Genomic DNA, 55,286 nt, shown 5'->3' on the forward strand with positions numbered 1-55,286 from the left:
GCGATCAGCGTCGGGCCGATGCCCGAGACCTGGTAGCGCGCCTCGAGAAGGCCGGGCTGCGTCAGATCCCCGGCAATGACCTCGCGCTCGCGATCGATGTCGGGCGCGATGTGATGGGTGACGGCGCCGGTGTAATGGCTGAAGCCGACGCCACGGTCGAAGGTGGCGGCGGCCACCCACACGGGCCGGCCCTGGTCGCCGCTGTCGAGCGCCCGCCACAGCCGGACATGGTGGCGGCGATCGGCGCTGCCGCCTTCAGCCTTCTCGAAGGCGAGATCCTCGCGCCGCCCGGCATAGAATAGCGGGCTGACCGGCGCCGCCGGATACGGACGATGCAGCAGCACGCTGCCGAGAATATCGATGCTGCTGCGCAACGTGACCGGATCGGCCGGATACCAGCCGGCATCGTGCATGGCGCACAGGATATCGCGGGCTGCACCGACGAAGGCGAGATTGATGGCGTCGCCTGGAATGCCCTGCGCGGTGGTCGTCACCATCGGCAGGCCCGCGAGCTTGTGCTCGTGCTCGTAGTGCCGCCACAGCGCCGGCAGCGCGAGATAGGCGGCAGCGGCATAGACCAGCACACCGAACGCGAACACGGCAACGATGCGGGCGCTGCGCGAGCGCGACGGCGCGGACGACGAGAATGCGGAGGAAAAACGGATGGCGAGCGATCCCCGCGTCGGGTGAAACGAATGCCGACGCCTCGCGGCGCCGGCATCAGGAATTCGTCAGCGGCTCAGGCGACACGCGGCCACTGGCCGCCGCAACGCGGACTCAGCCCTTCAGGCGCTTGGTACACTCGCTGTAATAGCCGCCGCCCTTCTGGATCCACTTCAGGCCGCCGTTGCCATTGGTCTCCTTGTTGGCGCGATACTGATCGACGCAAGTGTGCATGCGCGCCTTGCCGGGCGTCTCGCTGGCGTATTTCGGACTGACCGCGCTCGGGAAAACCGCATTGCCGACCGGAGCGGCCGGCGCCGCCGCGGGAGCCGCCGCCGTCTTGGGCGCCGCAGCCGGTGCGGCGGGAGCGGGAGCGGGCGCGGGGGCCGGAGCAGCCGGGGCTGCCGCCGCCGTCGGCGATGCCTCGGTGCCGCACTGGCTCTTGCGGAAGTCGTTCCACTTCTGACCGTTCAGCGTGCCGCCGTCCTTGGCCGCCTTATATTTTGCGCTGCACTCCTGCATCGTCAGCGCCTGGGCGGGCATCGCTGCCGCGCACAGCAGACCGGACAACAGTATGGCTCCGGCAATCTTACGTTCGAAGGTCATCACGAAATCTCCCTTGCACAAGCAGATCCGGCGGATCACGGGCATCCTAACCAACGAGGCCGACGTTACAACGTCGCCATCGTCCGGCGGCCAAAAAAACGTGATCGAAATGTTCGGCGGCGCTTGCCGCCATTCACCTGCGGTTCAGGCGCATCTGGCGAACGTGGCAGCCGTTGACGATCCAAACAGAGGTCATACCATGACTGTTGCGTCCCGTGCCGTCACTGCCGCGTTCGCCTCCCTGCTGCTGATGGGAACGGCGTTCGCCCAGACCCCGGCCCCCGCTCCCGCAGCGCCGGCCCCGGCGGCGAAGACCGCGCCCGCCCCCAAGAGCGCCACCGCCAAGCCCGAGCAGAGCGCGGCCTCCAAGGAGTGCTCGACCGAAGCCGACGCCAAGGGCCTGCATGGCAAGGAGCGCAAGAAGTTCCGCTCCGAGTGCAAGCGCAAGGCCGGCAAGCCGGGCTGACCACGACCTGCTGCGGGAGGCGGGTCCCGTCCGCCTCCCGTTCGCGCCGGCCTCGCCCGGTGCGCGGACCACAGGCGCGCCGCCGAGCCATGAGGGCGACGCCTTCGCCCATGCGCCGGCCCGCGATTGCGCCGCCTGCGCGGCATTGCCATAAGATGGTGAATGCCGGATCGAGGGGATCCGCCACACCAGATCCTGCCGATGACGCCCGCTGCGCCTGACCGCCTGTCGCCGACCCACCCGCTTCCGACACGCTCCGCTACGCTGACCACGGTCGAGACGCTGGCGATCGGCACGATCGGCGGCCTGCTGTTCTGGTGGACCGAACTGCCGGGCGGCCTGATCTCGGGCGCGATGATCGCCGTCGCGATCGCGGCGATCGCCGGGCGACCGCTGGCGATGCCGATGCTGCTGTCGCATGTCGTGCTGATGACCCTCGGCCTGTCGTTGGGATCGATGGTCTCGCCGCAGATGCTGCGCAACATCGCCGACTATCCCGTCACCATCGCCGCGCTGGCGCTTTCGACCTTCGGCGCCACGTTCGGCAGCAGCTACTATCTGCGGCGTGTCCATGGCTGGGATCGTGCATCGGCACTGCTCGCGGGCAGCCCCGGCGCGCTGTCGCAGATCATCCTGCTGGCGACCGAGAAGAACGCCGACGTGCCCGGCATCGCCGTGGTGCAGACGCTCCGCGTCATCATTCTCACCGCGGCGCTGCCGCTGCTGCTCAATCTGCTGGGCCTTGCGCCCCACGCCCACCTGACGCTGCGCGCGCCGCCGGCGACGCCGCTGTCCTTCGCCATCCTCGCGGTCGCGGCGGTCGCCGTGTCGTTGCTGCTGCGCTGGCTGAAATTTCCGGCGAGCTGGATGTTCGGCGCCATGCTGGCGTCCGGCGTGCTGCACGGTGCCGGCTGGGTCGAGGGCGGCCTGCCGCTGTGGGGCTATGCCCTCGCGCTCATCGGCATCGGCACGCTGATCGGCACCCGCTTCGCCCGCATCAGCGGCCGCACCCTGGCCGACCATGTGCTGGCGGCGATTGGCTCGTTCGGCGTCGCCATCGCGATTTCCGCGGTGTTCGTCGCCGTGCTGGTGCTGACGACATCCGCGAAGCTCAGTGATCTCATCGTGGCATTCTCGCCGGGCGCCATGGACGCGATGCTGGCGCTGGCGCTGACACTGCACATCGATCCGATCTTCGTCGGCGCCCACCACCTCGCGCGTTTCGTTTTCGTCTCGATCGCCACGCCGGGCATCGTCCACCTGTTCGGCAACGACGACGACGGGCTCGACGACTAGTTGTGAACGACGCCCGGCCCCGCCGGATCGGTCATCACTTCGGTCATCACTTCGGCCATCGCGTCACGGATCGCCGGTTCGAATGCGCAGGCCTTGCGCGAGCTGCGATCCATATGCACGGCCGTGATCTCGCAGCGCGCCGCGAGCTCGCCGCTCTCCCCATTGGACATCTCGTGCACGAACCGCACCGCCTTGTCGCGGACCTCGAGCAGCCGGCTGCGGATCTCGATGATGTCCCCGGCGAGAAGCTCGCGCCGGTAGCTGATGGCCTGTTCGACCGCGGCCATGCCACGGGCGCCCGCGCGCAGATAGCCCGGCGTCAGGCCGACACGGGCCAGCAGATTCCAGCTCGCCTCGTCGAACCGCCCGACATACCACATGACGTTCATGTGCCCGACGTGATCGCACTGCCAGGGATAGACCGTGCCCTTGCAGGCGAGAAATCCGCCGCTCATGCTGCTGCCTCCATGCTCGCAACGACGCCGATACGGTAGCGTATCAGGGGTGCAACGGGCTAGCAATACGCCAGCGTATCAGGAGCGGCGGATGAACGAGAACGGACGCGACGTCTGGATCAGGGCCGGCCTCGCCGCCCTCGCGGCCGGCGGCATCGACCGGGTGCGGGTCGAGGTGCTGGCGGAGGGCCTCGGCGTCACCAAGGGCGGCTTCTACCGTCGTTTCCGCGATCGCCGGCACCTGCTGGACGAATTGCTGGAGACCTGGGCCAGCGGCCGCATCGCCGCGATCGAACAGCACACCCGCCCGGACGGCGAGGCGGCCCGCGAGCGCCTCGCCGCGGTGATCCGCCTCTACGCCGAACGCAACAACGCCGAGGCGATGGCGATCGAGCTGGCGATCCGGCAGTGGGCGCGCGGCGATGCACAGGCTGCCGAAGCCGTCGCCAGCGTCGACGCCGCGCGGCTGAAGAATGTCGAGCGGCTCTATGCTACGGCCGGGCTCGACGCGGACGAGGCGCGGGCCCGCGCCTTCCTATTCTATTCGTTCGTGTTCGGACAGGGACTGATCCAGCTCGACGCCAGGGGGCCGCGCCGGCGCGACCGCCTGCTGGAGATCTGCGCCACCCTTCTGACCGGCACGGACGTGCTGAGCACGCCGGCCTGACGCCCGCGCCGGCCGGTCAGCGCCGCGACAGCGTGGCGCGCAGCCCCCACACCGCGCAGGCGGCTATCAGCAGCGAGATCAGCACATTGTAGCCGGCGAGCGAGAGGCCGAGGAAGCGCCACTGCACCTCGTCGCAGCGCACGACCTTCACGGTATCGAGGCGCTCCAGCAGGCTGCCGGCGCTGCCGAGATCGGCGATCGGGCCGCTGCAGTCCGTCGGGCCCGGCCAGAAGCCCCATTCGACGCCGGCGTGGTAGCCACCGAGTACGGTGTTGGCGAGCAGCGCCAGGAGCAGGATCAGGAAGCCGACCGCCACCAGCGGACGGGCAGCTCCGCCCTTCGCCGCCAGCGCCACGATCAGCGCCAGGGGGATCGCCAGATAGTAGGCATAGCGCTGCTCGAGGCAGAGCGGACAGGGCTGGATGCCGAGCACCAGCTGGAAGAACCAGGCACCACCAATGGTCGCGGCGGCGATCAAGGCAATCGCGCCCGCGGCCGTGGCGGCGCCGGCCCAGAGGCCCGATGACGTCGGCTTCACGCCGGCTGCAACGCTCACGATGCTCTCCCCCTGCTGTGGACCCGCCTCCTATCGCGCCAGCCCCGCGCCTGTCGAGGCCACGGCGTTCACGAATGAGGGACCGGGAGAGGATGGATGCGGGGAAACGATCGGGCGGTGGACGACGCGGCGCATGCCCACCGCAGGGCCACTGTCCGGTTGACCCGGCAGGCGAGCCGGATATAGTCCGCCCGCTTCGCAGGTCCTGCCGTTTCCGCGGCTGGGGTCTCGTGGGCCCCTGTGGCGGAACTGGTAGACGCGCTCGACTCAAAATCGAGTTCCGCAAGGAGTGCTGGTTCGATCCCGGCCAGGGGCACCAATCACCTGTCGGCACCACCCCGTCACGTCAGCATCCCGCACGTCAACGCGTCACGGCCTGATCAATCAGCTACTGATCAGACGCCACGACCGCGTACCCGGCGCCGAACCTGCGGCGCCCCTACCGCTACATCTCGATCACCACCGCGAGCTGGCTGATGAGGCGAGCGACTTCCTCGAGTTCGTCGTCGTTATGCTGATCGACGGCACGCGCCAGTCGCTCGACACATTCGCCGTAGCTCACCGGAGCAAGCGGCGGCGTCTCGACGGCAAGAGCTTGCAGATCCTGTTGCATAGATCTCACTCCCGTTTGGCTGGCCCATGGTTGTGATAGCAGCGATCGGGCGCGCTGGCAGCTTACAGGTTGGTTAGGTTCGCGGCTCAATTGCGACCACCCGCCCTCGGGGAAACGTCGGGAAACGCAGCCGTTCGTTCGGCGCAACGTTGCGCGCAACGCTCCCTGTGCACACGCAAGGCCGCCGACGCTCCCGTTGCAGGCCCCTGTGGCCTCGCGCAGTGCGATCGCCGCGCCACCCGCAGCTGTTTACATCCCGCGGTTTTGATTTAGCATTTTCGCTGATTTGACGACGGGGCCGGCCGGAGCCGTTGGGCGCCGATCCGGAAAGCGCGGCAGATCCAAGAACTGTGACGCGAGTTGTTGCGTGTGTTTCGCGCTGTAGACGCCGGGACGGCGGCCTCGCCCGGGGCCGTCGCCTGCGGGTTTGCGTGCGCCCTTAATCCATTGCCAGGGGACGACCATGAACGAGATCGATATGCGGGTGTTCGCCCGCAGCGCAGGCGTCAATGTCACGTTTCCGGCCGGGAGCGTCGTGTTTAGCCGCGGCGACGACGGCAGCTGCATGTATGTCGTCCAGTCCGGCGTGATCGAGATGATGATCGGCGACACCGTCGTCGATACCTGCGGCCCGAACGAGGCGCTCGGCTTCATGTCGATGATCGACGCCTCGCCGCGCACGTCGACGGCCCGCGTCCGCGAGGCCGCCGAGCTGTCGGTTCTCGATCAGCGCAAGTTTCGCTTCATGATCGACGAAATCCCGAATTTCGCGATGTACATCATGGGCGCCATGGCCCGCCGCATTCGCGGCATGAGCAACGTGATCTGACGCGCCCCGTCAGGACAGGCAGCGCACCGGCAGCGATGACAGCCCACGCAGCGTAAAGGTCGGCCGGCGCGCCACCGCGCCGGCGAGCGCGACGCGCGGGAAGCGCGCCAGCAGCGCCGCGAACGCGATCTGGCCCTCCATCCGCGCCAGCGCCGCACCGAGGCAGTGGTGGATGCCACCGCCGAAGCCGACATGGCGGTGGGCATCGCGCGTCAGGTCGAGGCGGTCCGGCTCGGCAAAGGCCTGCGGATCGCGGTTCGCAGCCCCCAGCACCATCATGATCTCGTCCCCGGCGCGCACCGGCGTATCCGCCAGCACCATGTCCTGCGTCACCACGCGCTGGGTGATCTGCACCGGGCTGTCGTAGCGCAGCAGTTCGTCCACCGCCTCGCGCGCAAGGTCCGGCCGTTGTCGCAGCAGCGCCATCTGGTCGGGCGCCTGCAGCAGCGCCAGCACGCCGTTGCCGATCAGGTTCACCGTGGTCTCGTGGCCGGCGACCAGCAGCAGGCGGACCATGTTGATGACTTCGTCAGGCGTGATGCGGTCGCCACTGGCCTCGACCGCGAGCAGCGCCGACAGCAGGTCGTCGCGCGGCGAACGCCGCCGCTCGTCGAGGAGCTCGGTGAGATAGCCTTCAAGCCCGTCCTCGGCGGCACGGATGATCACGTCGATCTCCGGCGTGCGCAGCGCCGACGGATCGACCGAGCGCGCGAGGCCGCGCGACCATTCCGCGAAGCGGACCTCGTCGGCCTCGGGAATGCCGAGCAGCGCGCAGATGATCCGCACCGGCAGCGGATAGGCGAAGGCATCGATCAGGTTCACCGTGGCGCCATCTGCGGCGGCGATGTCGTCGAGCAGGCCCGTCGTGATCGCCTCGGCCCGCACACGCAGGTCCTCGATCCGCTTGGGTGTGAACGCCCGCACCACGAGGCCGCGCAGGCGGGTGTGGTCCGGCGGGTCCATGAACAGCATGGAACGCCGCTTCAGCACGTCCGCCTCGTGCTTGCCGATCTCCGTGGTCGCCCTCGCCTCGTTCGACGACAGCTGGGGGTGACGCAGCATCGCGACGACATCGGCATGGCCGAGGCAAAACCAGATCGTTTCAGCGACGCGCAGCAGCCGAGCGCCGCGGAAGCGTTCGTAAAGCGCATAGGGATCTTCGCGGTAGGCCGGCGACATCGCCTCGGCGAAAAAGCGGCTTGCAAGGTCGGAAGAGGTCATCCCGGGCGCTCCTGCGGCTCGATACATCTATGTATCGAGTTGCATTCTGCTATAAATCGCCGTTATGTCAAGAGTGCGAATCAGGCCGACCCGCGACGACACCTGCGAGAAGCTGTTCGAGGCGGCGGCGCAGGTATTCGAGGAGCAGGGGATCGGCGGCGCGAGCATCGAGGCGATCGCCGCAGCGGCCGGCTTCACGCGCGGCGCGTTCTATTCGAATTTCAAGAGCAAGGACGAACTGATCGTCGCGATGCTTGAGGAGCATGTGGCCCAGTCGGTGCGGCGCAATCTCGAACTGCTCGAGACGCATCGCAGCCCGGCGGATTTCATCGAAGCGCTCAAGGCGGTCGACCGCACGCGGCAGGATCCACTGGCGCGCTCGCCGCTATTGCACATGGAAATGATCCTGTTCGTCGCCCGCGCCGAGAAGCGACGGCCCGAGCTCGCCAAGCGGCTGCGGGCGCGGCGTGACGTCGTCACCCGGATCGTGGCGACGACCGCCCAGGCAAGCGGCGCCGGCATCGCTGATCCGGCGTGGACAGGCGCGATCCTGCTGGCGCTGGAGGACGGCTTCCGCCTGCACCGCCTGATCGATCCGGAGACCACCCCGGCCGATAGCTTCCTGCGCGCCATCGGCGACCTGCAGAAGGCGATAGGTATAGGACCGCGCTGACGGCGGCTCGCGCCTGCGCCCGTTGCCGTGCCTTCAGCGCGTCGGCGGCTTGACGCGGCGGTCGCCTGGCGCGTCGGTCACCACGATAGTCGCGGTCATGCCGGCGCTCAGCGTGACTTCGTCGGGCACCTTGTCGATGGCGATGCGGACGGGAATGCGCTGCGCGAGGCGCACCCAGCTGAAGGTCGGGTTGACGTTGGCGATGAGATCGCCGGCGATGGCGTTCTCGCGGTCGGTGATGGCGCGCGCCACGCTCTGGACATGCCCCTGGATCGGCTCGCGATAGCCCATCAGGCGTACTGACGCCGGATCGCCAATGCGGATGTTGCGCAGCTTGGTCTCCTCGAAATAGCCGGCGATGTAATAGGAATCGCTGTCGACGATCGCGACCATCGCGCGGCCCGCCGTGGCATAGTCGCCGCGGTCGACCAGCAGGTTGGTGACATGGCCGTTGACCGGCGAGCGCACCTCCGTGCGGGCGAGATTGAGCTTGGCGACGCCGAGCGCGGCGACCGCCTGGTCGTAGGACGCCTGCGCCGACAGCGCCGCGCTGCGCGCCTGGGTCAGCGCCTCCTCGGAGATCGACACCGAACTCAGCTTCTGCCGCCGTTCGAGCTCTTCCTGGCGCTGGTCGTAGACCGTCTTGGCGCCGGCGAGCGCCGCCTCGGCCTGCGCCAGCGCCAGCTGGTAGCGCGCCGGATCGATGGTGAACAGCACGTCGCCGATCCTGACGTCCTGGTTGTCCTTGACCTTGAGATCGACGACCGCGCCGGCGACGTCGGGCGCGACATTGACGACATTGGCCCGCACCCGGCCGTCGCGCGTCCACGGGCTGTCCTCGTAGGTCCGCCACAGATACCAGCCGGCGACCGCCGCGATCACCACCGCGACCACGGTCACGGCGACACGGATGAGAGAGGAAACGCTGGGCATGGCTGTTCCGAAGGGTCAGAGGGTTGTGGTGACGAAGGCGCCGAGCAGGATGACGTAGAGCGCGGTGTTGAACAGCGGCGGGTGCCAGACGAAACGATAGACGCCGAGCCAGGCGAGCAGCATGCGCGCCACGTACCAGACCACCGTGGTGCCCAGCAGGTAGCCGACCAGCGGCGGCAGGAATACGCCGTCGATGCTGATTTCCTTGATCATGTCGTCACCATCTCGGTCGTGGTCGCCGGCGCGGCCCGCGCCGGCCCGAAGAATTCCGCATGCAGCCGCAAGGTCGCCTCGACGTTGTAGAGCGCTTCCGCGGCGCGCGTCGAGACGGCTTCTTCGGCATCGCCGAGCACGCGCTGGCGCGCGCCGATGAGAACCGCGATCGGCATCTCCGGCGCACGGTCGCGTGCCATGCCGGCGAAATAGGTCGCGAGCGCCGTCAATGCATCCTGCACGGCCGCCGCTGCCGACGGCGGCAACACCAGGCGCAGGGCGCGCAGCAGCAGGATGTTGAGGCCGATGCGCAGTCCCGCGAGGCTCGCCTGGAGATGGGCGCGCTGCACCTCGACCATCGGATCGAGCCGCATGAACAGCGCATTGATGCGGTCGAACATCCGGCTCTCGAACACCGAGCGCTCCTCCACTACCGCGCCGCCGGCAGCCTGCGCGAGGTCGCGGAAGAAGCCGCGGGTGAGGCGCCGCACCGCCCAGTCGGTGCCGAGCGGCCGCAGCAGGCCGAGCGCCGCCGCGCCAATGCCGATGCCGAGGATGTAGCCGATCGCGCCGTTGGCGAAATTGGCGAAATCGTAGTCCATCGCGTTGGTGAGACCGATCAGGCCGCCGGCGACGAAGATCAGCGGCATGGTGTAGGGAATGGCCGCCGGCGCGGTCAGCAGCAGGCCGCAGGTCAGATAGAACGGCGCCAGCGCGATCGCCAGCGCCGGAAAGGTCGACAGCGTCGGCAGCAGCGCGAACAGGTACAGCCCGGCGATTAGCACGCCGACGACACTCATCTTGAGGAACTGGGCCGACGCCGCGGCCGGGTTGTCGCGCGCGCCCATGATCGCGCACATGATGCCGGCGAAGGTCACGGCGGTCGGGCCGTTCGACCAGGCCGAGAAGATCCAGAACGTGCTGGCGATCATCACCGTCACGGCCGACACCAGCCCGCCGACCACCGCGAACGAGACGTCGCGATAGGGGCGGAACGAGGGCGCCGCATCATCGCCGGGCAGGCGCCGCCCGACGGCGATATGCGTGCGGATCCAGACCGTCTGCCGCCACATCGCCAGTACGTCGCCGAGCCGCAGCAGAATGCTGCGCACCAGGAAAGCGTCCGGCTCCGTCCGCAGCGCCTGCGTCGGTGGCAACTGCGCCGCGATTTCGGCGTCGAGCGCGCGCTCCTCCTCGCTCTCCACCTGCGCATCCTCGGGCGTCTTCGCCCCGGCGGTGGCGGCGATGTGAGCGGCGGTGCGTTCGAGAAGCGGCTGCACCAGGCCCGCCGTATCGGGGCGGCGCTGCTCCAGCACCGCAAAGCGATCGTAGACCGACATCAGCAGCGCCAGCAGCGACAGGATCTTGCCCTCGAACTGCCTGATCACCCCGTCGACCGCCCGCAACGCCGGGGTATCGAGCACGGCAAACACCCGCAACGCATCCAGCGCAATCACTGCCGAGATGATCTGGCGGCGGTCGGCGAGGCCCTTGGCCTCGTTCTCGCGGCCGCGCAACGCATCGCCCGCCCAGCGCGCCATGCTCGGCAGCGTCGCATCCAGCGCCTTGCGCAGCGCATCGCCGGCGCGCTGCGGCAGCACGACGTGATGCATCAGCGCGCCGCAGGCGATGCCAAGCATGATCTCGAGACAGCGCGCGACCGCGAAATCGAACGCGCCGTTCGGCGCCAGCGCCGCCGGCAGGCCGATGATCGCCGCCGAGTAGCCCGACAGCATGCCGACATAGGCCTGCGGCGCATCGCGCAGGTAGATCGAGACGAAGGTGCCAAGGCCGATCCACAGCGCGAGCGCCAGGCAGAACAGCTCCGGCGAGTTGGAAAACAGGCTGACCATCACCAGCGACATCACTGCGCCGATCAGCGTGCCGAGCACGCGATACAGCGACTTCGCCAGCACCATGCCGGCGAACGGCTGCGAGACGATATAGACCGTCGTGACGGACCAACTCGGCTGCGACAGGTCGAGACGAAACGCGATGAACAGCGCCAGCATCGCCGCGGCGAAGGTCTTCACCGAGAACAGGCCATCACGCCAGCTCAGCCGTTGGAGAATCTGCAACATGCGGGGAATGGTAGCGGAACAGGACGACAGAAACGACGGTGCGTTAGCACCAATCGGCCGCGCCGGCATCCGGCCCGACCGCATGCCTGAGGTCCGGACCGGACGGAACTCCGCACCGCCCCTGCCACGGCATCGCCCAACATTCTCCCGATTGTGAGGCGACCATTCGAACGTGGTTAAGCCATACTTAACAAGTCTTTGCGAAGACCCGTCGGGGGTGGTTGAAGCAGTGGGGAGCACAGCTTGACCTTGCGAACGACACTTGGCGTAGCGGCTCTGCTTGCACTGTCCGGCGCGGCGGCAGCGATGGCCATCGGCTATGCGCACCTGCGTGACGACGACATGCCCCAGGCCCAGGCCGGGATGACTGAAGCCACCGATTCCGCAGCGGATTTCCCGATCGCCAATACCTCCGGCAAGACCGACAGGCTGCCGGTTGCGGCGCCGTTCCGCCTCGCCTCCTATTCCCTGTCCGACACCCCCGCCGCGGATGCGCCGGCGACGCCGGTGAGCCGCTATGCGTCGGCGGATCCCACCCCCTCCGACATCAGGTTGCCCGACGCCCTGAAGCCCGCCGTCGCCGATCCGGCCCCGGCTAAAATGGATGCGGCGGCGTCCAGGCAGGACGCGGCCGCTGCGAAAGCCAAGGTGGCGGCGCTGCCGCCGCCCAAGCCGGCGAAGCCGACCAATGTCATTCTCAACGACGCCCAGATCGCCAGCCTGAAACAGCGCCTGCGCCTCAGCCCGATGCAGGAGCCGTACTGGCCTGAAATCGAGGCGGCGCTGCGTGGCGTGGTCAAGCAGATCTACGAAGCCAACAAGAACGGCCACGGCAAGCCGGTGCCGGTCGACACCAGCACGGCCGAGGTCGAGCGGCTGAAGACCGCGGCGATGCCGCTGCTGATGCAGATGCGCCCAGACCAGAAGGCCGAGGTGATCAACCTCGCCCGCATCATCGGCATGGAGAAGCTGGTCGCGATGCTGTAGCGGCCGGCGCCTGCACGGTGTGGTGGATCTGACATTCGTCAAGGAGCCGGCCGCCAAAGTGCCTGCCGCGACGTGATCCGGCTGCAAGCGGATCGCAGGCGCGGCCGTTGCACTGCGCGCACGCTGTGATCACACACTTTCCTGATATCCCGACCCTTGACTTGCCCGCCGATTCCCGGCGGCAATGCGAGGTGTTGAAGGTGGGGCCACGCGGGGCGGCGCGGCCGCCATGATCATTATCGTTTGCTATCGATTTCAGGAGCCCCGATGCTGAAAGTCATCGTTCCCGTCGTCGCGCTGCTGCTGGCCGCGACCGGCGCCCACGCCTCCGAGATCAGCGGAGTCCCTCACGTGGTCAGCGGCGACGCCGTGACCATCGGCAAGAGCCGCATCCGCCTCGCCGCCGTCGCCGCGCCCGGCCTCGAGCAGCTGTGCATCAATGCTGCCGGCGAGCGCTGGACCTGCGGCCTCGCGGCCCGCGACGAACTCGCCAAGCATGTCGAAGGCAAATCCTGGACCTGCCAGCCCCAGCGCACCGACCGCTATGGCCGCTCGGTCGCCAAATGCACCATGGACGGCGAGGACGTGGCCCACTGGCTGGTACGATCCGGATGGGCCATCGCGGTCACGCGAATCTCCCACGACTATGTGCCCGACGAAACCGCCGCGAAGGGGGAGAAAATCGGCCTGTGGGCCGGCGCCTTCATCGCGCCGCCGGAATGGCGCCGCCGCAACAAGCAGGCTCCCGTGCTCGGCGGGCTCGACGTCAACCGCGCCTCGCGCGCGACACTGCTGCGCGGACGCTCGGCCTCGACGCCACCGTCGCCGGAGTGCGCCATCAAGGGTCATGTCAACTGGTCCGGCACCTGCATCTATCATGAGCCCGGCGGCCGCTGGTACGCCCGCGTCAAGATGGAGCCCGACAACGGCGACCGCTGGTTCTGCTCGCGCGAGGAAGCCGAACTCGCTGATTGCCGCGAGACCAAGCGTTAGCGGCGGCGATCCCGCCGGCCGTCAGCCCCGTGCGGGCGCGCGGCGCTCGACCACCAGCGACTGGATGACCCGGCCGAAATAGCCGGTGCCATCGGCCAGCCGCGCGATCGACAGGCCCGCGCCGTCCGGCCCTGAATACGACTCGGCATTGACCAGGATCCAGTCGCCGACCGGCTGGCGGGCGAGATTGATGGTGAGATCGGCGTTGATGAACGTCCACTGCGCGAAGTCCAGCGACGGCGACGTGCCGTTGCAGAAGTCCGACGCGATGACCGCACGCAGCAGCGGGGTCAGCGCCTGCCCTTCGACCAGCGGCAGATTGGCGCGAAACCAGATCGCCGCCCGCCCGAGTGCAATGAAGCGGCCGAACGCCGGCCGCATCGTCATGGTGGCGAGGAAGGCGTTGCGCTGGGAGTCGCCGATATCCTCGACGCACTGATCGGGAGGGGGAACGTCGAGCGGCGGCGTCGCCGCCATCTCCGGCACCACGTTGGCCACCGTCCTGATCCGGAGCACGCTGGCGCGCACCACCTCGACTCCCTCGGCGAACAGGCGGATGTCGCAGAGCTGGATCTTGCGGCCTTCCTTGACCACCTCGCTGGTGAAGGTCAGCGGCGCGACCGGCACCGGACGCATCAGATCGATGGTCAGGCGCGCGACATGCATCGGCACCGGTGACGGCATTGCCTCCGCGATCCAGGCGACCAGCGCCGCCGGCGGCGAGCCGTGCTGCGCGCGGGGATCCCATGGTCCGCCGGCCAGCGGACTGGTCCAGACCTGGTTTCCCTCGACGCGAAAGATCGCATCACGCGGCGCCGCCGTCATGACGGCCCGCCCGGGACATGACGTGACATCATCGCAGCGGTCACAGCGCCGGATCGATCGCCTCGTCATACTCCCGCTTGAAGCGGGCGATCAGCTCGGCCGCAGGCAGCACCGCATCGATGCTGCCGACGCCCTGGCCGCTGCCCCAGATCTCCTTCCACGCCTTCGGTCGCGCCCGCTCGCCGCTGGCGTCGGTGCCGAAGTTCATCTTCGAGGGATCGGAGACCGGCAGGTTCTCGGGATCGAGGCCCGAGGCGAGGATCGACGGTTTGAGATAGTTGCCGTGCACGCCGGTGAACAGGTTGGAGTAGACGATGTCCTCCGCCCCCGAGGTCGTGATCATCTCCTTGTACTTCTCGACCGCGTTGGCCTCCTTGGTCGCGATGAACGCCGAGCCGATATAGGCGAAGTCCGCGCCCAGCACGCGTGCCGCGCGGATGGCGCGGCCGGTGGCGATCGCGCCCGACAGCGCGATCGGGCCATCGAACCAGCGCCGCGTCTCGGCGACGAACGCGAACGGCGAGATCTGGCCGGCATGACCGCCGGCGCCGGCCGCCACCAGCACGAGACCATCGGCGCCCTTCTCGATCGCCTTGCGGGCGAACTTCTGGTTGATGACGTCGTGGAAGGTGATGCCGCCCCAGCCATGGACGGCCTGGTTGAGATCCTCGCGCGCGCCGAGCGAAGTGATCACCATCGGCACGCGATACTTCGCGCACAGCGCCATGTCGTGATCGAGGCGGTTGTTCGACTTGTGAACGATCTGGTTGACGGCGAACGGCGCCGACGGACGCTCGGGATGGGCGCGATCGTAGGCCGCGAGCTCTTCGGTGATCCGCGCCAGCCATTCGTCGAGCAATTCCGGCGGACGGGCGTTGAGCGCCGGAAACGATCCGACGATGCCGGCCTTGCACTGGGCGATCACGAGGTCGGGATTGGAGACGATGAACAGCGGCGAGCCGATCACCGGCAGCGACAGACGACCCTTAAACAAGGCAGGCATGGACATTCGAAAGATCCCTATCCCTTATGGCGCAGATGACGTTGTTCATCGTTGACCGGGCGCGCATGCGCCCTCGCATCGGACGACGATGCCAGAAGGGCGGCGGGAAAGGCAATGTTGCAGACGCGTATCGGCGCCAGTTACTGGCACAATGCCCGTATGACGAAATTTTCGACGCGGCACTGCCCGAGATCTTCCTTCTTGCCGGACAGCAGCACGCTCGCAGAGCAGCTCTCGGCGGAGTCGGAATCCAGGCTCTGGCCTTCCTTGTAGCCCTTGTCGGTGCAGAGCCTGGTCGCCGCCGACTTGCAATCGGGCGCGCCGTTGGCCGCCAGCTGGCACTTCACCCGGCCTGCCACGACCTTGCCCTTGGAGAAACGCGTCAGGCTGTCGGTGGCATCCTTCGCGCGGGTGTTGATGTCGTCGAGGGTCTGTTGCGGCGACTTGAGCGTCGGCCATCCGAGCGGCGGGTCGCTGAAGAACTTGCCGATCTCGTCGACGAAACCACCGGAGCCGGCGGGATGCTCGGGCGCCAGCGTCACTGGCACCCCTGGCGGCTGCGGCGCGGCCTGCACCACCGGCGGCGGCACGCTCGGAACCTGTTGCAGGCCCGCAGTCTGCGCGGCGACGCCGGTCACGGCTGCGCCCGTCGCCCAGGCAACGCTCAGCATCGCTACCACGGCATAACGCCCGATCATCCGCGATCGATCAGCCATTGCCGAACCCGATCCCCTTCGCGCAAGACATGTTCGGACATACTATAGCGCTTTCATGCGACGTGGATACCGGCCACATGCATGCGGTCGCGTCAAAACAACGCGTCGCGCATCGTCCGCACAAACTTCATCTGCACAGGATGCAGGATTTTTCCCGGCCGTGTTCGGCCGTACGCACACTCAGAACATCCGGAATGCGATGACGAAGCCCAGCACCAGCACGCCGACGCCGATCGCCACCCACAACCCCAGGCGCTTCTCGATGCTCGCCCGGATCCACTCGCCGTAGCGATTCATCAGGATCGCCACGACGAAAAAGCGGCCGCCGCGCGCGATGATCGAGAACAGGACGAAGAGCAGCAGGTTGTAGCCGGCGAAGCCAGAGGTAATGGTGACGATCTTGTAGGGGATCGGGGTCAGGCCCTTGAGCAGGATGATCCAGGCCCCGTACTCCGCATAGGCGGTGCGGAACTGCTCGACACGGTCACCATAGCCGTAGAGGTGGATCAGCCACTGCCCGACCGAGTCGTAGAGAATGGCGCCGATGGCATAGCCCGCGACACCGCCGAGCACCGAAGTCAGGGTGCAGACCACCGCATAGAGCCATGCCCGCTGCGGGCGGGCCAGCGACATCGGGATCAGCATGACGTCCGGCGGCACCGGAAAGAACGAGCTTTCGGCGAAAGACACCGCTCCCATGAGCCAGAGCGAATAGGGCTTGTCGGCGGCGGCTACGCACCAGTCGTAAATACGTCTCAGCATGGGGCGATGAAGCACCGTCCGGCGGATTTGTCCATGTCGGGAACGACGATTTGGCCGCGTTTCAGCGCTGTTTGCGCAAACGATCGGCCGAAATCGCGACAATTGGCCGCCGGTTCAGGCCGGCAGCCGTTTGCTTGGCCAACTTCGCAGCATTTTTGGGCAGCTTTTCGGCAATGCCCAACAGCCGCTCACGGCGGTCCATCTCCGCCCAGACGTCGGCCGGACGAACCCCGGCTGAAGCCCACAGCACGGCGAGGTTGTAGAGGAGATCGGCACTTTCCCGCACGATGGCGTCGGTATCACCGCCGACCGTATCGATCGCCACCTCGATGGCTTCTTCCGCCACCTTCTTGGCCATCTTGGCCGGGCCTTGCTGAAACAGGCGCGCGGTTCGGGACGCGGCGGGATCGAGGTCCCTTGCCGCCAACACCGCAGTGTAGAGCCGCTCCAGCGAATCACTCATTCGCTGAGCTTAGACAAAACACATGTCCCTGGTGTTAACGGCCGGCCCCGCAAAAAGCCGCACCCTTCGCCGGTCGGCCGGCGAAGGGTGGGCAGGATCTGTCGGTGCGGAAGCGCTACCAGCCGCCGTAGTAGCGCGGGCCGTAGCCGCCACCATAATACCCGGGACCACCGCCATAGTAGCCGGGCCCGCCATAATAATAGCGATCGCGGTAGTAGTCGCGGCGCTGCTGTTCGGCGACCACGCCGCCGATGATGCCGGCGACCGCACCGAACGCGGCGATCGCGGCGGCGTTGTTGTTGCCGTGGTAACGGCGCGCACGGCGGCGCGCCGCGCTGAAGTCCGTGGCATCGCTCGCGGCCGTCAGGCCGGTCGTTGCCGCCTTTGCCGGCACCGGCGTGGCGGCGCGCGCCGGCGGCGCCTCGACCGCCGTCGCAACGAGAGCCGCGACCAGCGCCGCGGCCACACCGCGGCCGGCGGACGACATGAGATTCCGACGCATCAACATCTCAGCACTCCTCCGATACCCCCGGGTCGATCCTCGACCAGACGTACGAAAACGTGTGACAGCACTTCGGGTTCCATGCCTCGGGTGCGGCGAAATGACGTTTGGCGGCGGCCATCCCCGCGCGCCACGTAACCTGCTACCATCCAGCCGGCGCGGGGGAGCGGCCACCGCCACTGTCCCGCCACTCCGGCACCGCAACCTTTCCGGCATCGTCCGGACCCTCCGGCCTGCGAGATGTCCCGCCCGATCACCCGCCGCGCTGCCCTGCTGGCCACCGCGATCGCCGCACTCGCCGCCGGCGGCCGCAGCATCGCGGCGACGCCGGTGCGGCTGACCTTCGACCGTCCGTTCGATGGCACCATGGCGCCGTTCTTTATCGCTGCGGCCCGCGGCCTGTTCCGCGCCGAGGGCGTCATGCCCACCCTGGACAGCGCCGCGGGATCTCCGGATGCGATCGCCCGCGTCGCCGCCGGCACCAGCGAGATGGCGGTCGCGGACATCAATGCCCTGCTGCGCTTCCGAGACGACGATGCCGCGCCTGCCGTGAAGGCGGTGTTCGTGGTGTTCGACCGCGCACCCTATGCGCTGATCGCCCGCCGCAGCCGCGGCATTCACATCCTCGCCGACGTCGAGGGCAAGACCGTCGGCGTCGCCGACAGCGACCTCTCCTATCGCTTCTGGCCCGGCCTCGCCCGCCTCAATCGCATCGACACCGCGCGCGTGCGAATCGAAAAAATCAGTGCGGCCGTGCGCGAACCGATCCTGTCCGCCGGACAGGTCGACGCGATCACCGGCTTCTCCTACCTGTCGGCGCTCAATCTCAGGGATCGCGGCATCCCGGCGACCGATCTCGCCGTGCTGCGCTTCGCCGACTATGGCTGCGAGGCCTACGGCCAGGCCGTGATCGTGAATCCGGCGTTCGCCCGCGAGCAGCCCGATGCGGTGCGCGGTGTCCTGCGGGCGCTGGTCGCCGGCATCCGCATCGCGCTCGCCAACCCCGCGCAGGCGATCGACGACACGATGAGCCAGATCAATGCCGCATCGCGCGACCTCGAACTCGAGCGGCTGCGCCTCGTCCTGCATGACAACATTGTCACCGACGACGTTCGCGCGCACGGGCTCGGCGGCCTCGATGCGACGCGCTTCAACAGCGCCCGCGACACGCTCGCGGCCGGCTTCAAATTCCGCAAGACCCTGACGGTGGCCGACATTTTCGACGACACGCTGCTGCCGCCACGCGACGCGCGGCAGATCATTTGAGTGCAAAAGCCGCCTCGCACGGCTGTATTCCGCACGCCACCCCCACTACAATCATCGCCCACGCCGCCACCCGACAGGACCATGCATGTCGCTTCCTCGCCTCTACGCCCGCGTCCTGCAACTGCTCGGCAAGGAAGGGCGGCTGGGCTGGATTCTCGCCGCCGCCAACATGCTGCTGGCGATGGCCCAGTTCGCCGAACCGGTGCTGTTCGGCCGCATCATCGATGCGCTGTCCACGACACCGGCGTCGGGCGGCCTCGCGGCGACGCCGCCCAATGTCTGGCCGCTGCTCGGCACCTGGGTGGCCTTCGGCCTGTTCACCATCGGCTGCGGCGTGCTCGTCGCGCTGCATGCGGACCGGCTGGCGCACCGCCAGCGTCAGGCGGTGCTGACAAGCTACTTCGAACACATCCTGCAATTGCCGCTGACCTTCCACAGCGGCACCCACTCGGGCCGCCTGATGAAGGTCATGCTCCAGGGCACCGATGCGCTGTGGCGGCTGTGGCTCGGCTTCTTCCGCGAGCACTTCGCCGCGATCATGTCGCTGATCGTGCTGCTGCCGCTGTCGCTCTACCTCAACTGGCGGCTCGCCATCCTGCTGTTCGTGCTGTGCGTGGTGTTCACGGTCCTGACGACACTGGTGGTGCGCAAGACCTACGCGATGCAGAGCGAGGTCGAGCAGCATTTCAGCGATCTCGCCACGCGCGCCTCCGACTCGCTGGGAAACGTCGCTCTGGTGCAGAGCTTCGTGCGCATCGACGCCGAGGTGCAGGGCCTGCGCGGTATCGCCGACAAGCTGCTGTCGGTGCAGATCCCGGTGCTGTCGTGGTGGGCCGTGGTCGCGGTGATGACCCGCGCGTCCACCACCATCACCATCCTTGCGATCTTCGTCGTCGGCATCATCCTGCACGGCCAGGGCCTCGCCACCATCGGCGAGATCGTGATGTTCGTGTCGTTCGCCACCATGCTGATCCAGAAGCTCGAGCAGGTGGTGTCTTTCATCAACAGCATCTTCATGGAAGCGCCACGGCTGAAGGAGTTCTTCGACGTGCTCGATGCCGTGCCGGCGGTGCGCGATCGCCCGGACGCGATCGATCCCGGCCGCCTGCAGGGCCTCGTCGAGTTCAACGACGTTTCGTTCTCCTATGACGGCAAGCGCCCGGCGATCCAGGACCTGTCGTTCACCGCGCTGCCCGGCGACACCATTGCCCTTGTCGGCCCGACCGGCGCCGGCAAGTCGACCGCCATCGCGCTGCTGCATCGCGCCTTCGATCCGCAGTCGGGCATCATCAAGATCGACGGCATGGACATCCGCGCGCTGAAGCTGAGCGCGCTGCGCCGGAACATCGGCGTCGTGTTCCAGGAGGCGCTGCTGTTCAACCGCACCATCGCCGACAACCTGCGGGTCGGCAAACCCGACGCCACCGAGGCCGAGATGCGGCAGGCCGCCGAGCGCGCCCAGGCGCTGGAGTTCATCGAGCGCGGCGACCTCAAGTTCGAGACCAATGCCGGCGAGCGCGGCCGCATGCTGTCCGGCGGCGAACGCCAGCGCCTGTCGATCGCGCGCGCCCTGCTCAAGAACCCGCCGATCCTGATTCTCGACGAGGCCACCAGCGCGCTCGACGCCGTCACCGAGGCCAAGGTCAACGCCGCACTCGACGCGGTGATGCAAGGGCGCACCACCTTTGTCATCGCGCACCGTCTGTCGACCATCCGCAACGCCACCCGAATTCTGGTGTTCAAGGACGGCAAGGTGATCGAAAGCGGAACTTTCGATGAACTCGTCGCGAGCGGCGGCCATTTCGCCGATCTCGCCCGCGCCCAGTTCATGGTTCAGAACGACCCGCCGGCCGCGATCACGTCGCAGATGTGATCGCCGCCACGCACGAAGGTGGACGATCGTCGAAATTTGGCCCCTTTCGTGCATGAATCCGGCGCCGGCCGGTCCCGCCGGCGCAGCCTCTGTTCCGGTCGACCAAGACAGGGTAGGTTTCTGTCGTGGCGTCGCCCGTGGATGAAGACCTGACGCGGTCGCATCCTGCAGTCTCGAGGGACGCCTCGCCGGTTGCGTCCCCCGCAACACGGCAGGATCGGATCGTGAACCGCACGCGCGTGGGCGTCGACCCCGCGAACGTTGTATTCAAGGCGCGTTCCGTCGATGATGGATCGCCGCTGCCAAGGACCGGAATCGTAAAGTGCTCTCTCTGATCGCTTCGACGCGCCAATCCATCCTGAGCTGCCTCGCCCTCGCGGCCTGCCTCGCGACGCTCGCCGCGTCGCGCCCGGCCCAGGCGGAGGCCAACCTCGTGATCGAGGCCGATACCGGCAAGGTCCTGTTCGCGGAGAACGCGACCATCCCTTGGTACCCCGCATCGGTGACCAAGCTGATGACCGCCTATGTCGTGCTCAAGGCGGTCAAGGACGGCCGCACTTCGCTCGACAATCTCGTAAGCGTGTCGCCGATCGCCGCCGGGCAGGCGCCGTCCAAGATGGGCTTCCGCGCCGGCACCCAGCTCACCATCGACAACGCGATGAAGATGATGCTGGTGAAGTCGGCCAACGACATGGCGGTGGTGCTCGCCGAGGGCCTCGACGGCTCGATCGAGGCGTTCGCCGACGAGATGAACCAGACCGCACTGCGGCTTGGCATGACCCAGACCCATTTCGTCAATCCGAACGGCCTGCCGGCGGACGGCCATGTCAGCTCGGCGCGTGACCTCGCCCTCCTGGCGCGGGCGCTGCTGCGCGACCTGCCGGAATACGAGTATTTCGTCCACATCCCGGCGATCAAGTTCGGCCGCCGCATCACCCGCAACTTCAACAGCCTGATCGGCCGCTATCCCGGCGCCGACGGCATGAAGACCGGCTTCATTTGCGCGTCCGGTTTCAACCTCGTCGCCTCGGCCACCCGCAACAACAAGCGCCTGATCGCCGTCGTGCTCGGCGCGTCGTCGTCGAGCATGCGGACCTACAAGGCCGCGCAGCTGCTGGAGCGCGGCTTCTCCGGCAGCGGCCTCGCCTGGCTGACGCCGTCGCTCGGCACCGTCGATTCCCTCCAGCCCGTCAACGTCGATCCGCCGAACCTGCGCGACGACATGTGCGGCCCGCATCGCAAGCGCCAGCAGGCACCGGAGTCCGACGACGACAACGCCGTCAGCGCCACCAGCGAGAACACGGTGTCGATGTTCGCCGGCCTGCAGCCGGGACAGATGAAGCCGGCCGAGCTGCTCGCCGCGGCGCCTGCCGCCGCCGAGCCTGTCATCGTCTACACGGGCCCCAAGCGCACGGGCGCTGCGATCATCGCTGCCAATGCCGCGGACGCTGCCGCCGAGACGCCGCCGAAGGCCAAGGGCAAGCGCGGCAAGGGCCGCGCCAGGGCCGCTGCCCCCCAGACCGCGGCCGCCAAGCCGGACGCCAAGACCGACGCCAAGATCGATGCAAAGACCGATGCGAAGCCAGCCCGCGCCGCCAGCGCCAAGCCGGCGGTCGAGCGCCCACCGGCAGCCGTCCGCGCGACCTCGGCGCCAGCAGCCGGCGACAAGGCACGCGCCGCGGCGCAGTCCGAAAGCTCCAGGACCGACAAGAAGGCCGAGAAGAAGCCCGATCCCAAGCGGTCCGAGGCCCAGAAACCGGCCGGCAAGAAAGACGCCAAGCCGGTCAGCCAGCGCACCACCGACCCCGCGCCGCGCTCCTGAGCACGGCGTTCCCGCCGGACGCCATTAAGGCGTTACCTTCGCTCGATAAATTCCAGCCCACGGCAGCCGCCTGATCCACGGTGCGACCGCACTGTGGCTTGCCAGCCCGTGCGGCTTCGCCCAATACTGCCCCGATGGCGGCAATGCGACCGGCCACGCCGAGCCTCGTCGCGAGACCGAGCAACAACGAACCGCCAACATGAGGGGGAAATCCGTGGATCGCATCTGGCTGAAGCATTATCCCGCCGGCGTGCCGGCCGACATCGACGTCACCCAATACGCCTCGCTGGTCGCGCTGCTCGAGGAGAGCTTCGTCAAGTTCCGCGATCGCAAGGCCTTCATCTGCATGGACAAGGCCATCACCTACGGCGAGCTCGACGAGATGTCGGTCGCGCTCGGCGCCTACCTGCAGGGCAAGGGTCTGCAGAAGGGCGCCCGCGTCGCCATCATGATGCCGAACGTGCTGCAGAATCCGGTCGCCACCGCCGCCGTGCTGCGCGCCGGCTACACCGTGGTGAACGTCAATCCGCTGTACACGCCGCGCGAGCTCGAGCACCAGCTCAAGGACTCCGGCGCCGAGGCGATCATCCTGCTGGAGAACTTCGCCACCACGCTGCAGAAGGTGCTGCCCTCGACCGGCGTGAAGCATGTCATCGTCGGCAGCATGGGCGACCTGCTCGGCTTCAAGGGCGTGATCGTCAATTTCGTGGTGCGCCGGGTCAAGAAGATGGTGCCGGCGTTCTCGCTGCCGACCGCGGTGTCGTTCAACGACGCCCTCGCCGCCGGGCGCCGCCTGACGCTCGCCAAACCGCAGATCGGCCCTGACGACGTCGCCTTCCTGCAGTACACCGGCGGCACCACCGGCGTGTCCAAGGGCGCAACGCTGCTCCATCGCAACATCGTGGCCAACGTGCTGCAGAACGACGCCTGGCTGCAGCCGGCGCTGCGCAAGCCGCCGGTCGTCGACCAGCTCTTCATCGTCTGCGCACTGCCGCTCTATCACATCTTCGCGCTGACCGCGTGCTACCTGCTCGCGGTGCGTGCCGGCGGCGTCAATCTGCTGATCCCCAATCCGCGTGACATCGGCGGCTTCATCAAGGAGCTGAAGAAGTATCAGGTCAACAGCTTCCCGGCGGTCAACACGCTCTACAACGCGCTGCTGCAGCATCCCGAATTCAAGGAGGTCGACTTCTCCAAGTACAAGACCTGCTTCGGCGGCGGCATGGCGGTGCAGCGGCCGGTCGCCGAGGCCTGGCTCAAGACCACCGGCTGCGCGCTGTCAGAAGGCTACGGCCTGTCGGAGACCTCGCCGACGCTGACCTGCAACCCGGCCGACACCGATACCTTCAGCGGTTCGATCGGCTTGCCGGTGCCCTCGACCTATCTCTCGATCCGCGACGACGACAACAACGAGGTGCCGCTCGGCACCGCCGGCGAGATCTGCGCCAAGGGCCCGCAGGTCATGATCGGCTACTGGAACAGGCCGGAAGAGACCGCCAAGGTGATGACCGCGGACGGTTACTTCCGCACCGGCGACATCGGCATCATGGATGCCAACGGCTTCACCAAGATCGTCGACCGGAAGAAGGACATGATCCTGGTCTCCGGCTTCAACGTCTATCCGAACGAGGTCGAGGAGGTCATCGCCGGCCACCCCGGCGTGCTTGAATGCGCCGTGATCGGCGTGCCGGACGAGAAGTCGACCGAGGCGGTCAAGGCGTTCGTGGTCAAGAAGGACCCCAACGTCACCGCCCAGGACATCATCAAGTTCGCGGCGACGCAGCTCACCAACTACAAGGTGCCCAAGCAGATCGAGTTCAGGACCGAGCTGCCGAAGACCAATGTCGGCAAGATCCTGCGCCGCGAGCTGCGCGACGACAAGCCCAAGATGGCGGCGGCAAGCTGATGCGGCTACGGCCTACCGACCGGCGGCCATGAACGGGACCGGCGAGCCCGGCCCCGCTGATGTCCTGGCGTTCTGGCGCGGCGTCGGCGCCGATCGCTGGTTCACCCGCGACGACGCCCTCGACGCCACGATCACGGCGCGCTTTCGTGCGCTGTGGGAGCGCGCCGGCCGCGGCGAGCTCCGCGACTGGGAAAGCACCGACGACGGCACGCTGGCGCTGGTGATCGTGCTCGACCAGTTCCCCCGCAATATGTTCCGGGGCGATGCGCGTGCCTTTTCCACCGACGCAGCGGCGCGGGCCGTGGTGCGGCGGGCGCTCGACCGCGGTGTCGACCGTCGCATCGATCCGGAACTCTGCGCCTTCCTCTACATGCCGTTCATGCATTCGGAGGATCCGGCCGATCAGGCCGACTGCGTCACGCTGTTTCGCGCGCATGGCGACGCTGACAATCTCCGCTATGCCGAGATCCATGCCGACATCATCGGGCGCTTCGGCCGTTTTCCCCATCGCAATCGTGCGCTCGACCGGGTGACGACACCCGAGGAACAGTCCTTTCTGGACAGCGGCGGCTTTTCCGGCTGAAATATTGGGAAACATGAGCCGCAGGCCGCCGTCCGGCAGGCTGCGCCCCGCCCGGAGGATGCCCCCTTGATCCCGTTCGTCTCGCGCCTGTCCGGCGCCATGCTTGCGCTGACGCTCGCCGCCGCCCCCCTCGTCGCGCCAATCGCGGGCCACGCCCAGCAGCCGCTCGAACTCAAGCTGATGGCGCCCGCGGCGCCCGGCGGCGGCTGGGACCAGACCGCCCGCGCCATGCAGCAGGCGCTGGTGGCGGCCGGCATCGCCCGCAGCGTCCAGGTCACCAATGTCGCGGGCGCCGGCGGCAGCGTCGGCATCGCCCAGTTCGTCAATGGCGCCAGGGGCGACGGCAACCAGATGATGGTCAATGGCTTCGTCATGGTCGGCGCGCTGGCCATGAACAAATCACCGGTGACGCTGGAGCAGGTGACGCCGATCGCCCGCCTTACCGAGGAAATCCAGGTCATCGTCGTGCCGGCGAACTCGCCGGTCAAGACGGCGCAGGACCTCGCCGCGGCGCTGAAAGCCGACATCGCCAAGGTCACCTTCGCCGGCGGCTCGGCCGGCGGCGTCGACCATGTCATGGCGGCGCTGTTCGCCGGCGCCATCGGCGCGGATGCCAAGAAGGTGAACTACATTCCGTTCTCCGGCGGCGGCGAATCGCTGGCCGCGATTCTGGGCGCCAAGGTCACCGCGGGCATTTCGGGCCTCAGCGAGTACGAGAGCCAGATCAAGTCAGGCAAGCTGCGCGCGCTCGGTATCACCTCGGAGAAGCGCCTGCCCGGCATCGACATCCCCACCTTCAAGGAGCAGGGCATCGACCTCGTGCTGGCGAACTGGCGCTCGGTGGTCGCCGCACCCGGCATCACGCCGGAGCAGCGCAAGGTGCTCGCCGACGCGGTGGAGAAGATGGTGAAGTCCGACGCCTGGAAGGAAACGCTCAAGCAGAAGGGATGGGACGATGCCTATCTCGGCGGCGATGCGTTCGCCGATTTCCTGAAAAAGGAGACCGTGCGCGTCACCGATGTGCTGAGGTCGATCGGCCTCGTCAAGTCGTGAGAGCGACATGAGCTCCGCCGACTCCCCTTCGTCCGGACCGACGCACCATCGCGCCGATCCGGCCGGCCTCGTGATCGCGGCGCTGCTCGCTCTCCTCGCGGGCCTCCTCGTCTGGGACGCCAGCCGCCTGCAGGCCAACACGGTCTACGGCATGGGACCGCAGGCGATGCCGATCGTCATCGCGTGCGGGCTCGGCCTCCTCGCCGTCGCCAACCTCGTCGATGCGCTGCGAGGCCGTCTGCCCCCGCGCGAGAGCGCCGATCCGCGCGCGGTGCTGCTGATCCTCGGCGGCCTGGCGCTGCTGATCGCGATCATCGGCCTTGGCGGCGGCTTCATCCTCGCCACCGCGGCACTGTTCGTCGCCACCTCCGCGGCCTTCGGGCGGCGCGCGCTGCTGAGCGATTTCGCCATCGCCTTCGTGCTGAGCCTCCTGATCTACCTCGCCTTCGACCGCGTGCTGACACTCAGCCTGCCCGCGGGCCCGATCGAAAGACTGCTGTGATGGATACGTTCGCGGCACTGGCGCACGGCATGGCCGTCGCGCTCCAGCCCATCAACCTGCTGTATGCGCTGATCGGCGTGTTTCTTGGCACCGCCGTCGGCGTGCTGCCCGGCATCGGCCCGGCGCTGACCGTCGCGCTGCTGCTGCCGGTGACCTACAAGCTCGACCCCGGCGGCTCGCTGATCATGTTCGCCGGCATCTACTACGGCGGCATGTATGGCGGCTCGACCACCGCGATCCTGATCAACACCCCCGGCGAGAGCGCCTCGATGGCGACTGCGCTGGAGGGCAACAAGATGGCCAAGGCGGGGCGCGGCGGCCCGGCGCTCGCGACCTCGGCGATCGGCTCGTTCGTCGCCGGCACGCTCGCCACCCTCGGCCTTGCCTTTCTCGCGCCCTGGCTGGTCGACATCGCGGTGCAGTTCGGCCCCGAGGACTACTTTGCGCTGATGTGCGTCGCGTTCATCACGGTGTCGGCGACTTTCGGCGACTCGCCGGTCCGCGGCCTCACCAGCCTGTTCATCGGCCTCACCCTCGGCCTCATCGGCATCGACAAGCTCACCGGACAGGCGCGGCTCGCCTTCGGGGTGCCCGAGCTGCTCGACGGCGTCGAGGTGACGACGCTGGCGGTCGGCCTGTTCGCCGTCGGCGAGGCGCTTTATGTGGCGTCGCGCCGCCACCACACCGAGGAAAAGCTCGAGCCGGTGCGCGGCTCGCTGTGGATGACGAAGGAAGACTGGAAGCGCTCCTGGAAGCCGTGGCTGCGCGGCACGCTGTTCGGCTTTCCGATCGGCGCCCTGCCCGCCGGCGGCGCCGAGATCCCGACCTTCCTGTCCTACTCCGCCGAGCGGCGGCTGGCGAAGCATCCCGAGGAATTTGGCAAGGGCGCGATCGAGGGCGTCGCCGGCCCGGAGGCTGCCAACAACGCCTCCGCCGCCGGCACGCTGGTGCCGCTGCTGACGCTGGGCCTGCCGACCTCCGCCACCGCGGCGATGATGCTGGCCGGCTTCCAGCAATATGGCCTCAACCCGGGGCCGCTGCTGTTCGCCGAGCGGCCCGATCTGGTGTGGGGGCTGATCGCCAGCCTGTTCATCGCCAACGGCATGCTGCTGGTGCTCAACCTGCCGCTGGTCGGCCTGTGGGTGCGCCTGCTGGCGATCCCGCAGCCCTGGCTCTACGCTGGTATTTTGGTATTCGCGACCATGGGCACCATCGCCGCCAAGCCGTCCGTGGTGGAGCTGTCGATGCTGGCCGGCTTCGGCGTACTCGGCTTCCTGATGCGCCGGTTCGATTTTCCGATCGCTCCGGTCGTGGTCGGCCTGATCCTCGGGCCGATCGCCGAGAGCCAGCTCCGCCGTGCGCTGTCCATCAGCCTGGGCGACCCGATGACCCTGCTGCAGAGCCCGATCTCGGCCACACTGCTCGGGGTGGCGCTGATCGCCCTCGTCGCCCCCTTCGCGCTCAAGGGACTGGCGCGGTTCAAGGCGACCGAGGACTGAGTGGCCGGGTTCCCCGGATACCCAGTCCCAACCGAATCTTAACGAAGGGTTGATAGACCTCGCCGGGCCGCATGCGGGCCGGCGGGGTAACGATTTTGGCTGTGATCGAAACAGAAACCACGACTCTGGACCGGACGAGCCTGATCGCACGCGTGCGCGGGCTGTTCAGTGGCGGTTCGCACGAGGCGTCCGTCACCAAGCGGCTGGCCGGGACCGTATTCATCATCCGCGTGTTCAGCGCCGGCCTCGCCTACTTCTCCCAGGTGCTGCTGGCGCGCTGGATGGGCGGCTCCGACTACGGCATCTACGTCTACGCCTGGACCTGGGTGCTGCTGCTGGGCTGCATGATGGACCTGGGCATCGCCGGCTCCGCCCAGAAGCTCATTCCCGAATACCGCGCCGCCGGCCAGACCGCGCTGCTGCGCGGCTTCCTGTCCGGATCGCGCTGGCTGACCTTCGCCGTCGCCATCGTGTTCGCGCTGCTCGCCGCGGGCCTCGTCTGGCTGCTGTCGCCGTGGATCGGCGCCGACACCGTGGTGCCGCTCTATGTCGGCTGCCTGACGCTGCCCGCCTTCGTCGTCGCCAACGTCCAGGACGGCCTCGCGCGCTCCCACGACTGGATGCGCCTTGGCCTGATGCCGCAGTTCGTGGTGCGCCAGTCGCTGATCATCGGCTTCACCGCCGGCGCGCTCGGCCTCGGCTTCGCGCTCACCGCTACCGAAGCGATGCTTGCGAGCGCCGCGGCGGTGTGGATCGCCATGACCGGGCAGATGATCGCCCTGAACCGCCGCCTCGCCACCACGGTCGAGCCCGGGCCGAAGACCCACGACGTGCCGGGCTGGCTTGCCGTCTCGCTGCCGATCCTGCTGGTCGAGAGTTTTTACCTGCTGCTGTCCTACACTGACGTGCTGATGCTGCAGCAGTTCCGCTCGTCCGAAGAGGTCGGCGTCTACTTCGCCGTGGTCAAGACGCTGGCGCTGGTGTCGTTCATCCACTACGCGATGTCGGCGGTGACGGCGCATCGCTTCACCCAGTATCACGCGTCCGGCGATACCGAGCGGCTGTCGGCCTATGTCGCCTACGCGATCAAGTGGACGTTCTGGCCCTCTCTCGCCGCCACGCTGGTCCTGCTCGCGCTCGGCAAGCCGCTGCTGTGGCTGTTCGGCGGCCAGTTCACCGACGGCTATGGCATCATGTTCGTCGCCGCCATCGGCCTTGTCGTCCGCGCGGCGATCGGCCCGGTCGAGCGGCTGCTCAACATGCTGGGACACCAGCACTACTGCGCGATGGCCTACGCCACCTCGTTCGCCATGAACGTGGCACTGTGCTTCATCCTGGTGCCGCGCTACGGCGGCTATGGCGCCGCGGCTTCGACCTCGCTGTCGCTGGTGTTCGAAACCGCGCTGCTGTTCTGGATCACCCGCCGCCGCCTCGGCCTGCATGTGTTCGTGTTCGGCAAGGCATCCACCCCGCTCTAAGCGAGCGCAGATCTGAATGACGAAGGCCTGCCCCGTCGCCGGGGCAGGCCTTCGCGCATGACGGGATGATCGTCGCAGGTTTATTCGGCGGTCCAGCCGCCGTCGATCGACAGGTTGGCGCCGGTGATCTGGGCAGCGTCGTCGCCGCAGAGATAGAGCGCCAGCGAGGCGACCTGGTCGGCGGTGACGAACTCCTTGGTCGGCTGCGCATCGAGCAGCACGTCGTTGATGACCTGCTCCTTGGTCAGGTTGCGCGCCTTCATCGTCTCCGGGATCTGGCGCTCGACCAGCGGCGTCCAGACATAGCCCGGGCTGATGCAGTTGCAGGTGATCTTGGAGGTCGCCACCTCCAGCGCCACCGTCTTGGTCAGACCGGCGATGCCGTGCTTGGCAGAGACGTAGGCCGACTTGAACGGCGAGGCGACCAGCGAATGAGCCGACGCGGTGTTGATGATGCGGCCCCACTGGCGCTTCTTCATGCCGGGCACGGCGGCACGGATGGCGTGGAACGCGGCCGACAGGTTGATGGCGATGATCGCGTCCCACTTCTCGATCGGGAACTCCTCGATCGGCGACACGAACTGGATGCCGGCGTTATTGACGAGAATGTCGAGCGAGCCGAAGGTCTTCTCGCCGAGCGCGACGAACTCGGCGATCTCCGCCGGCTTGGTCATGTCGGCCGGCGAATAGACGCACTTGACGCCGAAATCGGTCTCGATCGCCGAACGCTCCTTCTCGATGTCGGCGATGTTGCCCATGCCGTTGATGACGATGTTGGCGCCGGCCTTCGCCATCGCGCGTGCGATCGAGAGCCCGATGCCGCTGGTCGATCCGGTGACCGCCGCCGTCCTGCCTTTCAAGTCCGCCATCATTCACTCCTTTGTATCATCCGGCATGAGGGGTTCATCGCCGATGAGATCGTAGGTCACCATGGTCTCGCCGTTCTGCGGGCGCTGCAGCCATTCCGGATGGCGCATCGAGCAGTCGACGTCGTGCTCGCCGGCCGCCCAGTGCTCGCGCATGGCGAAATTCGAGAAATCGTAGTCCTTCGACGATGTCTCGAAATTCTTGCTCTTGTAGATCAGGTGGACCACCGTAACGGTGTTCTCCTTGGCCGCCTCGTTGAGCAGGGCGACATCGGGATCGTTCTTGAGATTCGCCGGCAGCTTGGCGATCAGGTTGCGCAGCGCGAGGCGGGTGTTGTGGATCTTCTTGTTCATGTCGGTATTCAGCCGGGTCCGGCTGGAATAGCGAATGTCCTTCTCGCGCTCGGAAGCCTCGAGCAGTGTCGACGGCAACCGTCCCCGTGCGCTGAACAGATCGACCTGGAAAATCAGCAGGTCGGCGCGTGTTTCCTCGTCGAGCACGTAGTCCAGCGGGGTGTTGGAGGCGACGCCGCCGTCCCAGTAGAATTCGCCATCGATCTCGACCGCCGGAAAGCCCGGCGGCAGTGCGCCCGACGCCATGATATGCTCGGGCCGGATCTCCTGGCGCGTGTTGTCGAAATAGGTGAAGTTGCCGGTCCGGACGTTGACCGCACCGACGCTCAGGCGGGTCTTCCTGGCGTTGATGCGATCGAAATCCACCAGCCGCTCCAGCGTCTCGCGCAGCGGCGCGGTGTCGTAGAAGCTCAGCGACTGCTCGCTGCCGGGCGGCCACAGCAGCGCAGGCGGAACCCGCGGCATGAAGAAACCGGGCACGCCGAACGTCGCGATCAGCGCCGCGCTGGTTTCGTTGAAGGCGAGGCGGGCGCGATCGCCGCCGATCAGCGGCTGCCACGGCACCGGGGACGACACCAGTTCCCAGAACTCTCGCAGGCGCGCCTGTCGCTTCTCGCGAGGGTTGCCGGCGATGATCGCCGAGTTGATCGCACCGATGGAAATGCCGGCGACCCAGTCCGGCTCGAAATCGTGGCGGCAGAGCGATTGATAGGCGCCCGCCTGGTAGGATCCCAGGGCCCCGCCCCCCTGCAGCACGAGAACGCGCTGGGCCTGCGCGGGGGTCGTGGCGGGAGACGGCGATGACGACGGGGACGACAGCGAATCCATGCAAGCCAACGATTGAAATGATCCAGGTCTCAGCGTGGCGTCAGTTCCCGATGCCGTCAATCAGCTCCCGTGGGATTGATTTCACACCCGAGTTATCGGGCGTCGGGCGCGGCCAGAACCAGCGCCCAGAACACCTTGTATTTGGTATTCGGAGCATAACTCGCCGCGATGCCCAGTTTTGTGACACCGCTGTTCAGCATGTTGGCCTTGTGCGGCGGCGAGTCCCGCCAGCCCGAGAATGCCTCGGCCAGGGTATGATAGCCGGCCGACACGTTCTCGACCGCCACCTTGGCGTCGTAGCCCGCCGCCTTGACCCGCTGGCCAAGCGATCCCGTGACATTGTGGTCGAGCTTGTTGCGGGTCGCCATGGCCATCGCCTGGGCTTCCGCGACCTGCATCAGGACGGGGTCGACCTCGACCGCGCCGAGGCCATTGTTCCGCCGATAGCCTGAGATCATCGAGGCGGCGACCGCCGCGTCGACCTTGGCCCCGCCATGGGCCATGCTCAGATAAAAGGCAGGCTGTTCCGGGGGAATATCACGGTCGCTCGCACAGCCGCTCAGCACAAAAATCCCGGCCAGAACCGAGACCGCGATCATTGCGCGAAACATTCCGTCTACCCCCGCCCGAAATCATCGACTCCGGACGGGTTGTTGCACACCAACCGTGGCTGAAAAGTGAACGCCGACCGCCGGCAGCCGGCGCTAGGACCGGAACCGACGGAACAGTCAGGCCTGCGCGCCGAAGATCCGGTAGCGCTTGGGCTGCAGCCCGACGATGTCGCCGGGGCGCAGCTCGCGGTCGCGCGGCGCATCGATCTCGATCAGGGTCTCGTCGCCATTGGCCCGCAGCGCCACGTCGGCGCGCTGGGTCGGGCCGAACGCCCGCACATGCTTCACCGCTCCCTCCAGGGACCCCGAGCCGGCCGGACCGACGACGACGTCGTGGCGGCGGATGAACAGCTTCGACGGGCCGGCCGCCGCGCCCTGCGCCTGCAGGTCCAGCACCTTGTCGCCAAGCCGCAGCTGGCCGTCGACGACATCGACCGGCAGCACGATGGACTCGCCGATGAAGCCGTGAACGAAAGCGGTCGCCGGATTGTCGTAGACGTCGCTCGGCGAGCCGATCTGCTCGATCTTGCCCTTGTCCATCACCACCACGCGGTTGGCGACTTCCAGCGCCTCCTCCTGGTCATGGGTGACGAAGATCGACGTGACATGGATCTCGTCGTGGAGCTGGCGCAGCCAGCGCCGCAGCTCCTTGCGGACCTTGGCGTCGAGCGCGCCGAACGGCTCGTCGAGCAGCAGGATGCGCGGCTCGATCGCCAGCGCGCGGGCCAGCGCGATGCGCTGGCGCTGGCCACCAGAGAGCTGGCTGGGATAGCGGTGGGCGAGCCAGTCGAGCTGGACGAGATCGAGAAGCTCCTTGACGCGCTTGCGGATGTCCGCCTCGCTCTTGCGCACGGCGCGCGGCTGCACGCGCAAGCCGAACGCCACGTTCTCGAACACGCTCATGTGGCGAAACAGGGCGTAGTGCTGGAACACGAAGCCGACATGGCGCTCGCCGGCGCCGCGCGACAGCGCATCCTCGCCATCGAAGCTGACGGTGCCGGAATCCGGCCAGTCCAGGCCCGCGATGATCCGCAACAACGAGGTCTTGCCGGATCCCGAGGGGCCGAGCAGCGCGAGCAGCTCGCCAGTGTCGACCTTGAGATCGACATTGTCGAGCGCGGCAAATGCGCCGTACTTCTTTACCAGGTTGCGGACTTCAATGGTCACTTGGCTTTTCCTCTGCGAGACGACCTTCCAGCACGGTCTTCACGATGAGCGTGATCAATGCCAGGAAGGCGAGCAGCGACGCGATCGCGAACGCGGCCACCAGCTGATATTCATTATACAGGATCTCGACCAGCAGCGGCATGGTGTTGGTCTCGCCGCGAATATGGCCTGAGACCACCGACACAGCGCCGAACTCGCCCATGGCGCGGGCGTTGCACAGCAGCACGCCGTAGAGCACGCCCCACTTGATGTTGGGGAACGTGACGCGCCAGAATGTCCGCCAGCCCGAGGCGCCAAGCGAGATCGCCGCCTCCTCTTCCTGCGTCCCCTGCTCCTGCATCAGCGGGATCAGCTCCCGCGCCACGAACGGAAACGTCACGAACGTCGTCGCCAGAATGATCGCCGGCGGCGCGAACAGGATCTGCAGGTCATGCGCCTGCAGCCAGGGGCCGAGATAACCCTGCGCGCCGAACAGCAGCACGAACACGAGGCCAGAGATCACCGGGCTGACCGAGAATGGCAGGTCAATGAGGGTGATCAGAAAGGTCTTGCCGGGGAACTCGAACTTGGTGATCGCCCAGGCCGCCATCAGCCCGAACACCAGGTTGAGGCTGACCGAAATCAGCGCCGTCAGCAGCGTCAGCTGGATCGCCGCCAGCGCCTCCGATCCCGACAGCGCCGACAGATACTCGCCGACGCCCTTGGAGAACGCCGTGGCGAACACCAGGATCAGCGGCAACAGCACGAAGATCGACAGGAACGCGACGGCGAAACCGATGATGGCGAGGCGCACCCAGCGCGGCTCAGTTCGCGCATCGCGGCGCGCCAGCGGGGCGACGCGCACCACGGGCGGCCGGCCGCCGTCGAACGGCGGGGCGCTGGCTTCGGTCGGGGATGGATTGGTTGCGATCAGGGTCATGGGCGATCAATGAACGGCCGCGGCGCGCAGCTGCGCCCAGCGCTGAATGCGATTGATGATGAAAATGATCAGGAAGGCGACGACCAGCATCACCACCGCGATGGCGGTGGCGTCGGCATAGCGGAATTCCGACAGCCGGATGACGATCAGCAGCGGTGCGATCTCCGACACGTTGGGCAGGTTGCCGGCGATGAAGATCACCGAACCGTACTCGCCGACCGCGCGGGCGAACGCCAGCGCGAAGCCGGTGAGGATGGCGGGGGTGAGGCTGGGCAGAATGACACGGCTGATGATCTGCCAGCGGCTGGCGCCGAGGCTCGCGGCCGCCTCCTCGAGCTCCACCTCGAGGTCGAGCAGCACCGGCTGCACGGTGCGCACCACGAAGGGAATGCCGATGAAGATCATCGCGACGAAAATGCCGAGCGGCGTGAACGCCACCTTGATGCCGAGCGCCGCCAGCGGCGCCCCGAGCCAACCCTTCTGGGCGAACAGCGCCGACAGTGCCACGCCTGCGACCGCGGTCGGCAGCGCGAACGGAATGTCGACGATGGCATCGAACAGGCGCTTGCCGGGAAAACGATAGCGCACCAGCGCCCACACGACGATGACCCCGGCGACGAGATTGACCAGCGCCGCCGCGAACGCGAGGCCAAAGGACACCGCCAGCGCATGGAGCGTGCGCGGGCTGGTGACGACGGCGATGAATTGCGCCAGCGACAGCTCCGTCGTCTTCACGAACAGGCCCGCGAGCGGAATCAGGATGAGGATGGAGAGCCACGTCAGGGTCACGCCCATGGTCAGGCCGAACCCCGGCAACACGCTCCGTCTCGATGCTCCGCTCACGATGCCCTCTGCCCTGCGATGGGATCGCCGCCGGAACCGGCGGCGCCCCAGGCCTCAATGTCAGTTCTTGTAGATCTGGTCGAACACGCCGCCGTCGGAGAAGTGGTCCTTCTGCGCCTTAGTCCAGCCGCCGAACACGTCGTCGATGGTGAACAGGCTGACCTTGGCGAAGGAATCGGCGTACTTCGCAGCAACTTCGGAATCCCGCGGCCGGTAGAAATTGCGCGCGGCGATGTCCTGGCCTTCCTTGGTGTACCAATACTTCAGGTACGCCTCGGCAACCGCTCGGGTGCCTTTCTTGTCGACGACCTTGTCGACCACAGCGACCGGCGGCTCGGCGAGGATCGACACCGACGGCACCACGATCTCGAACTTGTCCTTGCCGAATTCCTTGACAGCCAGGTAAGCCTCGTTTTCCCAGGCCAGCAGCACGTCACCGACGCCGCGCTCGACGAAGGTCACGGTCGAGCCCCGCGCGCCGGTATCGAGCACCGGGACGTTCTTGAAGATGTCGGCAACGAAGGCCTTCGCCTTGTCTTCAGAGCCGAACTTCTTCAACGCGTAACCCCAGGCCGCGAGGTAGTTCCAGCGCGCCCCGCCGGAGGTCTTCGGGTTCGGCGTGATGACGCTGACGCCCGGCTTGATGATGTCGTCCCAGTCCTTGATGCCCTTGGGATTGCCCTTGCGGACCAGGAACACGATGGTCGAGGTATACGGCGACGAATTCTGCGGCAGGCGCTTCTGCCAGTCCTTGTCGAGCAGCCCCTTGGCCGCGACCGCGTCGATGTCGTAGGCGAGCGCGAGCGTCACGACATCGGCCTGCAGACCGTCGATCACGCTGCGCGCCGACGCGCCCGAGCCGTTGTGCGACTGCTTGATCTCGACGCTCTTGCCCGCTTCCTTCTGATAGGCCGCAGCGAACGCCTTGTTGAAATCGACATAGAGCTCACGCGTCGGATCGTACGACACGTTCAGCAAGGAAAAATCGGCAGCGAACGCCGACCCCGCCCAGACAATACCCGCGATGACGGGGAGAATACGACGCAGCATCTCAGTCTCCATTCAGCTCGACAACATCTTCGTCATCGACAGCGCGGATCAAACTCCGGGAGATCGTCCTGCAAGTCAACGAAACCGGATTTCATTCTTCCCGGCGAAGGGGGAGCAACATGCTAGGAAGTCGAGGTGGTGTGAATACCACATTCCGTCTTGCCGCGGCCGCGCCAGCGGCCCGCACGTGAATCCTCGTCTGCCGCGCTGCGACTGGTGCAAGGCATACACCCGATCGAGCGGAAACCCGATGCGACAAGGGGATGCGGCGGCAACTGCGCCGCGGTGAAGATGTCCGCGAGCTGCTGCGGCGTGGCATTGGCCAGCGGATTGAATTTCAGACGGGCACCGTCGGCCTCGACCACCGACATCGCGGTGCGCAGACCGCCCTGAAAGCGCTTGCGCCCGTTGAGCCAGCCGTCGAACGGCTGCAACGCGCGGATCAACGGTTCGACCTTGCGAATGCGGCAGCATGCGTCGGGATCCGAGAACCACAGCTCGCGCTCGGCGTCCTGCGCCGCCAGCGCATCCGGCAACGGATGAATGGTCCGCACGTCGCGCAGGCCGAGTTGCTTCGTCAGCGCATCGCGGTAATCCAGTGTCTCCTGAAACAGCCAGCCGGTATCGAGGAACACCACCGGGATCGCGGGATCGACATCAGCGACGATCTTGAGCAGCACCGCGGACTCCGACCCGAACGACGACACCACCGCCAGCCGCTCACGCCCGATCACGTTCAGCGCGGCTTCGACGACGGCCGCCGGCGCCGCATCCGCGAGCAGCCGGTCGAGATCCGCCGCCTGCGGCAGCAGCCGCTGCGCGCCTGCCGCGCCGGCCTGATCGATCTGCGACGCCACCGTGCTCACAGCCGCACGCCTTCCGTCTGATCGGCAAGCCTGCGGCGTGACGCCGTCAGACGGCCATCGCCGGTCGGCTGATAGAACACCGAATAGCGCTGCGCCACCTTGGCGAACGCCGCCGCGTCGCTGTCCTTCTTGACTTCAAAGGCATCGAAGCCGGCACGCAGCATGAACACGAACTGGTCGCGCAGCACCTGCCCGGTGGCACGCATCTCGCCGGCATAACCGAACCGCTCGCGCAGCAGCCGTGCCTGCGAATAGGCCCGGCCATCCCGGAACGTCGGAAACACCAGCGCCACGGCCGCGAGCCGGTCGAGGTAGGGCGCGAGCTCGGCAATCGGCTTGTTGTTCGGCCAGATCACGCCGATCTTGCTGTTGCGCTTCAGGACGCCTTCGGGATCGACCAGGAAGCGCGCCGCCGGCAGCAGCACGGCACCGCTGGGAATGGCATCGTCGTCGGCCACCCGCACGAAATCGTCCGCGATGACGGCATTGTCCTTAACGAGTGGCATAGACACGCTCCTTGAACGGCTCGACGCCGAGGCGCTTCACCGTATCGATAAACAGTTCGCTCGGCCGCGCGCGCAGCGCGAGATAGGCTTCGACGACGTCCTCGACGACATCGGCGACGTCGTCATAGGGGACCGCCGGACCGATGAGCGTGCCCAGCGTCGCCTTCTCGTCGGCACGGCCACCGATCGTGATCTGGTAGAACTCCTCACCGTTCTTCTCGACGCCGAGGATGCCGATGTGGCCGACATGGTGATGACCGCAGGCATTGATGCAGCCGGAAATATTGACATGCAGCTTGCCGATCATCCGCGCGAGCTCGTGGTCGGCGAATCGCTTGGTCAGTTCCTGGGCGATCGGGATCGCACGCGCATTCGCGAGCGAGCAATAGTCGAGCCCGGGGCAGGCGATGATATCGGACACCAGATTGACGTTCGGCGTGGCGACGCCGATCTTGTCGAGCGCCCGCCACAGCGCCGGCAGGTCGCGCTGGGCGACGTGCGGCAGCGCCAGATTCTGCTCGTGGCCAACACGGATTTCGCCGAACGAGTAGCGGTCCGCGAGGTCGGCAACGGCATCCATCTGCTCGGCGGTGGCGTCGCCCGGGGGGCCACCGACGGGCTTCAGCGACAACGTCACGATCGCATACCCAGCCTCGCGGTGCCGTGCGACGGAGTTCTGCAGCCAGGCTGCGAACCGCGGATCGTCCTTCGCCTTGAGCAGTTCGGCCGGCTCGTCCGCAAGCTTCTCGTACACCGGATAGGTGAAACGCGAACGGATGTCCTCCACCATGGCATCGTCGATGCGAAGGGCACTCTCGCGGATCTCTGCCCACTCGGCCTCGACATCCCGGGCGAACGTCTCAGCGCCGAGTTCGTGCACCAGGATCTTGATGCGCGCCTTGTAGATATTGTCGCGGCGGCCGTACTGGTTGTAGACGCGCAGGATCGCCTCGACATAGCTGATGATGTCGTGGGCGTGGACGAACGGCTTGATGACCTTGCCGATGAACGGCGTGCGGCCGAGGCCGCCGCCGACATGGACCTCGAAGCCGAGCTCGCCCTCGTCGTTCCTGAGCATCCGCAGGCCGACGTCGTGGATCGCGATCGCGGCCCGGTCGTGATCGGCAGCGGTGATGGCGATCTTGAATTTGCGCGGCAGGAACGAGAACTCCGGATGCAGCGTGGTGTACTGGCGCAGCACCTCCGCCCAGATCCGCGGATCCTCGATCTCCTCCGGCGCCACGCCGGCCCACTGATCGGTCGTGATGTTGCGCACGCAGTTGCCGCTGGTCTGGATCGCGTGGATGCCGACCTCGGCGAGGTCCTCCATCGCATCCGGCAACTCTGACAGCTTGATCCAGTTGTACTGGATGTTCTGGCGCGTGGTAAAATGGCCGTAACCGCGGTCATACTTGCGGGCGACATGGGCCATCCGCCGCAGCTGGCGCGACGACAGCGTGCCGTAGGGAATAGCAACGCGGAACATGTAGGCGTGGAGCTGCAGGTAGACGCCGTTCATCAGGCGCAGCGACTTGAACTCGTCCTCGGTCAGTTCGCCTGAGAGGCGGCGCTGGACCTGGTCACGGAATTCGGAGACGCGCTCATTGAGGAACGTACGGTCGATTTCGTCATATGCATACATGGTCGGCGAGCCTTACGCGGAAACCAGGAGGTCGATGGTGACGCCGTCGCGCCGAATGTGCTCGCGCAGGTTGCCCGGCTCGATGCGGCCCTCGCCGGCCTCCTTGACCGGCGCGATGTAGGCGCCGACGGCGCCAACATCGTCGGCGACCGCCTCGGCAAGCAGCGTGCGGGCATCATCAGCGGTGCGGACGATGGCTGCGGCCGCAAGCTGCTCCGACCAGCCATGCGACGCGGTACGGTAGATCACCGCACCATCGCTGGTGCGGTTCGCGGTCACGATCGACGGACCGGTGATCTTGATCTTCTGCTGCAGCGGAGACGTCATTCGGCGGCAATCCCAAAGTTCGAGACAAGTTGCTGGAGTTGTTCGTTGCGCCAGGGCGCGGAATGGGCGACCACATCGCCGATCACCAGGATCGCGGGGCCAGTGTCGACCTGCGCGGCGAGCGCGGGCAGGTTCTCGAGCACGCCGACCACGGCCCTGGCGTCCGGACGCGTGACGCGGGCGAACACGCCGACCGGCGTCCGGGGCGAGCGGCCGGCGTCGAGAAGACCGGCGCGAATCGACGGCGCCGCGGTCATGCCCATGTAGACGACGACCGTCATCTGAGCATCCGTCAGCGCCGACCAGTCGACGGCTTCGGCATCGCGCACCTTGTGCGCGGTCAGGAAGGTGATGCGCAGCGCCTGCTGGCGGAAGGTCAGCGGAACCTCGAATGCCGACGCGGCGCCAAGACCCGCGGTGATGCCGGGCACCACCGCATAAGGCACGCCGGCCTCGCGCAGCGCCGCAACCTCTTCGCCGCCACGACCGAAAATGAAGGGATCGCCGCCCTTGAGCCGCACGACCCGCTGGCCGGCCCGCGCCGCTGCGATCAGCAGGCCGTTGACCGCGTCCTGACCGATACCCGGCTTGCCGACGCGGCGGCCGACCGAGACGCGCGCGGCATCGCGGCGTGCGCGATCCAGCACCTCGGCCGAGACCAGGTCGTCGTAATAGATAATGTCGGCGTCCTGCAGCGCGCGCAGCCCCTTGACCGTGAGCAGATCCGGATCACCCGGCCCCGCGCCCACCAGCGTGACGAAACCTTTGATATCGCGGCCGGCATAAGCGGCCGGATCCTCGATCGCCTGCAGCGCGGCTTCGGCGTCGGCGACACGGCCGGCGAGCACCGCCGCGCCGATCGGCCCGTCGACAACCTGCTCCCAGAAGCGGCGCCGCAACGGCATCTCGGCGATGCGTGCCTTGATCGCCGATCGCCACCGCCCGATGAGTCCGGCGAGGTCGCCAATGCGCGCCGGCAGCGCCGCTTCGATGCGCTCACGCACACGCCGCGCCACAACAGGCGACGCGCCGCCGGTGCCGACCGCAACGACGACATCGCCACGATCGACGATCGCCGGAACGATGAAGGTCGAATGATCCAGTTCGTCCATGACGTTGACAGGAATGCCGAGCGTGCGGGCGCGCGCGGCCACCGCGTGCCCGGTGGCGCCGGCGCCGGCACACAGCACGGCAATGACACCAGACAAATCGGCGGTCAGCGGATCGCTGTCGTCGCGCGTCACTGTCGCGCCGTTGTCATGCGCAGGCGCGTCATCATGATCACCGAGCGCATGCCAGCGTACCTGCGCACCCGCAGCCAGCAGCAGGCGAAGCTTCGCCTGCGCGAGCTCGCCCGTTCCCACCAGAAAGATGGGTCCGGCTTGCAGATCAAGAAACACCGGCAGAAACCGCATCGGTACTCCGCTTCCCCAATTCCGGGGTTGACTGGAATTATTTTCTATATATGTATCTATTGAAGGGCGCAAAGAGAAAATTATTTCTTCTATGTTGCGCCGCAATCGTAGAATTCCTTGCTCCAAACGCCAAGGGCGGGAGACACTTGTTCTCCTGCCATCGTCTGCCGGTCATCAGCATGCGCTAACGGCTGGGCCCGGATCGAACCAAGGACATTGATTTATGGACCATCTCGATGAGCTCGAGGCCCAGAGCATCTACATCTTTCGCGAGGCCTTCGCCCGTCTGAAGAAGCTGGCGTTGCTGTGGTCGCTGGGCAAGGACTCCAATGTGATGATCTGGCTCGCCCGCAAGGCGTTCTTTGGCAAAGTGCCGTTTCCGGCGCTGCATGTCGATACCGGCAAGAAGTTTCCGGAAATGTACGCCTTCCGCGACCAGTATGCCGGGGAATGGGGTCTCGACCTTCGCGTCGAGCCGTGCCCGCCCATCGATGCGGTCGACCCCACCCTGCCGCCGGCGGCGCGCTCGGCCGCCCGCAAGACCGAGGGCCTCAAGATGGCTCTCACCAAATATGGCTTCGACGGCCTGATCGCCGGCATCCGCCGCGACGAGGAAGCGACCCGTGCCAAGGAGCGCGTGTTCTCGCCGCGCGGCACCGAGGGCGGCTGGGACGTGCGCGATCAACCCCCGGAGTTCTGGGACCAGTTCAACGCCTCGCCGCCGCCCGGCGCGCATCTGCGCGTGCATCCGATCCTGCACTGGACCGAAAGCGATATCTGGGCCTACACGCAGCGCGAGAACATTCCGATCATTCCGCTTTACTTGTCCAAAAACGGCAAGCGCTACCGCTCGCTCGGCGACCAGGACATCACATTCCCGGTGAATTCGAACGCCTCCAACATCGCCGAGATCCTGCACGAACTGGAAAGCACCAAGGTGCCGGAACGCGCCGGGCGCGCACTCGACCATGAAACCGAAGACGCCTTCGAACGCCTGCGCGTTTCCGGCTATCTCTGATCACGCGGACGGACAGCATGACCATCGCCGTTTCCAATCTCGTCGCGAACCCCGCGAAGACCGCCGAGCGCCCGCAGGTCCGTATCGTCATCGTCGGCCATGTCGACCACGGCAAGTCGACCCTGGTCGGCCGCCTGCTGCATGAGACCGGCAGCCTGCCCGATGGCAAGCTGGAGATGCTCAAGGCCGTCTCCGCGCGCCGCGGCATGCCGTTCGAGTGGTCGTTCCTGCTCGACGCGCTGCAGACCGAGCGCGACCAGGGCATCACCATCGACACCACCCAGATCCGCTTCCGCACGCCGTCGCGCGACATCGTGCTGATCGACGCGCCCGGGCACGCCGAATTCCTCCGCAACATGATCACCGGTGCGTCGCAGGCCGACGCCGCGGTGCTGATCATCGACGCCGCCGAGGGCGTGCGCGATCAGACCCGCCGCCACGGCTACCTGCTGCACCTGCTCGGCATCCGCCAGGTCGCGATCGTCATCAACAAGATGGATCGGGTCGACTTTTCCCAGTCGCGGTTCGACGAGATCAGCCGCGAGATCACCGCCCATCTCACCGGCCTCGGCGTTACGCCGACCGCGATCATCCCGATTTCGGCGCGCGAGGGCGATGGTGTCGCCGAGCGTACGCCGTCGATCGCCTGGTATGCCGGCCCGACCGTGGTGGAAGCGCTCGACGCGCTGACCCCGGCGCGGCGGCTCGACGAACTGGCGCTGCGGCTGCCGGTGCAGGCGATCTACAAGTTCGACGACCGCCGCATCGTGGCGGGCCGCATCGAGTCCGGCAGCCTCATCGCCGGCGACGAGATCGTGATCATGCCGTCCGGCAAGATCGCCAGGATCCGCACGGTCGAGAGCTGGCCGACCACGCCGGTCGCGACGCGGCAGGGCGCCGGCCATTCCGTCGGCATCACCCTTGACCGCGAGTTGTTCCTCGAGCGTGGCGATATCATCTCCCACACCGCCACGGCGCCGCGCGACACGCGGCGGCTGCACGCCCGGGTATTCTGGCTTCACGACCAGCCGCTCACCGCCGGCGCATCGATCCTGGTGCGGCTCGGCACCAAGGAAACCCGCGCCACCGTGGTGGCGATCGAGAACGCCGTCGACCCCGGCGAGTTGTCCAGCGTCGGCACCCAGTCGATCGCCCGCAACCATGTCGGCGAAATCGACATCTCGCTGGCGCAGCCGGTCGCGGCGGATCCCTATTCCGAAAACGCCCGTACCGGCCGCCTTGTCATCGAAGTCAACGGCCGCATCGCCGGCGGTGGCCTCGTGCTCAGCGTCGACGCCGGCCAGCGCGCCGTTCCCGTCGACATCGTGCCGGTGGAATCGGCGCTGCGTCCCGACGAACGCTCGGCGCGCTACGGCCATGGCGGCGCGGTGGTATGGTTCACCGGCCTGCCGGGCGCCGGCAAGTCGACGCTCGCCCGCGCCCTGGAGCGCAAGCTGTTCAGCCGCGGAGGCTCGCCGATCCTGCTCGATGGCGACACCCTGCGCGCCGGCCTCAACGGCGATCTCGGCTTCTCGCCAAAGGACCGCGCCGAGAACGTTCGCCGCCTCGCGGAGATCGCCGCCCATCTCGCCCGCAACGGCCATATCGCGATCGTCGCGGCGGTATCGCCGTCCGCCGAGGACCGTGCCCAGGCCCGCCGCATCGCCGACGACCTGTTCCGCGAGGTCTATGTCTCGACGCCGGCCGAGGTCTGCGAGAGCCGCGATCCCAAGGGCCACTACGCCAAGGCGCGCGCCGGCGGGCTGCCGAGCTTCACCGGCCTCGGCAAGGATTACGAAGCACCGCAGGCGGCCGAACTCGTTGTCGACACCACCGATCGCAGCATCGGTGACGCGGCGGAAGATATCGAGCGGCTGCTGACCCGCACCGGCATCCTGTTCGGCGAACTCGCTGACATCGCCGCCAACATCTGACGATCGGGCGCCAGCGGCGCCCGCCCCGCGCGTAACCTCAAAGGAGAGCCGTCTTGCGTCGTATCCTCATCGCCTTCGCAGCCAGCCTCGGCCTGGTCTCGGCCGCCAGCGCCCAGACCCCGACCAGTCTGCTGAACGTGTCCTATGACATCTCGCGCGAGCTTTACGCCGATATCAATGTCGCGTTCATCAAGCAGTGGAAGGCGAAGACCGGTCAGGATATTACCATCAACCAGTCGCACAACGGCTCGTCGCGCCAGGCGCGCTCGATCCTCGAAGGGCTCGAAGCCGATGTCGTGACCTTCAACCAGGTCACCGACGTGCAGGTGCTCTACGACAAGGGCAAGCTGATCCCCGCGGACTGGCAGAAGCGCCTGCCCAACAACTCCTCGCCCTACTACTCGCTGCCGGCCTTCCTGGTGCGCGCGGGCAACCCCAAGCACATCAAGGACTGGGACGACCTGGTGAAGCCGGGCGTGCAGGTGATCTTCCCCAACCCGAAGACCTCCGGCAACGCGCGCTACACCTATCTTGCGGCTTACGCCTACGCCAAGAGCAAGTACGGCAGCGACGAGAAAGCGGACGACTTCGTCAAGAAGCTGTTCGCCAACGTCCCGGTGCTCGACACCGGTGGCCGCGCCGCGACCACGACCTTCGTCGAGCGCCAGACCGGAGACGTACTGATCACCTTCGAGGCCGAGACCAACGGCATCCGGGATCTCGCCGGCAAGGACAAGTACGAGGTGGTGGTGCCGTCGCAGAGCCTGCTCGCCGAATTCCCGGTCTCCGTGGTCGACAAGTATGCCGACAAGCACGGCACCCGCGCGCTGGCGACCGCCTATCTCGAATTCCTGTACTCGCAGGAAGGACAGACGATCCTCGCCAAGCAGTACAACCGCGTCAACGACAAGACCGTCGCGGCGCAATTCAAGGACCGGTTCCCGGACGTCAAGCTCATCACCGTCGAGGACGCGTTCGGCGGCTGGGACAAGGTCAACGCAGACCATCTCAATTCCGGCGCGAAGCTCGACCAGCTGTTCGCCGCCCGTCAGAACTGAATTCTTCCGTCATCGGATCGGAACCGGCTTTTCCGGGTGCGAGGCTGTTTTCGCGCCCGGAAAAACGTTCTATGACATCGACCGGACGATAATGTCCCGGCGATACCGTTCGCACGCGCCCCGCGTGCAATGGCCTGTTGGAATGTTCGGAAGGTAGTAAGACGTGCGACGCCGGGTCATCCCAGGGTTTGGACTGGCGCTGGGCACCACGGTGCTCTACCTCGGCGCCATCGTGCTGCTGCCGCTGTGCGCACTGCTGCTGAAAGCCTCCGGCATCGGCCCCTCACAACTGTGGACCATCGTGTCGTCGCCGCGCACCCTCGCGGCGATCCGTGTGACGCTGACCATGGCGCTCGCGGCCACCGTGTTCAATGCCATTTACGGCCTGCTGCTCGCCTGGGTGCTGGCGCGTTACGAATTCCCCGGCAAACGCATCCTCGATGCCCTTGTCGACGTTCCCTTCGCGCTGCCGACCGCGGTCGCCGGTCTCGCGCTGACCGCGCTGTTCGCCAAGAACGGCTGGTTCGGCGCCCCCCTCGCCGCCATCGGCATTCCCGTCGCCTACACCCCGCTGGGCATCGCCATCGCCATGGCCTTCACCAGCGTGCCGTTCGTGGTGCGGACGGTGCAGCCGGTCATCGAGGACCTCGGCTCTGAGGTCGAGGAGGCCGGCCGCTCGCTCGGCGCCAGCGACTTCCAGATCCTGCGCAAGATCATCTTTCCGTCGATCCTGCCGGCTTTCCTCGCCGGCTGCTCGCTGGCGTTCGCTCGCAGCCTTGGCGAATTCGGTGCCGTCATCTTCATCGCCGGCAACCAGCCGATGCGCACCGAGATCGTCGCCTTGCTGACCTTCATCCGCCTCGAGGAATACAACTACGAGGCCGCGGCGGCGATCGCCACGGTGATGTTGCTGATGGCCTTCTCCATGCTGATCGTGATCAACGCCGTGCAGTCGTGGCAACTGCGTTACATCGGTCGGGGTGAGGTGTGATGACGCAGTCGGCCGAAACGTCTCATGCCCGCGCCGCCTGGATTCGCACCCCGGTCGGCGGGGGTCCCGCGACACGCCGTATCGTGCTGGCCGTCACGTTCGTCCTCACCGCGTTCTTCCTGGTGGCGCCGCTGGCGCTGATCGTCAGCAGCGGCCTGTCCTCGGGCGTGGCGGTCTTCTGGCGTAACCTCACCGAGCCGGCGACGCTGCATGCGATCATGCTGACGCTGCTCACCGCACTCATCGTGGTGCCCGTCAACATCGCATTCGGCCTCGCCGCCGCCTGGACCGTGACCAAGTTCGAGTTTCCAGGTCGGACGCTGCTGATCGCGCTGATCGAGCTCCCCTATTCGGTATCGCCGATCGTCGCCGGCGTCGCCTACCTGTTCGTCTACGGCTCGCAGGGCCTGTTCGGCCCCCTGCTCGCCGAATACGACATCAAGATCATGTTTGCGCTGCCGGGCATTTTCCTCGCCAGCATGTTCGTGACCGCGCCGTTCGTGGCGCGTGAACTGATCCCGTTGATGCAGGTGCAAGGCACCGACGAGGAGGAAGCCGCGGTGACGCTCGGCGCCTCGGGCTTCGCGACGTTCTGGCGGGTGACACTGCCCAACGTCAAATGGGCGGTGATGTACGGCGCGATCCTGTGCAATGCCCGCGTGATGGGTGAATTCGGCGCCGTCTCGGTGGTCTCTGGCAACATCCGCGGCCAGACCACGACGCTGCCGCTGCAGATCGAACTGCTCTACCAGGACTACAACGTGGTCGGCGCCTTCACCGCCGCGACCGTGCTGACCGCCGTTGCCCTGCTGACCATCCTGATCAAGGTGGCGCTGGAGCGCGCCAGCGGTGTTTCGCACAGCGGATCAGGGCACTGAAGCGCGTGCGCCGTGACGGGATCGCAAACGCGCTCCCGCTTCTGTTTTGGCGCGTTGTCGTGATGCGAACCGGCTCCTGCGACGCGTGAAAGCGCGTCGGCGGCGCAAGCCCCCCTATGGGAGGGGGAGCAACCCCCTTCTCTTTTCCCTGTCTTTGGCGCTACAACGCCCTTTCAGGGCGTTCGCACCTGCAAACAAAATACCCGTCCTTGACCGGGCCCGCTGCCTGCAGCAGGCGCGGAAACTATTGATTTATATTCACTTTCTGCGGAAGCTGGCGTCGACCAGCCTGCCGGAGGCCCCCAAGAACCCCGGGCGGATGCCCCGCCCATCATCCTCGTGAGAACATTTGAGATGACACGCATCGAAGCCAGTGGACTGAAGGTCGCCACCGTCCTTGCCGACTTCATCGCCAAGGAAGCCGCGCCGAAAACCGGCATCACGCCGGACAGCTTCTGGGCCGGGCTCGCTGCGATCGTCCGCGACCTCGCGCCGCGCACCAGGGAACTGCTGGCGCTGCGCGACAGCCTGCAGGCCAAAATCGACGACTGGCATCGCGCCCACAAGGGCAAGCCGATCGATGCCGCCGCCTACACCGCGTTCCTCAAGGAGATCGGCTACCTGCTGCCGGAGCCGGCGACGCACAAGGTCACCACCGCCAATGTCGATGCCGAGATTGGCCAGATCTGCGGCCCGCAGCTGGTGGTGCCGCTGACCAACGCGCGCTACTCGCTCAATGCCGCGAATGCGCGCTGGGGCAGCCTCTATGATGCATTCTACGGCACCGACGCGATCCCGCATGATCCGAGCGAAGCCGGCAAGGGCTACAACAAGGCGCGCGGCGCCAAGGTCATCGCCAAGGCCAAGGCCTTCCTCGATCAGGCCGCGCCGCTCGCGAGCGGCAGCCACGGCGACGCCGTCGCCTACAGCGTCGACAAGGGTGCACTGGCCGTCAAGCTTGCCAACGGCAGCCACACCGCGCTGAAGAACGCCGCCCAGTTCGCCGGCTACCGCGGCGACGCCGCGACGCCGACCGCGATCCTGCTGATCAACAACGGCCTGCATGCGGAGATCACCATCGACCGCGCCAACACCATCGGCAAGGACGATCCGGCCGGCGTCGCCGACGTCGTGCTGGAATCGGCTGTCAGCACCATTCTCGACATGGAAGACAGCGTCGCGGCGGTGGACGCCGACGACAAGGTGCTGGTCTATCGCAACACGCTCGGCCTGATGAACGGCACCCTGTCCGCCGATTTCGAGAAGGGCGGCAAGACGCTGAAGCGCACGCTGAACGCAGATCGCGTCTACACCGCGCCGGACGGCAAGGAACTGCGCCTGCACGGCCGCAGCCTGCTGCTGATGCGCAACGTCGGCCACCATATGTACACCGATGCAGTCCTCGACAGCACCGGCGCCGAGATTCCGGAAGGCTTCCTCGACGCCGCGGTCGCCGGCCTGATCGCCATGCACGACCTCAAGGGCCTTTCCCCGACACGCAACAGCCGCACCGGCTCGGTCTACATCGTCAAGCCGAAGATGCACGGCCCTGACGAAGTGGCGCTGACCTGCGAGTTGTTCGGCCGCGTCGAGCAGCTGCTCGGTCTCCCGAAGAACACGCTCAAGGTCGGCATCATGGACGAGGAGCGCCGCACCACGGTGAACCTCAAGGCCTGCATCCAGGCCGCGTCCGAGCGTGTCGTGTTCATCAACACCGGCTTCCTCGATCGTACCGGCGACGAGATCCATACCTCCATGGAAGCCGGCCCGATGATCCGCAAGAACGACATGAAGGCGCAGCCCTGGATCAAGGCCTATGAGGACTGGAACGTCGACAACGGCCTGATCGATGGCCTGCCCGGCCATGCCCAGATCGGCAAGGGTATGTGGGCAGCGCCCGACAAGATGGCCGACATGCTGGCCCAGAAGATCGCCCATCCGCAGGCCGGCGCCACCACCGCGTGGGTGCCGTCGCCGACCGCGGCAACGCTGCACGCCCTGCACTATCACCAGGTCGACGTCCAGAAGCGCCAGCAGGAGATCGGCCAGAGCGTGCCGCGCGCCAGGCTCTCCGACATCCTCACCATCCCGGTGTCGCAGTCGAACTGGGCGCCCGATGACGTCAAGCAGGAGATCGACAACAACTGCCAGGGCATCCTTGGCTATGTCGTGCGCTGGATCGACCAGGGCGTCGGCTGCTCCAAGGTGCCGGACATCCACGATGTCGGCCTGATGGAAGACCGCGCCACGCTGCGCATCTCCAGCCAGCATCTCGCCAACTGGCTGCACCAGGGCGTCGTCAGCGAAGAGCAGGTGATGGAAGCGCTGAAGCGCATGGCGGTGGTCGTCGATCGCCAGAACGCCGGCGATGCCGAGTACAAGCCGATGGCACCGGCGTTCGACGGCGTCGCCTTCAAGGCGGCCTGCGACCTCGTGTTCAAGGGCCGCGAGCAGCCGAACGGCTACACCGAGTTCATTCTGCACGCCCGCCGCCGCGAGGCCAAGGCCGCCGGCTGAGCCGCCGCAGCTCCAACAGGAAAAAGCCCCGGCCAATGGCCGGGGCTTTTTTTGTGGACGGCGCGGCTCAGTACATCAGGGGCCGCAGCAGGCTGAGCACGCCGACGATGATCACGACAATCCGGATGATCTGTTTGGCACGGCCGTCGATCGGCAACATGTTGACGAGATAGAGAATGAGAATGACGACGACAAACGTCACCAGTGCGCTGATCAGCAACGACATGCAAAAGCCTCCGGAAAATGGACAAGCAAGGCAAAACCTGCGTGCCGGATCAACGCTTGGCTGCGCCTCGGGTTCCCGCCGCGGAACATGAGAGATGCAACGTCTCTTCCGCGTGGCGCATCACAAGCCGCGCGCCCGCAGCCCACAGGCGAAAGCACACGGCCAAAGGCTTTTCGGGGATCGCCGGACAGCGAACCCGCTACTCCCGCGCCACCACCGGCAAACGATCGAACTTCGCGCGGACCGATGCCGGTACCGGCGTGAAGTTGACCGCCGTGCGCTTGTCGGCACGGCCACTGGCGACGACGAGGCCGTTCGCCCCCGCGACGATATCGCCTTTGCGCAGCGTGGCGTCGTCCTCGATCCGGACACGCGCGAGACCAAACGTGTCCTTGCCGTTGCAGGTGCAGCCGGCGACGATCTCCTTGCGGTAGCGGAAGGCGTTCGGCAGGTCGGCGTAGCTCTTGCCGCCCTCGGCTGTCGCGTCGTCGATCGAACCGCCGTAATATACCCTGGTCTCGCTGGTCGGACACAGGCTGTTGCAGGCGGCTGCCCGGCTCTCGCCCTGCGCCGGCGGCACCGGAAAGTAGCGGCCATCGCAGGTCCGCACGCAATAGGCCGTCGCGCGATCGCCGCCACCGGTGCTCGCACGCGGCGCCGGCCGCTCATCGTCGAACAGATTGACGAACGGAATCGCACGCTGCGGTTGGGGCGGCGCGAAACCGCCGAACAGCGCCGAGAAGAAATCCTGCGCGTGCCCCGCTGTCGACGCGCCGGCGACCGCGAGCCCAAGCAGCAAAGCGGTCGTCAGCCGGTAGCGCGATCCCTGCATCATTGCTGATCATCCCCACGGGCAGTGGCCCGCTCCCTTAGTACAAGCCGGCCGCCGTCTGGTTCACAGCCGTCTGGTTCACAGCCTGGCGCTGCAGCGTCGGTCGAACGGACGAAGCGGCGGGCCGCTGCGTTGCGACCCGCGGTGCGCCGCTCTTGGGCAGCACCACGACCTTGGTGCCCACCGACACGCGGCTGAACAGATCCGCGACATCGTCATTGGTCAGACGGATGCAGCCGCTGGAGACGAACTTGCCGATGGTCGAGGGATCGTTGGTGCCATGGATGCGATACTCGCTCGATCCCAGATACATCGCGCGTGCGCCAAGTGGATTGCCGGGGCCGCCGGCCATGAAGCGCGGCAGATAGGGCTGGCGGGCAATCATCTCCGATGGTGGATACCAGTCGGGCCATTCCGCCTTGCGCGAGATGCTCTGCGTTCCCGACCACGTGAAGCCCTGGCGGCCGACACCGACGCCATAGCGGATCGCCTGTCCGTTGCCGAGCACATAGTACAGCACGGTATTGGCGGTATCGATCACCACCGTCCCCGGCGCCTCGTGCGTCGCGTAGCTGACAACCTGCCGGCGCAGACGCTCGGGCAGAATGTTCGCATCGGGCTGGCTGCTATCCGACATCGCCGGGGACTGCAGGCCCGGCGCAGGGTCCGACAGCGACGGATCGCTGGCATACCCGAGCGCCTGGGCATGCGCGCCGGACGCGCCGGCGATGAAAACGGCCGTCACCGCAACCAATGCGCGGCGTGCGCACACGAGATGTCGGCTCATCGAATGAGAATGTGTCATGTCCCTGCCCTCTGGTCCGGGTGACGCGACCCGCACAGACAACGCAGCAGCGCCATCCCGGTTCCCCCCGCGCTTGCGGCGAAAGCGAGACGTCAAGCCGGCTCCGGCGTCACGACTTCGCGAGGGGGAACCATCGGCATCGACGCACCGTTGATGTGCCGAGAGCCGGCACCCGAACCTCATCCATGGCGGTCCGGCCAATCCTTCCCTCGCGAGACCCCACCATGCCGCTCGGTACCCTGCTCATCATCGTGCTCATCGTCGTCCTGCTCGGCGTTTCGCCACGCTGGGGATACAGCCGGTCGTGGGGATATGGCCCCACGGGGATCGTCGGCACCGTTCTGGTGATCGTGCTGATCCTGCTGCTGCTCGGACGGATCTGACGCAATGGACGCCGCACGCCCGGGTGCAAGCCGTGTGCTCCCTGAGAACCGATCGCCGCGCAACAGAGCGGTGCAGTCGGATGAAGGTCCGGCGCCGTCGCCACGGGCGCGGCGCGCCGACGCCATCGTGCTCTGCCTGGCCGGCCTTCTGATCATCGCGATCGTCGCCGTCCTCTACCTCACCCGCACCCTGCTGATGCCGATCGTGACCGCGTTCGTCATCGGTACCATGCTGTCTGCCGGCGCGGGATTCCTCGCCCGCTTTCGCGTCCCGCGCGCGCTCTCGGCGCTGCTCATGATCGGCATCAGCGGCGCCGCCGTCGCCACCATCGTCGCACTGATCTCGGCGCCACTGCTGGAATGGGGCACCCGCCTGCCGGAGCTGGGGCATCAGTTCCGGGAGAAGCTGCATGTCTTCGATCGTCCCCTGGCGCTATGGCATCGCCTGCAGGAGCTGTTCGGCATCGATCCCGCGAGCGCCGCGTTGCCGCTGCCCAGGATCGAATGGGTTCAGCCCACCCTCGAATTCCTGTCGCCGACATTCACAGAGCTGCTGCTGTTCTTCGTCACGCTGATCCTGTTCGTGGCGAGCTGGCCCGACCTGCGCCGCTCGCTGATCATGACATTCCCGACCCGCCAGGATCGGCTGCGCGTGCTGCGCATCCTCAACGCCATCGAACAGCATCTCGGCAGCTATCTGCTGACGGTGACGCTGATCAACTTCGGCATCGGCATCGCCACCGGACTGATCGGCGCCCTCACCGGACTGCCCAATCCGGCCGGGCTCGGCGCGCTGGCAGCAACGTTGAACTACATCCCCCTGATCGGGCCGGCGGTGATGTTCATCATCCTGCTCGCCGTCGGCGTCGTCACCGCATCCACCCTCGGGCTCGGACTGCTGCCGCCGCTGCTGTTCGCAGCCGTCTCGTTCGTGGAGGGACATTTCGTGACACCGATGATCATCGGCCGGCGGCTGTCGCTCAACGCGCTGGCGGTGTTCGTTGCATTCGCGTTCTGGACGTGGCTCTGGGGGCCGATGGGAGCCTTCCTCTCTTCGCCACTGCTGATCGTCGCGCTGATCGTCAAGGAGCACCTCGCCCCCAGCCGGGAGCCGCAACTTCCGCCCGGATAAGGGTTTTCCACGGAACCGGAGACGCCTTCGCAGCGTTGGTGCACGAACTCATGCCCCCGCAAGGAGCAGAATGATGGCAAGCGAAGAAGGTGAAGACGTGATGAAGGATCTGTCCGACAAGGCGAACTACGACCGGCTTCAGAAGGATGTAGAGTCCGTGAAGAGCGATATCTCCAACCTCGCGAACCAGATCAGCGAAGCGTTGAATGGTCTCGCCGGCACCGCCCAGAAGCAGGCGCGGCGCGGCTTGAAGCAAGCGAAATCGAGCATCGATGGCGTGATGTCCGATGTCTCCAAGCAAGGCAGCGCCGCCTTCGACGCGGCCCAGCAGGCGGCATCGACCCTCGAAGACACCCTCGAGGAGGCCGTCACCCAGCGGCCGCTGGCGGCGGTCGGCCTCGCCCTCGGTCTCGGCTTTCTGATCGGCGTCACCTGGCGGCGCTGACGCGAAGCTGGCGCGGCATAGGCGCGGCGACAGTCGCCGCGCCGCCGCAAGCCCGGCCGCCGTTTCGCGCGCGCGGCGGCACGCCCCTCCCATTTTCACCATCTCATTTGCAAGACTGCGCCGCAGTCAAACCGGGTATGCCCCATGATTCAGAATCTGATCGAGGACCTCAAGGACAGCACGGGCCATGCCCTGCGCCTCACCTCGCTCATTATCGCGGCCGGCGTCTGCCTGTTCATCACGGTCGCGTTCCTGTGCGCCGCTGCATTCGTGGTCGCGCTGCAGCACTACGGACTCGTCGCCGCCTGTCTGGCGGGCGCCGCGGTATTCTTCGTGCCAACGGTGATTGCCCTCGGTTGCTACCTCTACCGGAAGCGCCAAGCGCGCAAGCCGGTCCAGGCGGCAAAATCCGCCTTCGCCTCGGCCATGAGCGACCCGATGGTGCTGGCCGCGGGGCTGCAGATCCTGCGCACTGTCGGCGTCAAACGCCTGCTCCCGCTGCTGGCCATCGGCGGCGTGGCCTTCGGCCTGATGACGCAGCGGAAATCCACTCAAGGGGACGAGGACGACGACGAGTGAAACGATGACGAGTGACTGCCAGATGCGGCAGGCACGCACACCCGCGCCGGGCGTATGTCACTTGAAAACAAGTCCCTGAACATGAAACGAGCGCCCATCAGGGCGCTCTGTTCGTTTTGCATCGGCGAGCGTTATTCGCCGTCCGTCAGGTGATACAGCGACCCGGCTCGAGCTGCCTGGCGACCTCGGTGAGAACGCTCACCACCGGTTCGCACGCCACGGTGGTCTTGCGCCGCACCATCGTCTTGCCGACGTCACGGCTCGTGGTCCGCGCCACCTCTGTCGGCGCCGCCTGACGAAGACGGCTCGCGTCCGCACTCGGCAGCCGCATCGCAACCGACATGTTGGTCAGGCCGGGGAGTTGGAACGACAGTGTCGCGGTATCCATGGGGGCCGGCAGCGCGACCGCGCGATCGGACTTCGCCGACCGGTTGACGGCCGAGGCGATCGACAGGCTATCGGTCTGCCACAGACGTGCATCGCCGCGAATGGCCCGTGCCAGTCCGTTGTCGGATGCCATGCCGAACTGCACGCCACCGAGCGCCAGTGACGCCGCAATCAACCCCAATGCACATTTCGAAATACGGGACATGATACGCCTCGACGCTGCTGCCCTGTCGCAAACAATTTTTTCATTCCAATTTTCTGAGATGCCCTGACAACGGCGCTACTGGCCGACTGGTTCCCGGTCATGGGAGATGCCGTGTCAAAAATTTCCGGCGTCGCGGAGGAACGATCTGGCGCGTGCCGCGTCATCTCTGCAGCCGGCTATTCCCCCTGCCCCTAACTAGCCGGCGAGTGCGGGGCGCTGCCGTGGTGATGCCGGCGGCGTCCCGCTTCCTTTTTTGGTCCAGCCAGCGCGCATTTGGTTCAAGCCGAGGTCTCCCGGCCGGCGCTCACGACGCTGTTCCACACGCCCGATCCTGCAAGCGGCCTCCCGAACGCCACGGGCCCCGGCAATGCCGGGGCCCGTTCGTCTTGTCGCGCGCGGTGCGTGATCGACCGGACAGATCAGGATGCCGCAGCTTTCGCGGTCCGGTTGCGTGAGTTGCGCTGGAAGAAAAGCGCCTGGCTTGCCACGGCCGAGACCATGGCCGGCTGGAACGGCTTGGAGATCAGGAATGCCGGCTCGGGCCGCTCGCCGGTCAGGAAGCGTTCGGGATAGGCGGTGATGAACACCACCGGCACCTCGAACACCCGCAGCAATTCGTTGACCGCATCCAGACCCGAGCTGCCATCCGCCAGCTGGATATCCGCGAGAATCAGGCCCGGCCGGTGGCTCTTGGCGAGCGCGATCGCATCCGCATGGGTGCGCGCCACGCCGATGACGTTGTGGCCGAGATTCTTGACCAGGCTTTCGAGATCCATCGCGATGAAGGTCTCGTCCTCGATGATCAGAACATCAGTCGCGATCTCCGCGGCAAGCTCGCGCCCTGCCGCGTCCGCGAACTGGCGTACCTCGCCGACACTGGTATCGAGAATGAACCCCACCTCGTCTTCGGAGAAGCCCTCCAGCGACAGCAGCAGGAAGGCCTGGCGCGGCAGCGGCGTGATGTTCGACAACCGTCGTTCCGGCGGCACCGACGGTG

At 66.8% G+C, this 55,286-nt stretch carries 58 protein-coding genes and 1 tRNA gene (2 of these 59 running past the window's edge); 27 read left to right on the forward strand and 32 right to left on the reverse strand.

The features are described 5' to 3' along the window. Positions 1-599 carry the 5' portion of an LssY C-terminal domain-containing protein gene (locus JQ639_RS16265; protein WP_349644696.1) on the reverse strand. Its footprint begins 205 nt before the window's first position, so the window shows 599 of its 804 coding nt (coding positions 1-599); the start codon lies at positions 597-599; its stop codon lies off the left edge, out of view. A gap of 178 nt (positions 600-777) precedes the next feature. Beyond that, on the reverse strand, positions 778-1,269 hold the full coding sequence (locus JQ639_RS16270; protein WP_211966738.1) for a hypothetical protein: 492 nt from the start codon (positions 1,267-1,269) through the stop codon (positions 778-780). A 199-nt stretch (positions 1,270-1,468) separates the two neighbouring features. Between JQ639_RS16270 and JQ639_RS16275 the strand changes: the two genes are divergently transcribed. Together JQ639_RS16275 and JQ639_RS16280 are read left to right on the forward strand one after the other, a co-directional pair. After that, on the forward strand, positions 1,469-1,735 hold the full coding sequence (locus JQ639_RS16275) for a PsiF family protein (protein WP_211966737.1): 267 nt from the start codon (positions 1,469-1,471) through the stop codon (positions 1,733-1,735). A 201-nt stretch (positions 1,736-1,936) separates the two neighbouring features. Beyond that, positions 1,937-3,031 carry an AbrB family transcriptional regulator gene (locus tag JQ639_RS16280; RefSeq protein ID WP_211967220.1) on the forward strand — a complete coding sequence of 365 codons (1,095 nt, stop codon included), beginning with the start codon at positions 1,937-1,939 and terminating at the stop codon, positions 3,029-3,031. Here JQ639_RS16280 and JQ639_RS16285 read toward each other — a convergent pair. Further along, a complete protein-coding gene (locus JQ639_RS16285) occupies positions 3,028-3,486 on the reverse strand; it encodes an acyl-CoA thioesterase (protein ID WP_211966736.1) in 459 nt (152 codons plus the stop codon). The genes JQ639_RS16280 and JQ639_RS16285 overlap by 4 nt on opposite strands. Positions 3,487-3,577: 91 nt before the next feature. On the opposite strand from JQ639_RS16285, the gene JQ639_RS16290 reads away from it, so the two are divergent. Continuing rightward, positions 3,578-4,153 (forward strand): TetR/AcrR family transcriptional regulator, encoded by a 576-nt coding sequence (locus JQ639_RS16290; RefSeq protein ID WP_211966735.1) that lies wholly within the window; start codon positions 3,578-3,580, stop codon positions 4,151-4,153. Between the two features lie 16 nt (positions 4,154-4,169). Here the strand turns inward: JQ639_RS16290 and JQ639_RS16295 are convergent, their stop codons facing one another. Beyond that, entirely contained in the window at positions 4,170-4,709 is a 540-nt protein-coding gene (locus tag JQ639_RS16295; RefSeq protein WP_211966734.1) for a disulfide bond formation protein B, read from the reverse strand. Between the two features lie 234 nt (positions 4,710-4,943). Between JQ639_RS16295 and JQ639_RS16300 the strand changes: the two genes are divergently transcribed. Continuing rightward, a tRNA-Leu gene (locus tag JQ639_RS16300) sits at positions 4,944-5,028 on the forward strand. A 126-nt stretch (positions 5,029-5,154) separates the two neighbouring features. Here JQ639_RS16300 and JQ639_RS16305 read toward each other — a convergent pair. Then, entirely contained in the window at positions 5,155-5,322 is a 168-nt protein-coding gene (locus JQ639_RS16305) for a hypothetical protein (RefSeq protein WP_211966733.1), read from the reverse strand. Positions 5,323-5,785: 463 nt separating this feature from the next. On the opposite strand from JQ639_RS16305, the gene JQ639_RS16310 reads away from it, so the two are divergent. Further along, a complete protein-coding gene (locus JQ639_RS16310; RefSeq protein ID WP_211966732.1) occupies positions 5,786-6,151 on the forward strand; it encodes a Crp/Fnr family transcriptional regulator in 366 nt (121 codons plus the stop codon). 9 nt (positions 6,152-6,160) lie between these two features. Here JQ639_RS16310 and JQ639_RS16315 read toward each other — a convergent pair whose 3' ends face one another. Then, positions 6,161-7,372 carry a cytochrome P450 gene (locus JQ639_RS16315; RefSeq protein ID WP_211966731.1) on the reverse strand — a complete coding sequence of 404 codons (1,212 nt, stop codon included), beginning with the start codon at positions 7,370-7,372 and terminating at the stop codon, positions 6,161-6,163. Positions 7,373-7,436: 64 nt separating this feature from the next. Between JQ639_RS16315 and JQ639_RS16320 the strand changes: the two genes are divergently transcribed. Further along, positions 7,437-8,045 (forward strand): TetR/AcrR family transcriptional regulator, encoded by a 609-nt coding sequence (locus JQ639_RS16320; RefSeq protein ID WP_211966730.1) that lies wholly within the window; start codon positions 7,437-7,439, stop codon positions 8,043-8,045. A 33-nt stretch (positions 8,046-8,078) separates the two neighbouring features. On the opposite strand, the gene JQ639_RS16325 is transcribed toward JQ639_RS16320, so the two are convergent. Genes JQ639_RS16325 through JQ639_RS16335 form a run of 3 tightly spaced genes read right to left on the reverse strand, consistent with a single transcriptional unit; the run spans position 8,079 to position 11,272 of the window. Next, entirely contained in the window at positions 8,079-8,978 is a 900-nt protein-coding gene (locus JQ639_RS16325; protein ID WP_211966729.1) for an efflux RND transporter periplasmic adaptor subunit, read from the reverse strand. A 15-nt stretch (positions 8,979-8,993) separates the two neighbouring features. After that, complete coding sequence (locus JQ639_RS16330) at positions 8,994-9,191, reverse strand: DUF1656 domain-containing protein (protein ID WP_211966728.1); 198 nt, start codon at positions 9,189-9,191, stop codon at positions 8,994-8,996. Continuing rightward, positions 9,188-11,272 (reverse strand): FUSC family protein, encoded by a 2,085-nt coding sequence (locus JQ639_RS16335; protein WP_211966727.1) that lies wholly within the window; start codon positions 11,270-11,272, stop codon positions 9,188-9,190. Before JQ639_RS16335 ends, JQ639_RS16330 begins: the two co-directional genes overlap by 4 nt. Before the next feature lie 243 nt (positions 11,273-11,515). Here JQ639_RS16335 and JQ639_RS16340 point away from each other — a divergent pair, with 243 nt between their 5' ends. Both JQ639_RS16340 and JQ639_RS16345 read left to right on the forward strand, forming a co-directional pair. After that, positions 11,516-12,259, forward strand: coding sequence for a hypothetical protein (locus JQ639_RS16340; protein WP_211966726.1), 744 nt, complete (start codon positions 11,516-11,518; stop codon positions 12,257-12,259). A 267-nt stretch (positions 12,260-12,526) separates the two neighbouring features. Then, entirely contained in the window at positions 12,527-13,252 is a 726-nt protein-coding gene (locus JQ639_RS16345) for a thermonuclease family protein (protein WP_211966725.1), read from the forward strand. 21 nt (positions 13,253-13,273) lie between these two features. Here the strand turns inward: JQ639_RS16345 and JQ639_RS16350 are convergent, their stop codons facing one another. The 6 genes from JQ639_RS16350 to JQ639_RS16375 all read right to left on the reverse strand — a co-directional run bounded on the left by JQ639_RS16350 (position 13,274) and on the right by JQ639_RS16375 (position 17,529). After that, positions 13,274-14,077 carry a thioesterase family protein gene (locus JQ639_RS16350; protein WP_211966724.1) on the reverse strand — a complete coding sequence of 268 codons (804 nt, stop codon included), beginning with the start codon at positions 14,075-14,077 and terminating at the stop codon, positions 13,274-13,276. A gap of 40 nt (positions 14,078-14,117) precedes the next feature. After that, positions 14,118-15,086 carry an NAD(P)H-dependent flavin oxidoreductase gene (locus JQ639_RS16355; RefSeq protein WP_211966723.1) on the reverse strand — a complete coding sequence of 323 codons (969 nt, stop codon included), beginning with the start codon at positions 15,084-15,086 and terminating at the stop codon, positions 14,118-14,120. Between the two features lie 134 nt (positions 15,087-15,220). After that, a complete protein-coding gene (locus JQ639_RS16360) occupies positions 15,221-15,796 on the reverse strand; it encodes a hypothetical protein (RefSeq protein ID WP_211966722.1) in 576 nt (191 codons plus the stop codon). Positions 15,797-15,976: 180 nt separating this feature from the next. Beyond that, positions 15,977-16,558, reverse strand: coding sequence for a YqaA family protein (locus JQ639_RS16365; protein ID WP_211966721.1), 582 nt, complete (start codon positions 16,556-16,558; stop codon positions 15,977-15,979). A gap of 61 nt (positions 16,559-16,619) precedes the next feature. Continuing rightward, positions 16,620-17,021, reverse strand: a complete 402-nt coding sequence (hisE, locus tag JQ639_RS16370) for a phosphoribosyl-ATP diphosphatase (protein WP_211966720.1) — start codon at positions 17,019-17,021, stop codon at positions 16,620-16,622. 115 nt (positions 17,022-17,136) lie between these two features. Next, positions 17,137-17,529 (reverse strand): hypothetical protein, encoded by a 393-nt coding sequence (locus JQ639_RS16375; RefSeq protein WP_211966719.1) that lies wholly within the window; start codon positions 17,527-17,529, stop codon positions 17,137-17,139. A 234-nt stretch (positions 17,530-17,763) separates the two neighbouring features. On the opposite strand from JQ639_RS16375, the gene JQ639_RS16380 reads away from it, so the two are divergent. The 9 genes from JQ639_RS16380 (at position 17,764) to JQ639_RS16420 (ending at position 29,505) form a co-directional block, all read left to right on the forward strand. Next, positions 17,764-18,789 carry an ABC transporter substrate-binding protein gene (locus tag JQ639_RS16380; RefSeq protein WP_211966718.1) on the forward strand — a complete coding sequence of 342 codons (1,026 nt, stop codon included), beginning with the start codon at positions 17,764-17,766 and terminating at the stop codon, positions 18,787-18,789. 85 nt (positions 18,790-18,874) lie between these two features. Continuing rightward, entirely contained in the window at positions 18,875-20,662 is a 1,788-nt protein-coding gene (locus JQ639_RS16385; RefSeq protein ID WP_211966717.1) for a glucan ABC transporter ATP-binding protein/ permease, read from the forward strand. Between the two features lie 322 nt (positions 20,663-20,984). Then, on the forward strand, positions 20,985-22,484 hold the full coding sequence (locus JQ639_RS16390) for a D-alanyl-D-alanine carboxypeptidase family protein (protein ID WP_371745078.1): 1,500 nt from the start codon (positions 20,985-20,987) through the stop codon (positions 22,482-22,484). A gap of 214 nt (positions 22,485-22,698) precedes the next feature. After that, a complete protein-coding gene (locus JQ639_RS16395) occupies positions 22,699-24,390 on the forward strand; it encodes a long-chain fatty acid--CoA ligase (RefSeq protein ID WP_211966716.1) in 1,692 nt (563 codons plus the stop codon). Positions 24,391-24,418: 28 nt separating this feature from the next. After that, positions 24,419-24,973, forward strand: a complete 555-nt coding sequence (locus tag JQ639_RS16400) for a DUF924 family protein (RefSeq protein WP_211966715.1) — start codon at positions 24,419-24,421, stop codon at positions 24,971-24,973. A 99-nt stretch (positions 24,974-25,072) separates the two neighbouring features. Continuing rightward, on the forward strand, positions 25,073-26,026 hold the full coding sequence (locus JQ639_RS16405; protein ID WP_371745095.1) for a tripartite tricarboxylate transporter substrate binding protein: 954 nt from the start codon (positions 25,073-25,075) through the stop codon (positions 26,024-26,026). 7 nt (positions 26,027-26,033) lie between these two features. Further along, complete coding sequence (locus JQ639_RS16410; RefSeq protein ID WP_211966713.1) at positions 26,034-26,528, forward strand: tripartite tricarboxylate transporter TctB family protein; 495 nt, start codon at positions 26,034-26,036, stop codon at positions 26,526-26,528. Further along, positions 26,528-28,027: a tripartite tricarboxylate transporter permease gene (locus JQ639_RS16415; protein WP_211966712.1), complete on the forward strand. Its 1,500-nt coding sequence runs from the start codon at positions 26,528-26,530 to the stop codon at positions 28,025-28,027. Before JQ639_RS16410 ends, JQ639_RS16415 begins: the two co-directional genes overlap by 1 nt. A gap of 95 nt (positions 28,028-28,122) precedes the next feature. Beyond that, the gene (locus JQ639_RS16420; protein ID WP_249123169.1) at positions 28,123-29,505 is read left to right on the forward strand and encodes an oligosaccharide flippase family protein; all 1,383 of its coding nucleotides are present in this window, start codon (positions 28,123-28,125) and stop codon (positions 29,503-29,505) included. Positions 29,506-29,585: 80 nt separating this feature from the next. Here the strand turns inward: JQ639_RS16420 and JQ639_RS16425 are convergent, their stop codons facing one another. The 12 genes from JQ639_RS16425 to cysG form a co-directional block, all read right to left on the reverse strand. Continuing rightward, positions 29,586-30,374, reverse strand: a complete 789-nt coding sequence (locus JQ639_RS16425; RefSeq protein ID WP_211966710.1) for a 3-hydroxybutyrate dehydrogenase — start codon at positions 30,372-30,374, stop codon at positions 29,586-29,588. Positions 30,375-30,377: 3 nt separating this feature from the next. Beyond that, positions 30,378-31,553, reverse strand: coding sequence for a DUF3734 domain-containing protein (locus JQ639_RS16430; protein ID WP_211966709.1), 1,176 nt, complete (start codon positions 31,551-31,553; stop codon positions 30,378-30,380). A gap of 92 nt (positions 31,554-31,645) precedes the next feature. After that, positions 31,646-32,152 (reverse strand): CAP domain-containing protein, encoded by a 507-nt coding sequence (locus JQ639_RS16435; RefSeq protein ID WP_371745077.1) that lies wholly within the window; start codon positions 32,150-32,152, stop codon positions 31,646-31,648. Between the two features lie 129 nt (positions 32,153-32,281). Then, positions 32,282-33,331 carry a sulfate/molybdate ABC transporter ATP-binding protein gene (locus JQ639_RS16440; protein ID WP_211966707.1) on the reverse strand — a complete coding sequence of 350 codons (1,050 nt, stop codon included), beginning with the start codon at positions 33,329-33,331 and terminating at the stop codon, positions 32,282-32,284. Continuing rightward, positions 33,321-34,250 (reverse strand): sulfate ABC transporter permease subunit CysW, encoded by a 930-nt coding sequence (gene cysW / locus JQ639_RS16445; protein ID WP_211966706.1) that lies wholly within the window; start codon positions 34,248-34,250, stop codon positions 33,321-33,323. The genes JQ639_RS16440 and cysW (JQ639_RS16445) overlap by 11 nt, the downstream gene beginning before the upstream one ends. A 6-nt stretch (positions 34,251-34,256) precedes the next feature. Next, on the reverse strand, positions 34,257-35,093 hold the full coding sequence (gene cysT / locus JQ639_RS16450) for a sulfate ABC transporter permease subunit CysT (RefSeq protein ID WP_211966705.1): 837 nt from the start codon (positions 35,091-35,093) through the stop codon (positions 34,257-34,259). A 60-nt stretch (positions 35,094-35,153) separates the two neighbouring features. Continuing rightward, positions 35,154-36,143: a sulfate ABC transporter substrate-binding protein gene (locus JQ639_RS16455; RefSeq protein ID WP_211966704.1), complete on the reverse strand. Its 990-nt coding sequence runs from the start codon at positions 36,141-36,143 to the stop codon at positions 35,154-35,156. A gap of 122 nt (positions 36,144-36,265) precedes the next feature. Continuing rightward, complete coding sequence (locus JQ639_RS16460; protein WP_371745076.1) at positions 36,266-37,009, reverse strand: phosphoadenylyl-sulfate reductase; 744 nt, start codon at positions 37,007-37,009, stop codon at positions 36,266-36,268. Then, complete coding sequence (locus tag JQ639_RS16465; protein WP_211966703.1) at positions 37,006-37,515, reverse strand: DUF934 domain-containing protein; 510 nt, start codon at positions 37,513-37,515, stop codon at positions 37,006-37,008. Before JQ639_RS16465 ends, JQ639_RS16460 begins: the two co-directional genes overlap by 4 nt. Continuing rightward, positions 37,502-39,157 carry a nitrite/sulfite reductase gene (locus JQ639_RS16470; RefSeq protein ID WP_211966702.1) on the reverse strand — a complete coding sequence of 552 codons (1,656 nt, stop codon included), beginning with the start codon at positions 39,155-39,157 and terminating at the stop codon, positions 37,502-37,504. Before JQ639_RS16470 ends, JQ639_RS16465 begins: the two co-directional genes overlap by 14 nt. 12 nt (positions 39,158-39,169) lie before the next feature. Beyond that, on the reverse strand, positions 39,170-39,484 hold the full coding sequence (locus tag JQ639_RS16475; RefSeq protein WP_211966701.1) for a DUF2849 domain-containing protein: 315 nt from the start codon (positions 39,482-39,484) through the stop codon (positions 39,170-39,172). Continuing rightward, positions 39,481-40,899: a siroheme synthase CysG gene (cysG, locus tag JQ639_RS16480; protein ID WP_211966700.1), complete on the reverse strand. Its 1,419-nt coding sequence runs from the start codon at positions 40,897-40,899 to the stop codon at positions 39,481-39,483. The genes JQ639_RS16475 and cysG overlap by 4 nt, the downstream gene beginning before the upstream one ends. Before the next feature lie 223 nt (positions 40,900-41,122). Here cysG and cysD point away from each other — a divergent pair, with 223 nt between their 5' ends. The 6 genes from cysD (at position 41,123) to JQ639_RS16510 (ending at position 49,295) form a co-directional block, all read left to right on the forward strand. Further along, on the forward strand, positions 41,123-41,917 hold the full coding sequence (gene cysD, locus JQ639_RS16485) for a sulfate adenylyltransferase subunit CysD (protein WP_211966699.1): 795 nt from the start codon (positions 41,123-41,125) through the stop codon (positions 41,915-41,917). A 17-nt stretch (positions 41,918-41,934) separates the two neighbouring features. Beyond that, positions 41,935-43,851 (forward strand): adenylyl-sulfate kinase, encoded by a 1,917-nt coding sequence (cysC, locus tag JQ639_RS16490; RefSeq protein ID WP_211966698.1) that lies wholly within the window; start codon positions 41,935-41,937, stop codon positions 43,849-43,851. A gap of 53 nt (positions 43,852-43,904) precedes the next feature. Next, positions 43,905-44,909, forward strand: coding sequence for a thiosulfate ABC transporter substrate-binding protein CysP (gene cysP / locus JQ639_RS16495; protein ID WP_211966697.1), 1,005 nt, complete (start codon positions 43,905-43,907; stop codon positions 44,907-44,909). A gap of 163 nt (positions 44,910-45,072) precedes the next feature. Next, positions 45,073-45,900 (forward strand): sulfate ABC transporter permease subunit CysT, encoded by an 828-nt coding sequence (gene cysT / locus JQ639_RS16500; RefSeq protein ID WP_211966696.1) that lies wholly within the window; start codon positions 45,073-45,075, stop codon positions 45,898-45,900. Further along, on the forward strand, positions 45,900-46,778 hold the full coding sequence (cysW, locus tag JQ639_RS16505; RefSeq protein WP_211966695.1) for a sulfate ABC transporter permease subunit CysW: 879 nt from the start codon (positions 45,900-45,902) through the stop codon (positions 46,776-46,778). Before cysT (JQ639_RS16500) ends, cysW (JQ639_RS16505) begins: the two co-directional genes overlap by 1 nt. A 354-nt stretch (positions 46,779-47,132) precedes the next feature. Next, positions 47,133-49,295, forward strand: a complete 2,163-nt coding sequence (locus JQ639_RS16510; protein WP_211966694.1) for a malate synthase G — start codon at positions 47,133-47,135, stop codon at positions 49,293-49,295. 67 nt (positions 49,296-49,362) lie between these two features. Here the strand turns inward: JQ639_RS16510 and JQ639_RS16515 are convergent, their stop codons facing one another. The 3 genes from JQ639_RS16515 to JQ639_RS16525 all read right to left on the reverse strand — a co-directional run bounded on the left by JQ639_RS16515 (position 49,363) and on the right by JQ639_RS16525 (position 51,158). Further along, on the reverse strand, positions 49,363-49,521 hold the full coding sequence (locus JQ639_RS16515; RefSeq protein ID WP_211966693.1) for a Thivi_2564 family membrane protein: 159 nt from the start codon (positions 49,519-49,521) through the stop codon (positions 49,363-49,365). Between the two features lie 199 nt (positions 49,522-49,720). Next, complete coding sequence (locus JQ639_RS16520) at positions 49,721-50,356, reverse strand: DUF2865 domain-containing protein (protein WP_211966692.1); 636 nt, start codon at positions 50,354-50,356, stop codon at positions 49,721-49,723. A 34-nt stretch (positions 50,357-50,390) separates the two neighbouring features. Continuing rightward, positions 50,391-51,158 (reverse strand): L,D-transpeptidase, encoded by a 768-nt coding sequence (locus tag JQ639_RS16525; RefSeq protein WP_211966691.1) that lies wholly within the window; start codon positions 51,156-51,158, stop codon positions 50,391-50,393. A gap of 224 nt (positions 51,159-51,382) precedes the next feature. On the opposite strand from JQ639_RS16525, the gene JQ639_RS16530 reads away from it, so the two are divergent. The 4 genes from JQ639_RS16530 (at position 51,383) to JQ639_RS16545 (ending at position 53,697) form a co-directional block, all read left to right on the forward strand. After that, positions 51,383-51,541 carry a DUF3309 family protein gene (locus JQ639_RS16530; protein ID WP_211966690.1) on the forward strand — a complete coding sequence of 53 codons (159 nt, stop codon included), beginning with the start codon at positions 51,383-51,385 and terminating at the stop codon, positions 51,539-51,541. A gap of 4 nt (positions 51,542-51,545) precedes the next feature. Further along, complete coding sequence (locus JQ639_RS16535; RefSeq protein WP_211966689.1) at positions 51,546-52,673, forward strand: AI-2E family transporter; 1,128 nt, start codon at positions 51,546-51,548, stop codon at positions 52,671-52,673. A gap of 73 nt (positions 52,674-52,746) precedes the next feature. Next, positions 52,747-53,118 carry an ElaB/YgaM/YqjD family protein gene (locus JQ639_RS16540; RefSeq protein ID WP_211966688.1) on the forward strand — a complete coding sequence of 124 codons (372 nt, stop codon included), beginning with the start codon at positions 52,747-52,749 and terminating at the stop codon, positions 53,116-53,118. Positions 53,119-53,262: 144 nt separating this feature from the next. Then, on the forward strand, positions 53,263-53,697 hold the full coding sequence (locus JQ639_RS16545) for a hypothetical protein (protein ID WP_211966687.1): 435 nt from the start codon (positions 53,263-53,265) through the stop codon (positions 53,695-53,697). A gap of 145 nt (positions 53,698-53,842) precedes the next feature. Here the strand turns inward: JQ639_RS16545 and JQ639_RS16550 are convergent, their stop codons facing one another. Further along, positions 53,843-54,289 carry a hypothetical protein gene (locus JQ639_RS16550; protein WP_211966686.1) on the reverse strand — a complete coding sequence of 149 codons (447 nt, stop codon included), beginning with the start codon at positions 54,287-54,289 and terminating at the stop codon, positions 53,843-53,845. Between the two features lie 419 nt (positions 54,290-54,708). Next, positions 54,709-55,286, reverse strand: the 3' portion of a protein-coding gene (locus tag JQ639_RS16555) for a response regulator (protein ID WP_211966685.1). Its footprint extends 232 nt past the window's final position; 578 of the gene's 810 nt are visible here — the last part of the coding sequence; its start codon lies beyond the right edge, outside the window — the gene reads right to left on this strand; the stop codon is at positions 54,709-54,711.

This window comes from Bradyrhizobium sp. U87765 SZCCT0048, from assembly GCF_018131225.1.
Taxonomy (GTDB): Bacteria; Pseudomonadota; Alphaproteobacteria; order Rhizobiales; family Xanthobacteraceae; genus Bradyrhizobium_A.

Excerpts from the sequence above, each read along its gene's own strand:
- JQ639_RS16525 (WP_211966691.1), bottom strand. The coding sequence starts at position 51,158 with ATGACACATTCTCATTCGATGAGCCGACATCTCGTGTGCGCACGCCGC.
- cysC (WP_211966698.1), top strand. The coding sequence starts at position 41,935 with ATGACCATCGCCGTTTCCAATCTCGTCGCGAACCCCGCGAAGACCGCC.
- JQ639_RS16410 (WP_211966713.1), top strand. The coding sequence starts at position 26,034 with ATGAGCTCCGCCGACTCCCCTTCGTCCGGACCGACGCACCATCGCGCC.
- JQ639_RS16375 (WP_211966719.1), bottom strand. The coding sequence starts at position 17,529 with ATGTTGATGCGTCGGAATCTCATGTCGTCCGCCGGCCGCGGTGTGGCC.
- JQ639_RS16465 (WP_211966703.1), bottom strand. The coding sequence starts at position 37,515 with ATGCCACTCGTTAAGGACAATGCCGTCATCGCGGACGATTTCGTGCGG.
- cysD (WP_211966699.1), top strand. The coding sequence starts at position 41,123 with ATGGACCATCTCGATGAGCTCGAGGCCCAGAGCATCTACATCTTTCGC.
- JQ639_RS16470 (WP_211966702.1), bottom strand. The coding sequence starts at position 39,157 with ATGTATGCATATGACGAAATCGACCGTACGTTCCTCAATGAGCGCGTC.
- JQ639_RS16315 (WP_211966731.1), bottom strand. The coding sequence starts at position 7,372 with ATGACCTCTTCCGACCTTGCAAGCCGCTTTTTCGCCGAGGCGATGTCG.
- JQ639_RS16345 (WP_211966725.1), top strand. The coding sequence starts at position 12,527 with ATGCTGAAAGTCATCGTTCCCGTCGTCGCGCTGCTGCTGGCCGCGACC.
- cysW (WP_211966706.1), bottom strand. The coding sequence starts at position 34,250 with ATGACCCTGATCGCAACCAATCCATCCCCGACCGAAGCCAGCGCCCCG.
- JQ639_RS16330 (WP_211966728.1), bottom strand. The coding sequence starts at position 9,191 with ATGATCAAGGAAATCAGCATCGACGGCGTATTCCTGCCGCCGCTGGTC.
- JQ639_RS16360 (WP_211966722.1), bottom strand. The coding sequence starts at position 15,796 with ATGGCTGATCGATCGCGGATGATCGGGCGTTATGCCGTGGTAGCGATG.
- JQ639_RS16435 (WP_371745077.1), bottom strand. The coding sequence starts at position 32,152 with ATGATCGCGGTCTCGGTTCTGGCCGGGATTTTTGTGCTGAGCGGCTGT.
- JQ639_RS16325 (WP_211966729.1), bottom strand. The coding sequence starts at position 8,978 with ATGCCCAGCGTTTCCTCTCTCATCCGTGTCGCCGTGACCGTGGTCGCG.
- cysG (WP_211966700.1), bottom strand. The coding sequence starts at position 40,899 with ATGCGGTTTCTGCCGGTGTTTCTTGATCTGCAAGCCGGACCCATCTTT.
- JQ639_RS16335 (WP_211966727.1), bottom strand. The coding sequence starts at position 11,272 with ATGTTGCAGATTCTCCAACGGCTGAGCTGGCGTGATGGCCTGTTCTCG.
- JQ639_RS16475 (WP_211966701.1), bottom strand. The coding sequence starts at position 39,484 with ATGACGTCTCCGCTGCAGCAGAAGATCAAGATCACCGGTCCGTCGATC.
- JQ639_RS16385 (WP_211966717.1), top strand. The coding sequence starts at position 18,875 with ATGTCGCTTCCTCGCCTCTACGCCCGCGTCCTGCAACTGCTCGGCAAG.
- JQ639_RS16515 (WP_211966693.1), bottom strand. The coding sequence starts at position 49,521 with ATGTCGTTGCTGATCAGCGCACTGGTGACGTTTGTCGTCGTCATTCTC.
- JQ639_RS16550 (WP_211966686.1), bottom strand. The coding sequence starts at position 54,289 with ATGTCCCGTATTTCGAAATGTGCATTGGGGTTGATTGCGGCGTCACTG.
- JQ639_RS16530 (WP_211966690.1), top strand. The coding sequence starts at position 51,383 with ATGCCGCTCGGTACCCTGCTCATCATCGTGCTCATCGTCGTCCTGCTC.
- JQ639_RS16310 (WP_211966732.1), top strand. The coding sequence starts at position 5,786 with ATGAACGAGATCGATATGCGGGTGTTCGCCCGCAGCGCAGGCGTCAAT.
- JQ639_RS16290 (WP_211966735.1), top strand. The coding sequence starts at position 3,578 with ATGAACGAGAACGGACGCGACGTCTGGATCAGGGCCGGCCTCGCCGCC.
- cysW (WP_211966695.1), top strand. The coding sequence starts at position 45,900 with ATGACGCAGTCGGCCGAAACGTCTCATGCCCGCGCCGCCTGGATTCGC.
- JQ639_RS16545 (WP_211966687.1), top strand. The coding sequence starts at position 53,263 with ATGATTCAGAATCTGATCGAGGACCTCAAGGACAGCACGGGCCATGCC.
- JQ639_RS16275 (WP_211966737.1), top strand. The coding sequence starts at position 1,469 with ATGACTGTTGCGTCCCGTGCCGTCACTGCCGCGTTCGCCTCCCTGCTG.
- JQ639_RS16285 (WP_211966736.1), bottom strand. The coding sequence starts at position 3,486 with ATGAGCGGCGGATTTCTCGCCTGCAAGGGCACGGTCTATCCCTGGCAG.
- JQ639_RS16355 (WP_211966723.1), bottom strand. The coding sequence starts at position 15,086 with ATGTCCATGCCTGCCTTGTTTAAGGGTCGTCTGTCGCTGCCGGTGATC.
- JQ639_RS16510 (WP_211966694.1), top strand. The coding sequence starts at position 47,133 with ATGACACGCATCGAAGCCAGTGGACTGAAGGTCGCCACCGTCCTTGCC.
- JQ639_RS16415 (WP_211966712.1), top strand. The coding sequence starts at position 26,528 with ATGGATACGTTCGCGGCACTGGCGCACGGCATGGCCGTCGCGCTCCAG.
- JQ639_RS16280 (WP_211967220.1), top strand. The coding sequence starts at position 1,937 with ATGACGCCCGCTGCGCCTGACCGCCTGTCGCCGACCCACCCGCTTCCG.
- JQ639_RS16380 (WP_211966718.1), top strand. The coding sequence starts at position 17,764 with ATGTCCCGCCCGATCACCCGCCGCGCTGCCCTGCTGGCCACCGCGATC.
- JQ639_RS16305 (WP_211966733.1), bottom strand. The coding sequence starts at position 5,322 with ATGCAACAGGATCTGCAAGCTCTTGCCGTCGAGACGCCGCCGCTTGCT.
- JQ639_RS16350 (WP_211966724.1), bottom strand. The coding sequence starts at position 14,077 with ATGACGGCGGCGCCGCGTGATGCGATCTTTCGCGTCGAGGGAAACCAG.
- JQ639_RS16520 (WP_211966692.1), bottom strand. The coding sequence starts at position 50,356 with ATGATGCAGGGATCGCGCTACCGGCTGACGACCGCTTTGCTGCTTGGG.
- JQ639_RS16425 (WP_211966710.1), bottom strand. The coding sequence starts at position 30,374 with ATGGCGGACTTGAAAGGCAGGACGGCGGCGGTCACCGGATCGACCAGC.
- JQ639_RS16430 (WP_211966709.1), bottom strand. The coding sequence starts at position 31,553 with ATGGATTCGCTGTCGTCCCCGTCGTCATCGCCGTCTCCCGCCACGACC.
- JQ639_RS16270 (WP_211966738.1), bottom strand. The coding sequence starts at position 1,269 with ATGACCTTCGAACGTAAGATTGCCGGAGCCATACTGTTGTCCGGTCTG.
- JQ639_RS16540 (WP_211966688.1), top strand. The coding sequence starts at position 52,747 with ATGGCAAGCGAAGAAGGTGAAGACGTGATGAAGGATCTGTCCGACAAG.
- hisE (WP_211966720.1), bottom strand. The coding sequence starts at position 17,021 with ATGAGTGATTCGCTGGAGCGGCTCTACACTGCGGTGTTGGCGGCAAGG.
- JQ639_RS16535 (WP_211966689.1), top strand. The coding sequence starts at position 51,546 with ATGGACGCCGCACGCCCGGGTGCAAGCCGTGTGCTCCCTGAGAACCGA.
- JQ639_RS16365 (WP_211966721.1), bottom strand. The coding sequence starts at position 16,558 with ATGCTGAGACGTATTTACGACTGGTGCGTAGCCGCCGCCGACAAGCCC.
- JQ639_RS16320 (WP_211966730.1), top strand. The coding sequence starts at position 7,437 with ATGTCAAGAGTGCGAATCAGGCCGACCCGCGACGACACCTGCGAGAAG.
- JQ639_RS16400 (WP_211966715.1), top strand. The coding sequence starts at position 24,419 with ATGAACGGGACCGGCGAGCCCGGCCCCGCTGATGTCCTGGCGTTCTGG.
- JQ639_RS16455 (WP_211966704.1), bottom strand. The coding sequence starts at position 36,143 with ATGCTGCGTCGTATTCTCCCCGTCATCGCGGGTATTGTCTGGGCGGGG.
- JQ639_RS16405 (WP_371745095.1), top strand. The coding sequence starts at position 25,073 with ATGCTTGCGCTGACGCTCGCCGCCGCCCCCCTCGTCGCGCCAATCGCG.